At 29.1% G+C, this 57,671-nt stretch carries 54 protein-coding genes and 1 riboswitch (2 of these 55 running past the window's edge); of the genes, 19 read left to right on the top strand and 35 right to left on the bottom strand.

The genetic code is table 11. The annotated features are described in order from the left end of the window. Both ACQ3F0_RS15530 and ACQ3F0_RS15525 read right to left on the bottom strand, forming a co-directional pair. Positions 1-447, bottom strand: partial view of a polysaccharide deacetylase family protein gene (locus ACQ3F0_RS15530; protein WP_428866254.1) — the 5' portion only. Its footprint begins 237 nt before the window's first position; only the first 447 of its 684 coding nucleotides appear in the window; it begins with the start codon at positions 445-447; its stop codon lies beyond the left edge, outside the window. Next, positions 447-1,535 carry an MGDG synthase family glycosyltransferase gene (locus tag ACQ3F0_RS15525; protein ID WP_428866252.1) on the bottom strand — a complete coding sequence of 363 codons (1,089 nt, stop codon included), beginning with the start codon at positions 1,533-1,535 and terminating at the stop codon, positions 447-449. Before ACQ3F0_RS15525 ends, ACQ3F0_RS15530 begins: the two co-directional genes overlap by 1 nt. A gap of 156 nt (positions 1,536-1,691) precedes the next feature. Here ACQ3F0_RS15525 and ACQ3F0_RS15520 point away from each other — a divergent pair, with 156 nt between their 5' ends. After that, positions 1,692-2,375 carry a response regulator transcription factor gene (locus ACQ3F0_RS15520; RefSeq protein WP_428866250.1) on the top strand — a complete coding sequence of 228 codons (684 nt, stop codon included), beginning with the start codon at positions 1,692-1,694 and terminating at the stop codon, positions 2,373-2,375. Next, positions 2,362-3,732, top strand: a complete 1,371-nt coding sequence (locus ACQ3F0_RS15515; RefSeq protein WP_428866249.1) for a sensor histidine kinase — start codon at positions 2,362-2,364, stop codon at positions 3,730-3,732. Before ACQ3F0_RS15520 ends, ACQ3F0_RS15515 begins: the two co-directional genes overlap by 14 nt. 37 nt (positions 3,733-3,769) lie before the next feature. On the opposite strand, the gene ACQ3F0_RS15510 is transcribed toward ACQ3F0_RS15515, so the two are convergent. From ACQ3F0_RS15510 to cobI, 7 genes are all read right to left on the bottom strand, one after another. After that, positions 3,770-4,507, bottom strand: coding sequence for an ABC transporter permease (locus ACQ3F0_RS15510; protein WP_428866248.1), 738 nt, complete (start codon positions 4,505-4,507; stop codon positions 3,770-3,772). Beyond that, positions 4,498-5,346, bottom strand: coding sequence for an ABC transporter ATP-binding protein (locus tag ACQ3F0_RS15505; protein WP_428866247.1), 849 nt, complete (start codon positions 5,344-5,346; stop codon positions 4,498-4,500). The genes ACQ3F0_RS15510 and ACQ3F0_RS15505 overlap by 10 nt, the downstream gene beginning before the upstream one ends. Position 5,347: 1 nt before the next feature. Next, on the bottom strand, positions 5,348-6,808 hold the full coding sequence (locus ACQ3F0_RS15500; RefSeq protein WP_428866245.1) for an ABC transporter substrate-binding protein: 1,461 nt from the start codon (positions 6,806-6,808) through the stop codon (positions 5,348-5,350). A 163-nt stretch (positions 6,809-6,971) separates the two neighbouring features. Continuing rightward, entirely contained in the window at positions 6,972-7,853 is an 882-nt protein-coding gene (locus ACQ3F0_RS15495; protein WP_428866243.1) for a sirohydrochlorin cobaltochelatase, read from the bottom strand. 36 nt (positions 7,854-7,889) lie between these two features. Next, positions 7,890-8,651 (bottom strand): ABC transporter ATP-binding protein, encoded by a 762-nt coding sequence (locus ACQ3F0_RS15490; protein ID WP_428866241.1) that lies wholly within the window; start codon positions 8,649-8,651, stop codon positions 7,890-7,892. Between the two features lie 112 nt (positions 8,652-8,763). Next, positions 8,764-9,822 carry a FecCD family ABC transporter permease gene (locus ACQ3F0_RS15485; RefSeq protein ID WP_428866240.1) on the bottom strand — a complete coding sequence of 353 codons (1,059 nt, stop codon included), beginning with the start codon at positions 9,820-9,822 and terminating at the stop codon, positions 8,764-8,766. A 79-nt stretch (positions 9,823-9,901) separates the two neighbouring features. Further along, a complete protein-coding gene (gene cobI / locus ACQ3F0_RS15480) occupies positions 9,902-10,618 on the bottom strand; it encodes a precorrin-2 C(20)-methyltransferase (protein WP_428866239.1) in 717 nt (238 codons plus the stop codon). Positions 10,619-10,741: 123 nt separating this feature from the next. Beyond that, positions 10,742-10,932: riboswitch (cobalamin riboswitch) on the bottom strand. A gap of 321 nt (positions 10,933-11,253) precedes the next feature. On the opposite strand from cobI, the gene ACQ3F0_RS15475 reads away from it, so the two are divergent. Next, a complete protein-coding gene (locus tag ACQ3F0_RS15475; protein ID WP_428866238.1) occupies positions 11,254-11,850 on the top strand; it encodes a type II secretion system protein in 597 nt (198 codons plus the stop codon). 121 nt (positions 11,851-11,971) lie between these two features. Here the strand turns inward: ACQ3F0_RS15475 and ACQ3F0_RS15470 are convergent, their stop codons facing one another. Further along, entirely contained in the window at positions 11,972-13,336 is a 1,365-nt protein-coding gene (locus ACQ3F0_RS15470) for an aldehyde dehydrogenase (protein WP_428866237.1), read from the bottom strand. A gap of 338 nt (positions 13,337-13,674) precedes the next feature. Between ACQ3F0_RS15470 and ACQ3F0_RS15465 the strand changes: the two genes are divergently transcribed. The 3 genes from ACQ3F0_RS15465 to ACQ3F0_RS15455 are packed head-to-tail and all read left to right on the top strand — an operon-like array spanning position 13,675 to position 15,733. Further along, a complete protein-coding gene (locus ACQ3F0_RS15465) occupies positions 13,675-14,295 on the top strand; it encodes a 2-hydroxyacyl-CoA dehydratase family protein (protein WP_428866235.1) in 621 nt (206 codons plus the stop codon). Positions 14,296-14,330: 35 nt separating this feature from the next. Beyond that, a complete protein-coding gene (locus ACQ3F0_RS15460) occupies positions 14,331-15,086 on the top strand; it encodes a HAMP domain-containing protein (protein WP_428866234.1) in 756 nt (251 codons plus the stop codon). Beyond that, positions 15,074-15,733, top strand: a complete 660-nt coding sequence (locus tag ACQ3F0_RS15455; protein WP_428866233.1) for a sensor histidine kinase — start codon at positions 15,074-15,076, stop codon at positions 15,731-15,733. Before ACQ3F0_RS15460 ends, ACQ3F0_RS15455 begins: the two co-directional genes overlap by 13 nt. A gap of 33 nt (positions 15,734-15,766) precedes the next feature. Here the strand turns inward: ACQ3F0_RS15455 and ACQ3F0_RS15450 are convergent, their stop codons facing one another. Next, on the bottom strand, positions 15,767-16,924 hold the full coding sequence (locus ACQ3F0_RS15450; protein ID WP_428866231.1) for an MFS transporter: 1,158 nt from the start codon (positions 16,922-16,924) through the stop codon (positions 15,767-15,769). A 98-nt stretch (positions 16,925-17,022) separates the two neighbouring features. On the opposite strand from ACQ3F0_RS15450, the gene ACQ3F0_RS15445 reads away from it, so the two are divergent. Continuing rightward, positions 17,023-17,484, top strand: coding sequence for a MarR family winged helix-turn-helix transcriptional regulator (locus ACQ3F0_RS15445; protein ID WP_428866230.1), 462 nt, complete (start codon positions 17,023-17,025; stop codon positions 17,482-17,484). Positions 17,485-17,491: 7 nt separating this feature from the next. On the opposite strand, the gene ACQ3F0_RS15440 is transcribed toward ACQ3F0_RS15445, so the two are convergent. Further along, entirely contained in the window at positions 17,492-18,304 is an 813-nt protein-coding gene (locus ACQ3F0_RS15440; RefSeq protein ID WP_428866229.1) for a DUF169 domain-containing protein, read from the bottom strand. A gap of 198 nt (positions 18,305-18,502) precedes the next feature. Here ACQ3F0_RS15440 and ACQ3F0_RS15435 point away from each other — a divergent pair, with 198 nt between their 5' ends. Further along, positions 18,503-20,110 carry a histidine kinase N-terminal 7TM domain-containing diguanylate cyclase gene (locus tag ACQ3F0_RS15435; RefSeq protein ID WP_428866227.1) on the top strand — a complete coding sequence of 536 codons (1,608 nt, stop codon included), beginning with the start codon at positions 18,503-18,505 and terminating at the stop codon, positions 20,108-20,110. 140 nt (positions 20,111-20,250) lie between these two features. Here the strand turns inward: ACQ3F0_RS15435 and ACQ3F0_RS15430 are convergent, their stop codons facing one another. Together ACQ3F0_RS15430 and ACQ3F0_RS15425 are read right to left on the bottom strand one after the other, a co-directional pair. Further along, positions 20,251-21,585 carry a hemolysin family protein gene (locus ACQ3F0_RS15430; protein ID WP_428866281.1) on the bottom strand — a complete coding sequence of 445 codons (1,335 nt, stop codon included), beginning with the start codon at positions 21,583-21,585 and terminating at the stop codon, positions 20,251-20,253. A gap of 123 nt (positions 21,586-21,708) precedes the next feature. Beyond that, on the bottom strand, positions 21,709-23,130 hold the full coding sequence (locus tag ACQ3F0_RS15425; RefSeq protein WP_428866226.1) for a PocR ligand-binding domain-containing protein: 1,422 nt from the start codon (positions 23,128-23,130) through the stop codon (positions 21,709-21,711). A 361-nt stretch (positions 23,131-23,491) separates the two neighbouring features. On the opposite strand from ACQ3F0_RS15425, the gene ACQ3F0_RS15420 reads away from it, so the two are divergent. After that, positions 23,492-24,196 carry an alpha/beta hydrolase gene (locus tag ACQ3F0_RS15420; RefSeq protein WP_428866224.1) on the top strand — a complete coding sequence of 235 codons (705 nt, stop codon included), beginning with the start codon at positions 23,492-23,494 and terminating at the stop codon, positions 24,194-24,196. Between the two features lie 177 nt (positions 24,197-24,373). Here ACQ3F0_RS15420 and ACQ3F0_RS15415 read toward each other — a convergent pair whose 3' ends face one another. After that, the gene (locus ACQ3F0_RS15415) at positions 24,374-25,123 is read right to left on the bottom strand and encodes a sulfite exporter TauE/SafE family protein (RefSeq protein WP_428866222.1); all 750 of its coding nucleotides are present in this window, start codon (positions 25,121-25,123) and stop codon (positions 24,374-24,376) included. 143 nt (positions 25,124-25,266) lie between these two features. Next, complete coding sequence (locus ACQ3F0_RS15410) at positions 25,267-26,349, bottom strand: 1-aminocyclopropane-1-carboxylate deaminase/D-cysteine desulfhydrase (RefSeq protein ID WP_428866220.1); 1,083 nt, start codon at positions 26,347-26,349, stop codon at positions 25,267-25,269. Positions 26,350-26,617: 268 nt separating this feature from the next. On the opposite strand from ACQ3F0_RS15410, the gene ACQ3F0_RS15405 reads away from it, so the two are divergent. Further along, positions 26,618-27,535 (top strand): LysR family transcriptional regulator, encoded by a 918-nt coding sequence (locus tag ACQ3F0_RS15405; RefSeq protein WP_428866219.1) that lies wholly within the window; start codon positions 26,618-26,620, stop codon positions 27,533-27,535. Between the two features lie 138 nt (positions 27,536-27,673). Here ACQ3F0_RS15405 and ACQ3F0_RS15400 read toward each other — a convergent pair whose 3' ends face one another. From ACQ3F0_RS15400 to ACQ3F0_RS15360, 9 genes are all read right to left on the bottom strand, one after another. Beyond that, on the bottom strand, positions 27,674-29,026 hold the full coding sequence (locus tag ACQ3F0_RS15400; protein ID WP_428866217.1) for a Na+/H+ antiporter NhaC family protein: 1,353 nt from the start codon (positions 29,024-29,026) through the stop codon (positions 27,674-27,676). 70 nt (positions 29,027-29,096) lie between these two features. After that, positions 29,097-29,822, bottom strand: coding sequence for a TSUP family transporter (locus ACQ3F0_RS15395; RefSeq protein WP_428866216.1), 726 nt, complete (start codon positions 29,820-29,822; stop codon positions 29,097-29,099). Between the two features lie 117 nt (positions 29,823-29,939). Further along, positions 29,940-30,317, bottom strand: a complete 378-nt coding sequence (locus tag ACQ3F0_RS15390) for a RidA family protein (protein ID WP_428866214.1) — start codon at positions 30,315-30,317, stop codon at positions 29,940-29,942. A gap of 227 nt (positions 30,318-30,544) precedes the next feature. After that, a complete protein-coding gene (locus ACQ3F0_RS15385) occupies positions 30,545-30,664 on the bottom strand; it encodes a DUF2196 domain-containing protein (protein ID WP_428866212.1) in 120 nt (39 codons plus the stop codon). Between the two features lie 32 nt (positions 30,665-30,696). Further along, complete coding sequence (locus ACQ3F0_RS15380; protein WP_428866211.1) at positions 30,697-31,287, bottom strand: class I SAM-dependent methyltransferase; 591 nt, start codon at positions 31,285-31,287, stop codon at positions 30,697-30,699. A 63-nt stretch (positions 31,288-31,350) separates the two neighbouring features. Next, the gene (locus ACQ3F0_RS15375; protein WP_428866209.1) at positions 31,351-31,719 is read right to left on the bottom strand and encodes a YccF domain-containing protein; all 369 of its coding nucleotides are present in this window, start codon (positions 31,717-31,719) and stop codon (positions 31,351-31,353) included. Between the two features lie 10 nt (positions 31,720-31,729). Beyond that, a complete protein-coding gene (locus ACQ3F0_RS15370; protein WP_428866208.1) occupies positions 31,730-32,191 on the bottom strand; it encodes a metallophosphoesterase family protein in 462 nt (153 codons plus the stop codon). A gap of 52 nt (positions 32,192-32,243) precedes the next feature. Next, positions 32,244-33,020 carry a ribonuclease H family protein gene (locus tag ACQ3F0_RS15365; RefSeq protein ID WP_428866280.1) on the bottom strand — a complete coding sequence of 259 codons (777 nt, stop codon included), beginning with the start codon at positions 33,018-33,020 and terminating at the stop codon, positions 32,244-32,246. Positions 33,021-33,045: 25 nt separating this feature from the next. Then, the gene (locus ACQ3F0_RS15360) at positions 33,046-33,258 is read right to left on the bottom strand and encodes a DUF1653 domain-containing protein (protein ID WP_428866207.1); all 213 of its coding nucleotides are present in this window, start codon (positions 33,256-33,258) and stop codon (positions 33,046-33,048) included. 238 nt (positions 33,259-33,496) lie between these two features. On the opposite strand from ACQ3F0_RS15360, the gene ACQ3F0_RS15355 reads away from it, so the two are divergent. The 5 genes from ACQ3F0_RS15355 to ACQ3F0_RS15335 all read left to right on the top strand — a co-directional run bounded on the left by ACQ3F0_RS15355 (position 33,497) and on the right by ACQ3F0_RS15335 (position 38,802). Next, positions 33,497-34,447, top strand: a complete 951-nt coding sequence (locus ACQ3F0_RS15355) for a LacI family DNA-binding transcriptional regulator (protein WP_428866205.1) — start codon at positions 33,497-33,499, stop codon at positions 34,445-34,447. Positions 34,448-34,490: 43 nt separating this feature from the next. After that, a complete protein-coding gene (locus ACQ3F0_RS15350) occupies positions 34,491-35,780 on the top strand; it encodes an ABC transporter substrate-binding protein (protein ID WP_428866204.1) in 1,290 nt (429 codons plus the stop codon). A gap of 87 nt (positions 35,781-35,867) precedes the next feature. Beyond that, a complete protein-coding gene (locus ACQ3F0_RS15345) occupies positions 35,868-36,734 on the top strand; it encodes a carbohydrate ABC transporter permease (protein ID WP_428866203.1) in 867 nt (288 codons plus the stop codon). Between the two features lie 5 nt (positions 36,735-36,739). Further along, positions 36,740-37,555 (top strand): carbohydrate ABC transporter permease, encoded by an 816-nt coding sequence (locus ACQ3F0_RS15340; RefSeq protein ID WP_428866202.1) that lies wholly within the window; start codon positions 36,740-36,742, stop codon positions 37,553-37,555. Continuing rightward, positions 37,552-38,802: a glycoside hydrolase family 13 protein gene (locus ACQ3F0_RS15335; protein ID WP_428866201.1), complete on the top strand. Its 1,251-nt coding sequence runs from the start codon at positions 37,552-37,554 to the stop codon at positions 38,800-38,802. Before ACQ3F0_RS15340 ends, ACQ3F0_RS15335 begins: the two co-directional genes overlap by 4 nt. A gap of 53 nt (positions 38,803-38,855) precedes the next feature. Here the strand turns inward: ACQ3F0_RS15335 and ACQ3F0_RS15330 are convergent, their stop codons facing one another. Beyond that, positions 38,856-39,119 (bottom strand): hypothetical protein, encoded by a 264-nt coding sequence (locus ACQ3F0_RS15330; RefSeq protein WP_428866200.1) that lies wholly within the window; start codon positions 39,117-39,119, stop codon positions 38,856-38,858. Further along, entirely contained in the window at positions 39,106-40,539 is a 1,434-nt protein-coding gene (gene hydG, locus ACQ3F0_RS15325; protein WP_428866199.1) for a [FeFe] hydrogenase H-cluster radical SAM maturase HydG, read from the bottom strand. The genes ACQ3F0_RS15330 and hydG overlap by 14 nt, the downstream gene beginning before the upstream one ends. Positions 40,540-40,893: 354 nt before the next feature. Here hydG and ACQ3F0_RS15320 point away from each other — a divergent pair, with 354 nt between their 5' ends. The 3 genes from ACQ3F0_RS15320 to ACQ3F0_RS15310 are packed head-to-tail and all read left to right on the top strand — an operon-like array spanning position 40,894 to position 44,543. Then, positions 40,894-42,366, top strand: coding sequence for a spore germination protein (locus ACQ3F0_RS15320; RefSeq protein ID WP_428866198.1), 1,473 nt, complete (start codon positions 40,894-40,896; stop codon positions 42,364-42,366). Next, positions 42,359-43,468 (top strand): Ger(x)C family spore germination protein, encoded by a 1,110-nt coding sequence (locus ACQ3F0_RS15315; protein ID WP_428866197.1) that lies wholly within the window; start codon positions 42,359-42,361, stop codon positions 43,466-43,468. The genes ACQ3F0_RS15320 and ACQ3F0_RS15315 overlap by 8 nt, the downstream gene beginning before the upstream one ends. After that, positions 43,461-44,543, top strand: coding sequence for a GerAB/ArcD/ProY family transporter (locus ACQ3F0_RS15310; RefSeq protein ID WP_428866196.1), 1,083 nt, complete (start codon positions 43,461-43,463; stop codon positions 44,541-44,543). Before ACQ3F0_RS15315 ends, ACQ3F0_RS15310 begins: the two co-directional genes overlap by 8 nt. Before the next feature lie 74 nt (positions 44,544-44,617). Here ACQ3F0_RS15310 and ACQ3F0_RS15305 read toward each other — a convergent pair whose 3' ends face one another. The 8 genes from ACQ3F0_RS15305 to ACQ3F0_RS15270 form a co-directional block, all read right to left on the bottom strand. Continuing rightward, positions 44,618-47,872, bottom strand: coding sequence for a DEAD/DEAH box helicase (locus ACQ3F0_RS15305; protein WP_428866195.1), 3,255 nt, complete (start codon positions 47,870-47,872; stop codon positions 44,618-44,620). Between the two features lie 104 nt (positions 47,873-47,976). Further along, positions 47,977-49,053 (bottom strand): hypothetical protein, encoded by a 1,077-nt coding sequence (locus ACQ3F0_RS15300; protein ID WP_428866194.1) that lies wholly within the window; start codon positions 49,051-49,053, stop codon positions 47,977-47,979. Positions 49,054-49,303: 250 nt separating this feature from the next. Further along, a complete protein-coding gene (locus ACQ3F0_RS15295; RefSeq protein WP_428866193.1) occupies positions 49,304-50,281 on the bottom strand; it encodes an ABC transporter permease in 978 nt (325 codons plus the stop codon). 14 nt (positions 50,282-50,295) lie between these two features. Beyond that, positions 50,296-51,819, bottom strand: a complete 1,524-nt coding sequence (locus ACQ3F0_RS15290; protein ID WP_428866192.1) for a sugar ABC transporter ATP-binding protein — start codon at positions 51,817-51,819, stop codon at positions 50,296-50,298. Positions 51,820-51,847: 28 nt separating this feature from the next. Next, positions 51,848-52,861, bottom strand: a complete 1,014-nt coding sequence (locus tag ACQ3F0_RS15285) for an ABC transporter permease (RefSeq protein WP_428866191.1) — start codon at positions 52,859-52,861, stop codon at positions 51,848-51,850. Positions 52,862-52,959: 98 nt separating this feature from the next. Then, entirely contained in the window at positions 52,960-54,054 is a 1,095-nt protein-coding gene (locus ACQ3F0_RS15280) for a sugar ABC transporter substrate-binding protein (RefSeq protein ID WP_428866190.1), read from the bottom strand. 252 nt (positions 54,055-54,306) lie between these two features. Further along, entirely contained in the window at positions 54,307-55,392 is a 1,086-nt protein-coding gene (locus tag ACQ3F0_RS15275) for a sugar ABC transporter substrate-binding protein (protein WP_428866189.1), read from the bottom strand. A 186-nt stretch (positions 55,393-55,578) separates the two neighbouring features. Next, entirely contained in the window at positions 55,579-57,306 is a 1,728-nt protein-coding gene (locus tag ACQ3F0_RS15270; protein ID WP_428866188.1) for a sensor histidine kinase, read from the bottom strand. Between the two features lie 170 nt (positions 57,307-57,476). On the opposite strand from ACQ3F0_RS15270, the gene ACQ3F0_RS15265 reads away from it, so the two are divergent. After that, positions 57,477-57,671: the 5' portion of a response regulator transcription factor gene (locus ACQ3F0_RS15265; RefSeq protein WP_428866187.1), read on the top strand. 1,404 nt of this gene lie beyond the right edge of the window; the window shows 195 of its 1,599 coding nt (coding positions 1-195); the start codon lies at positions 57,477-57,479; the stop codon falls past the right edge of the window.

The raw sequence follows: 57,671 nt of genomic DNA, 5'->3' as shown, positions 1-57,671 counted from the left end.
GTACTTTTTGATAAAGTATACACTAAATAAATTAAAATGCCCCCATGGTGGTCGATAATATACAATATTCCATCCATATTTTTTCATTATTGCTATTGATTCCTCAAAATCTTTTTTCATATAGAAATATCCTTTGAAAAGTGCATTTTTGTGTTCAAGAGAATGGAGCCCTAAAGAATGTCCTTCTGTAATCATTCTTTCTATAATATGATGATTTTCAGCTGCGCTTTTTGCTACAATAAAAAAAGTAGCTTTTACATTAAACTCTTTTAAAGTATCCAATAATTTTTCAGTATAGACTTTATCTGGCCCATCATCAAATGTTAATGCAATATTATTTGTATCATTAAAGCTCTTGATCACATTTTTATCTAGAAACTTGAAGTAATACGTTGGAATTATACTATACATAATAAATATAGCTACTATTACTGTTAAATAAATCATTACACTGCCCCCAAAACTTGTAAATGTCTTATTGTATCTCTCAGTGGATTTTTTCTTAAATTATTTTTTATAGTCACCATTTTATATCTCATATTAGAGAGTTCTTGATCATTATTAAGCAAAGCATTAATTTCTTCTACTATCTTTTTATCCTTGTCCCAAATCACTTTACCAATACCTTGTTCTTCAATAAAATTTGCATTGTTAACTTCTTGCTTAAAGAATGGTTCTATAACAAAAATTGGCAAACTTGAATGTATTGTTTCAAACAAAGTAATTCCACCAGCTTTAGAAACAATTAAATCAGCTTCTTGCATATACTTATCTACCCGATTGCTATAACCTACTATTTCAATATTTTTATATTTTCCTAATAGGTTATTATATGCTGTCTTATTATTTCCTGTAATAATAGTAGTTTTGGTATTTTTCATTTGATCCAAATCTGCGTAAAAATTATCATCTACAGGTAAAAGACCCAATCCTCCACCCATAATTAAAAGTTTTTTATCTTTTGTTTCTTCAAATTCTTTAATTGTATTACTACAATTCTTGAACTTATTTTTTACAGGTATTCCACTAATGAAAATGTCGTCTGCTGTAACCCCTTTTTGGATTAAGGTATTTTTAATATCTTCTGTAGCTACGAAATAAATATCTGTATTTGGATTAACCCATTCACTATAAGTACTGATATCAGTAATACAAGTAATCAGAGGAATATTCGAATTATATATTTTTTTATACGTGGATACTATTTTTGAACTATGAGGTAATGTTGAAATTATAATATTAGGTTTTTTTAATGCCACTAATCTATTAATTTTACTTATGATGTGTTTTTCAAAAGGAATAGTAGCACTATTTCCAGAGATTTTATAAGAAAAATTATATAAATTACGGCATTTACCAGCAATAATGTCAAAACATTTATAAATTATTTTATATAACTTAGGAAATAAGTATCTACATATATCAATTATCTCCACACTAGCATGTGGAAATTCTTCTTCAATATCTTGTTTTATTGCGGTAGAGGCAGAGTTGTGTCCCATACCAAAACTTCCTGTTAAAATTAATACGTTCATTTTTTTCTCTCCTTTTATTTTTATATCTCTATTATAAAAATAAATTTTTAAGATTAAATTTATATAATCTTAAGATTTCTTAATATTTATGTGCTTTAATTATTGTCCCAAAAATATGATACAATATTGTTATATAAAAAAGATTGGAGAGAAAATATGAGAATTTTAGTTGCAGAAGATAAATATGATATTGCTAATTTAGTTAAGATATATTTACAAAAAGAAGGTTATGATGTAATTCTAGCTGAAGATGGCTTAAAAGCTTTTGATATAATTCAAGCTGAACAAATAGATCTTTGTATTTTTGATATTATGATGCCAAAGCTAGATGGCTTTTCGCTCATTCAAAAAGTAAGAGATTTTTCAAGTATACCAATTTTAGTGTTAAGTGCAAAAACACTAGAACAGGACAAAATTTTAGGTCTAGATCTTGGTGCTGATGATTATATAACTAAACCCTTTAGTTCTCTGGAACTTGTATCAAGAGTCAATGCCCATATTAGAAGAAATTATGGATATAACAATGAGTCAGGAGTAATTAAATATGGTGATTTGCTCATAGATAAAGAAAAATGTCAAGTTAGTGTTAGAAATGAAAATTGTAATTTAACAGCAACTGAATATAAGTTATTAATAAAACTAATAAGCTCTCCTGAAAGAGTTTTTACTAAAAGCCAATTATATAATGATATTAATTCTACTAATATCGAAGGAGAAGGAGATGAAAACACAATAACAGTACATATAAGTAGGTTAAGGGAAAAAATCGAAGAAAATCCCAAAGAACCTCTTTATATAAAAACAGTAAGGGGGCTTGGGTATAAAATTGAAAAAATTTAAGAAAGCAAATAGTCTATGGGTCTACATAACGAAACGACTACTAATACTCTTTTTATTAATAATTATTACACTTGCATTGTTCTACTTTACAACAAGTTTTGCTTATTGGATGCAAGTAGATAAGAATATATATGATGATTTAGATGTGGACCTTTTGAATTATAAAGAAATCTCTACTGATTTTTTAAATGAAAATCATCTAAAGATTGAAGTTGTGGACAGCAATCTAAATGTTATTTATTCAAAAGGTGTTAATGAAAATTCAAATAATAAATATACTCCTGAGGAAATTGCTAGTTTATTCAATTTTGATTCCTTCGAAATGAATATTATATATAAAACTTTCATCGATGATGATGGTAATGAAAATACGATAATTCTATTTCAATATCTTACTGGCAAAGTACTAAATAAATTAAAACAAATGACTTATGGGTATGTTATTGTTTTAATAGTAGGTACAATTTTAATTTTTTTAGCTCTATTCATTCTTTGTGTAAAAAACATTTATAAAAGCATAAAAAAAGATTTTTTGTTTATTCAGAATAATATTGCAAAAACCCCTTATGATCGCACAAAAATAAATATTATTGAGGCTAAACTATTAGAAACAAGAGATGTTGCAGAAAGCTATAATGAAATGCTAAACGAAATGGAAAGAATAAAACTTGAAAAAGATGCTATTACAAATAAAAATACTCGTTTAATTTCTGATCTTTCTCATGATTTAAAATCTCCTATTACCACTCTTAAAGGATATTCTGAAATACTTCTTAATGATGACGTAAGTGCTGAAGAAAGAAAAGAGTATGCAAAATTCATAAACAATAGTGCTTCAGATTTAAATGAAATGATTTCCATACTTTTTGAACAGGTAAAATTCCAAAATAGTGATTATAAATTAAATTTAACTGAAGGTGATATTAATACTTTTTTAAGAGATATTTGTGCTAATTATTATATGATTTTTGATAAACGAGGCTTTAATATGGAAATAGCTATCGAAGAAAAGCCACATATAATGAATTTTGATAATGTTAATTTGAAAAGAGCTTTTGTGAATATTTTGGAGAATTGTCTTAGCCATAATACAATTCCTACTGATGTTTGCGTCTCTAGTAAAACATCATATGATGAATATATAATTTGCATTATGGATAATGGCAAAGGAATATCAGAAAATGCAAAAGATATGATATTTGAAGCTTTTTACCAGGAAGACTCTTCACGTACCTCTGGTCAAAGTGGACTAGGTCTTTATGTAGTAAAACAAATAATTGAAAAGCATGGTGGACATATTTCCTTAAATACTAACAATGATTACAAAACAATATTTGAAATTACTTTCAAAATATAAAAAACAGTAGAATTAATCTACTGTTTTTTATACAATATTATGCTCTATCTTCTTCATAAGATATTCTTACACTCAAAATAAAGAATAATACAGTATACACAATCATTATTAATAATGAAAATTCATCAACTCTATGTCCATAAGATATACCTCTTATCAATCTAGTTGTATGAGTAAGTGGTAGAAGTTCTATCAAATTCCTTAAAACATATGGCATACGCCCTACTGAGAAAAATGTTCCACACAAAAATGTCATTGGTGTTATTACAAAACTAGTAAATCTATTCATATCATAATGAGTATCTATCATCATAGCTGCAATAAATCCTAGTGATGAAAACATTATACTATTTATAAAAAGTGTTAGTATAAATAAAAAATTTATGTTTATGAAAATCCCAAATATAGCTACAATTAATATAATGAGAAAACCAGCATATAATCCTCTAAATGCACCAGCTAAAATATGCCCTATTGTAAGCATATACATATTTGTTGGAGCTATTATATAGTTCTCAAAACTTTTTTCATGTAATCTAGCAACACTAATTCTCATTGAAATTGCACTATAACTTGCTCTCATAACTGTAAGAGAAATAACACCCGGTAGAATATAATATAGATATGGCTTTCCTTCCATAGCAATACCATTTCCAATTCCCCATCCAAATGTAACTAGATAAAGAATAGGTGATACAATTAAAGCACTTGTTATTTTCCAAAACCTTCGTTTAAAGAATATCCACTCTCTCCAAAGTATTGTCATTACTTCCATTTGTTTACCTTCTTATTAGCAAAGCTATAGAAAACATCTTCTAGAGTCGTATCTCTTAAAGTATAATTTCCGACCAGATTATAAGAAAACTTTTTAGCTTCTTCTAAAGTATTAAAATAACTGTACATCGTCTTTCTATCTTCTGCAAAATACTCTACAGTAAATATTCCCAAAGCTTTTGTTAAATTTTCGGGAGTGTCATCATAAAAAATCATTCCCTCATCCATAAGAGCTACTCTATCACAAAGACTTTCTGCTTCTTCTATGTAATGAGTAGTTAATATTATAGTTTTACCCTTGCTTTTCATAAGCTTAAGAAAGTCCCAAATTTCTTTTCTTGAATTTAAATCTATTCCAACAGTAGGTTCATCTAAAAATATATAATCAGGGTTGTGAATAAGTGCCCTTCCTATCATAAGTTTACGTTTCATTCCTCCAGATAGTTTCTTACATTCTCTATCTTTTACTTTGTCTAAATTTAAAAATCTAAGTATTTCAGATATTCTTTGTTTTATTACTTTCTTTTCTAGCTTATATAACAAGCCAGAGAAATACATGTTTTCATATACAGATATTTCTTTATCTAGATTTACATGTTGTGACACAACTCCAATTTTTCGTTTAATATCCAAAGTATCCCGAGTTAAATTTCTACCCTCTATTAAAATCTCACCATCTGTTACATCAAGTAAACCTATTATCATTTTAATTAATGTAGTTTTACCTGCTCCGTTTGGTCCAAGAAGTCCGAAAAAATTACCCTTTTTAATGTTTATACTTAGTTCATTCACTGCCTTCACATCATCATATTTTTTTGATACTGATTTGATTTCTATCATATTATTCACCTTTTATTTTAAAACTGTTTAAGACTTCTATTACTTCATTAACTGTTACATATTCTTCAGGTCTGAATTCTCCATCATAAAGCTTCATCACATCATTATCTACAAGTATCTGTACTATTTTTTTATTTTCAACTTCTTCTATATCTTTTATTTCTTTATTTTCATCTTTACTAGACAGATCACTAATCAAGTAAACAGTTTTTGCAAATTCATCACTAGTGACTTTTTCCTCAGGGTAAAAATACTCTAAGCCATCCTCTTTATATCCATCCAAATAACCTGATAATACTGCTGTTTCAATAATATCAAATCTAGGATGTTCTGTACTTATGTCTTGGAAGAACGCATAAGTGTGACCCTTATACTCTTTCCTATAATACTTTGATGTTGGTGCAAATATTTGTTTATGAGTCTTTTTCAGATATATTTCAGCTATTTCTTCCCTGGTTATTTCTTCATCTGAACTATATGTACTTAAATCATCATAAACTTCAGGATAAAACATTCTACAAAGTTCTTTAACTCCCTTAATATATCTAAAAGTAGGGCTTGATACTATCTTCTGATTTATTTCAAAGATTCGTTTGTTTTTAACTGCATTTATTGCTTTAAATCCTGGTCTTATGGATATAGAATGATAGTTACCACCTGCACCCATTACTCCTCTTTGGGATACAAAAACATCTATTTCCTTTGCTTTTTCTATAATTCTTTCTAAACCATAAGCAGCAATGGAACTGTTTTCAGTTATAGGTACAGCATCAGCTGCAACATTCTTTCCACCTGCAATATCTATAGCTACAGCTGCCATAGAGTCAGTAGTAACAGTTTTATATTCTCTATCAGAAGACTCAAAATATACTCCCACTTTATTTTCAATCTTAGATGTTGCTTCTTTAATTGAATCTAGTTCTTTGTGAAAATCCTTTAATAATTTTTTAGCAGTATTTTCTTTACCTGTAAGTAAAGCTAATTTATTTATATATTCATCAAAATCATCATATTTCTCTGGATAAAATGAAACAACATTTATCCCAGCTCTCTTCAACGTATTAACAAAATTAGGATTCTTTCTTTGGATAAAAGGTCTTATTATAACCAAATCTGGATTAGCTGCTATTACCTTCTCAGGGTCAGATTTATAGTCAAAAACTTTTTTTTCTAAAGTCTGTACAGGGTAAATATCTGAAGTACCAACACCAATAATTTCATTTTCCAAACCTAATGAAAACAAATTCTCAGTATGAGCTGAATATAATGATATTATTCTTTTTGCTGGCTTTTCTAATTTCACTCTATATCCCGAATCATCAACTATATCAATTGCATACTCTTTATTGTCAAATATATCTATATTACTAAATGCTTTTTCAAGATATCCTCTTCCTAAGAATAAAGTTAATAATACTACTAAAGCTATTTTTATTATTGTTTTGAATTTAACATTTTTCACATTGGCACCCCCTTTTTTTAATTAACAGTTGACAGTTTTCAGTTGACAATAATGGATATCTTTCGCTAGCAAAATCTTTAATTTCACTTAAAGATTCTCTGCAAGAAAATCAACCATAACTGTCACCTGATCACTGTCAACTGTCAACTGCCCTTATATAGTGTTATTCTTCTTCTTGACCTTCAATTGTTTCATGAGCATGTTTTAAGTATATATCTTGAACTCCTTTAACTTCTCCTAATCCATGCATATATACATCTACTTCATAACCAGCTTTTTTAAGAACTGTTTTCCATGAGTCATCTTCATCTCCACCCATGTCGTTATTAGCATGGTCTCCAGCAACTAACATAAATGGCATTAAAGTAACCTTTTCAATGTTATTTTCTTTAAGTCTACTCAAAACTTCATCAAGTCCAGGATATCCTTCAACAGTACCAACAAATACATTCTTATGTCCTAAATCTTGAAGTGTATACTCCATAGCTGCATATGTAGAATTTGCAAAATGATGTGTTCCATGTCCCATAAATACTACTGCTTCATTATCTTGTAATTCTGGTAATTGAGATTCTAAAGAAGCTACTGTTTCTTTATAATCCTCTACAGATGTAAGTAATGGTTTAGAAATCTTTAATTCATCAAAAGCTTTTTCTTCAACGAATTTTTTTGTTCCTTCAACTAGTTCATCATATTCAGCTCCATTCATAACATGTAATGGCTGAATGATTACAGATGAATATTTTTTATCTTTTAAATCGTTTAATGCTTCGTCAACGTTAAATACCTCAATATTATCTCTATCTTTTAAAACATCAATGATAATTTGAGCAGTGAAAGCTCTTACAATATCATAATCAGGAAACTCTTCCTTGAATCTATTTTCTGTAGCTTCAATACTTAATTCTCTAGTATCGGCATATGATGTACCAAAACTCACCACTAATATTGCTTTTTTTGCTGGATCTGTACTAGCTTTTTGAGCACATCCAGTCATAAGTGCAAAACTTAAAATGAATACTAAAAATAAACTTAATTTTTTCATAAATATCCCCCTATTCTAGATAAATATTTTGTTTATCTAGGTTATTAAAAATCCCTTATTTTTTACCATTTCTACATCAATATCAAATACACTTTTTATAAGCTCTTCATTTAAAACATCCTGTGGTATACCATAGCTCAAGATATTTCCTTGTGACATTACACAAACCTTATCACTAAACTTAAAAGCTAGATTTAAATCATGCATAATTGATATTACTGTAATTTTCTTTTCTTTAATTATTTCTTTTAGAAGCTTCAATAATTTTACTTTATACGCTATGTCCATAGCTGAAAAGGCCTCGTCCAAAAATAGTATCTCCGGAGTTTGAGACAAGGCTCTTGCAAGCATCACTCTTTGATATTCTCCACCACTGATTTCAGTAATCAATGAAGGAATAAATTTGTAAGTATCTGTTTTTTTCATTACATCATAAACTATCTCTAAATCTTCGTCACTAGATTTGCTTAATTTTTCTTTATATGGATTTCTTCCCATCAAAACAATATCCAAGCAACTGAATGGAAAACTTATATTTGATCTTTGCCTTGTAACTGCAAAAAACTTTGCTAATTCTTTAACTGAGAAATCCTTTATGTTCTTATCGTCATACAAAATTTCTCCTTTTACAGGACTAAATTCACCTGTCAATAAATTTAATAATGTAGTTTTTCCACATCCATTAGGCCCAATGATGGATATAAATTTACCTCTATCCTCCGTTGGAAATTGAAATGATAAACCCTGAAATATATTTTTTTTATCATATCCAAAAGTTATATTTTTTACACTAAGCATCTATACCTATTCCTTATAGACAAACCCTACGTAAACTTAATCTACATGTACAAAAGCTTAGACTTCAATAAGTTTTGGACTTGTATAAATTTATAGTTGAAGTGGTTTGTCTCTATTTTCTTTTTTTCATAAAAATATATATAAAAAATGGTCCACCCAATAGAGTCGTAATAACCCCCACTGGAATTTCTACATTTAATAAAAGTCTTGAAAGATTATCAGATAAAACCAACAAAAGTGCACCACACACAGATGATAGTGGTATAATTACACTATTCTTAGTTGATACCGAAAACCTAAGAATATGTGGTACAATTAAACCAACGAAACCAATTATTCCGCTAACTGAAACACATACAGCTGTTATTAATGATGCCAATACAAGATATATTTTAGTAATTCTTTTTGAGTCAACACCTAACGATCTTGCCTCTTTTTCTCCTAAAGTCATTATATCTAAATCATCTGCATAATAATTGCTTAGAATTATACAAATAAGTATTATTGGAAAACTAATCATTAAATGTGTCCAAGTTCTTGATGACAAACTTCCCATTAGCCAGAAAACTATGGCAGAAACTTCTTCACCTGATAAACTTTTCAAAAGACTTATTCCCGATGATAGTATAGAACTGACTATAATCCCTGCTAAAACTAGGTTTGATGAAACAATATAACCATCCTTTGATGCAATTCTTATAACAACAAACAAAGTAATTATTGCACCCAAAAATGCACATGGCATAATTGGGATAGGTACAGCAACTATAAATAGATTAAGGAATATTGCAATTACAGCTCCAAAAGCTGCACCTGTAGATACACCTACTGTATAAGGATCTGCTAAAGGATTTCTAAGTATAGATTGAAATATGGTTCCTGCAACAGCAAGGCCTGCACCTACTAATGCTCCTACTAATACCCTAGGCACCCTGATATCCCAAACTATTGCTGAACTATATTCTTCTACTCCTTTTAAAAAACTATTTGAACCAATTAGTTTTCCAATGACTATTTTTGCTACTGTAAGTATGTCCAATTTTGCTCTTCCTAATGATATACTAAATAAAATAACAAATACTAACAGAACAAATAGAACTATCATAATTATAAAGTTTTTTCTTTCCTTTTTTTCAATAGAATGTTTAATATCTATATACCCTTCAGCCATTTTATCACCATTTCAAAATACAGTTGACAGTTAATGGTTTACTGTAAACTGATAAAGTTTTTGTTTTCGTAATACTTTTCTATAACTTAATTCCTTTTTTCTTAATTATTATAGTAGATAGATAAGGTATCTTTTCATTTTTTATTACATCAATATCAGTAACCACGTTTTGATTTTCAGTTCCAACTTTTGAAATCAAAACAAAGTTATTTTGTAGACCCCTCTTTATTAATTCATCTGCTACCATTCTACAATTATTAGATGGTTTCATAACAATAACATTATCAAAGTCATCCAATGCTTTAGAAAGCTTATCATCTTCACCCTTTCTAAGAGGTACTATACAAAAACTTTCCTCCCATTCTGCAATTGGAAGATTCATACTACCAGCTAATAAACAAAATGATGTAATCCCTGGTATAGTCTCGACTTCAACTTCTAATTCTTTTAAATATGGTAATAGGTACATATATGTACTATATACAGTAGGATCTCCTAATGTAATAAATGCTAATGTTTTACCTTTTTTTATTTTTTCTGCAATCTTTTCTGCGTTTTCTTTCCACTTAATTTTTAGCTCATCCTCATTATAAATCATTGGAAAAGTTAAATGCAGTAGAATCGCATCTTCTTTTATATGTTTCTTTGCAATATCATAAGCAAAACTACCTGCTGCTTCTTTCTTTTCAGGACAAATAATAATATCAACTTCATTTAGTGTTTTAACAGCTTTAATTGTTAATAAATCTGGGTCTCCTGGTCCAACTCCAATTCCAAATAATTTACCTTTTTTCATAATAGTCCCTCACTTCTTCATTTGAGTATTTTTAAACAATGAATATAACAAAAAGGATACGCGAAGAGAACATACACGTATCCTTAGATATACAAAGTAAAATGTTCACACTTCCCTCCGAAGCAACAAGTATCGTTAATGGCAGGTCTCCTGACTCATAGCTTTATCTTACTCTCTTCGCCTTCCCAGCTTTCACCAGTGGCATATTAAAGATTTCATAACTATTTACAGTAGCGGGGGCTGTAGAGGATTTTAACCTCTTTCCCTTTTAAACGATTTAAAACAATCATCGTACCATAACTAACATATTAAATTTTTTATTTTAGCTTTTTCGTGTTCATTATAACACAGCTTATATTGGAATTCAAATAAGAATTTGAATTCCAATATTTTTTATCCAGTTTTTCATTATTTATACTTAAAAACATTTTATTAAAATAATAGTATAAAAGCACCACTCTAACTTGCTTTAAGTAATATAATATGCTTTAATCATATTATATAGTATTACATAATAATGAATTTATGTTCATTTATATTTTTCTATCTACAAAATGTAAAAAATAAGATGCACTTAAAACCTAATTCGAACTATTGCAGTATTCTAATTTATTATCACTAAGGGGGAATTCTATATGAAAACAAAACATGATAAAAACAATGGATTTACACTTATAGAACTAATAATAGTTATTACAATTTTATCAATACTGGCTGTTATAGCTATTCCTAAATTCAATAATTATAGAAAATTAGCCAAAGCTCGTAAAGCTACAGTTGATTGTTATCATATTGAAAAGGCTATAACTTTACATTATCATGACACAGAACAGTGGCTTATATTTAAAGACACAAATTCAACAAATCAAGAAGGATTAACTGGAAAAGGTTCTGATAGCTTTAAACCTAGTGGATGGAGCGGTCCATATTTAGAACAATGGCCTTTAAATCCATTTAATAAAAAAAGTAATGGTACTAGCAGTAGCAATGAGGATTACCAAGTTGATTATCGAAAAATCGACGGAGTAAATAGCTTATGTATAGAACTTTCTTTACCTAACTATGATGAAGATATTATTAATTATATGGATGAAAAACTTGATAATAGTGATGGTCCTAATAGTGGTAAATTTAGATATGCATCAAATAATAGATACCCTATTTATGTAATAGAAAAAAATCCAATACCTCCTATTAAGGATACCAAAGGAAATACTATTTCTCCTCATTAAACTCAACAAAAATTTACTATTACAATAAACACCTAAATTTATTCTACTCATAATTTAGGTGTTTTGTTATTTACTTCATAACTTAATATTAATTTTGCTAATATAAAATATTGGTCAACTACTACTTTAATACTTTTTTTATGATATTTAGTCTATTTTTATAGGGCGGATAAATTAACTTTATATCAAATCTAGTTGATTTCTTTAAAATACTTTTCTTGTGTGAAAATGTATCAAAACTATATTTACCATGATAAGTACCTATGCCTGAATTTCCTACTCCACCAAAAGGTACTTTTGGGCTAATAAGGTGAGATATTGTATCATTAATGCAACCTCCCCCAAATGAAGTTTGATTTAAAACTTTTTCCTGTATTTCTTTGTTTTCACTAAAAAGGTATAGTGCTAGGGGCTTATGCCTTGAATTTATCACTCCAATTATCTCATCTAAAGATTCATATTTCATAACAGGAAGTATTGGTCCAAAAATTTCATCTTCCATAACCTTATCTTCCCATGTAACATTTTCTAAAATCGTTGGTGATATATATAAATTCTTTATATCATAATCACCACCAAAGTATACTTTATCTTTATTAATTAACTTTACAAGCCTATCAAAATTTCTTTTATTAATAATCCTTCCATAATCTATGCTTTCCTTAGGATCTTTCCCATAAAATTCATTTATAACTCTTTGTAAAGATTTCTTGAATTCTTCTTCAATATCTGAATGAACATAGATATAATCAGGTGCTACACAAGTCTGGCCTGTATTTAGAAATTTCCCCCAAGCAATTCTTTTTGCAGCAACTTCTATATTAGCATCCTTATGAACAATTACAGGACTCTTACCTCCTAGCTCTAAAGTAACTGGAGTTAAATTCTTAGCAGCTTCTGCCATTACAATTTTTCCTACTCCAACACTACCCGTAAAGAATATATAATCAAACTTTGCTTTTATTAATTCACTTGTAACATGCCTATCCCCTGTGATAACAGCAACATAATCATTTGGAAAAGTATCCTTAATTAATTTCACAATTAATTCTTCAATATGAGAGGCATTTTCAGAAGGTTTCAATATGACTGTATTTCCTGCAGCCAAAGCTCCAATCATTGGTTCTATCAATAACTGGAAAGGATAATTGAACGGTCCGATAATCAACACTTGACCATAAGGCTCTGATATTATAAAGCTTTTGGAAATTCCTTGATGGAAAGGTGCCCTCTCCTTCTTATCTTTAGCCCATTTCCTCAGATTCTTCACAAAGTAATCTATAGATTCAAGAATGAAACCAACCTCTGTTGCATATCCTTCAAAATGAGGCTTTCCTAAATCTTTGTTTAATGCTTTAAGTATTTCCTCTTCGTTCTTTTGAATTGTCTTTTTCAATAGTTTTAATTGATCAATCCTAAAGGCCAATTCCTTAGTATATCCTTTTTTAAAATACTCTTTTTGCATAAGTAATAATTCTTGAATCATCACTTTCACCCCTATTTATTCAAAAATGTAATCTCTATTATTTTTAATAATTCTATTATGGTTATTCCACAAAAAGTAATTTAGTTGAACTTCAATCACAATATATAGCGTCAGAACGAATCAATCTGCGGTAGATATTATGGTTGATTTTAGTTCAACTTACTTTTTGTGGTTTAACCCTATTATACATTATAATTTACAATAATATAATTTTGTTTTCCATTTTTTTCATATAAGTAATAGAACTCAAAATATTAAGAATTATTTAAGATTTAAATCATTCCAATTTAAAAAGTCAATAATACAATTAAATTAAATAAATAGTGAAAGGAGAACAAATGAAAAGTAATACAAATTTTAAAAACGATGTGTATAGTTCTCAGCTTAGAGAAGTAGAAAACTATCTGACTAAAATGCAAATTGACATTACAGCTCCAAAAAATATAGCTTTTTTTATTGAAGAAGCACATAACTATTTTTCTGAAGTCAGTATTAGTAACAAACCTAAAATTGGTATGACTAGTATTTATATTCCTGAAGTATTCATATACGCACTTGATGCACAACCGCTTTGGATTTTAGGAGGAAACATCTCTAGTGGAGATGCTATTGATGATTTTCTACCTCGTGATGTTGATCCAGTTGTTCGTTCTTCAGTAGGTTATCTAAACATTGAGAACATGAAAAATATGAGAGACTGCGTTCTTTTTATAGTTCCTATGCTATCTGACAGTATAAAAAAATCAATACCACTTTTTCCTAAAAATATGACTATTCATCCTTTTGATGTTTGTCATTTGATTTACGAAACAAAAACTTCTCAATGGGAAAATGAAATGGCAATTACCATTGCTAAGCTTGAAAAAATAACTAGGAAAAAATTAAATATTAAAAACTTAAAAGAATCAATGGCTCTTATTAATAAGGCTAATAAACTTTTATATTCATTAAAATCCTAAATATATTAAAACTATATGGGGGGTTGGTTATAAAATTGATTAAGAATTTCATAAATAAAATTCATGTTCAGATTACTTTTATAATCATTCTGTCCTTAGGAATTAGTATTGGTGTCTATTCTGGATTTTCTGAACTAAATGAGGACTTAAGTATCAAACGTCAACAAGCTTTTTTAAAGGAACAAAGCCAAACTATAATCAATGACATTCCCCAAATAAAGTTTACTATTGATAAAAATGATATGACCTTTGAAGATGTGTTGAAAAGCGATATTTTTAAAAAATATGATATGTATAACATATTTCTAACAAATTCAGATGGCACGTTCCATGAAATAGACGAATTTTATAATAAAGATAAAAATTATGATAAAACCGGAGATTCTGGAAACCATTTTAATAACCTTAATTTGAAATCTGAATCCCTCTATATTTTCAATATACAGTATAAAGATTGTGTTGGTTTTATTATGATAGAACCTAATATGGAGGCATTGGTTTCAGATACCAACGAATTATTAATTGGTATCTTTGCAATCTGTCTTTTTTTAAGTCTCTTATTCCTTTTATCAAAAAAACAAATTAAATATATTAAAAAAATTAATGATGGAATAGAAATTATGGCTGGAGGACAGCTTTTAAATAAACTCCCTATAGAAGGAAATAACGAGCTTACAAGCTTAGCAGTTTCAATCAACAATATGGCTTTTTCGCTTCGCTCAAAACTTGATTTAGAAAAAGAACTTGATAGCAAACAACGAAAACTGATTTCAAATATATGCATGATTTAAGAACACCTTTGACATCTCTTATTGGTTATCTTGATCTATTGTCACAACATAAATATAAAGATGCTTCTACAGCAGACGAATATATCAATATAGCGCTAAAAAAAAGCAAACGAATACAACGGCTTATTGAAGATTTATTTACCTATACAAAGCTTGTAAATAATGATATTAACTTTGATTTTGAAAAAGTAGATATCGGCACATTAGTAGGACAATTTATTGAAGAAATAAAACCTAATCTAAATAAAATAAATATTGAAACTGATGTAGTATTGCCTAATGAAGACCTACTTGTATTGACTGATATTAACCAAATGTTACGTGTATTTGAAAATTTATTTGATAATATTTCAAAATATGCAAAGGAAAATACATCTGTTCTTGTTTCTATTTATGAATCTAACAAAAAAGCAATCATAAAAATAACAAATGAAACAAATTTAGATTTAACCAGCTCAGTAAAATTACTTTTTGATAGACTATATGTTTCAGATGAGAACAGACACAATCAATCTTCAGGAATAGGTTTATCCATTGTAGCTGAAATTATCAAACTTCAAGGTGGAATTATTTATGCAAAGTTCAATAAACCATTTCTAAGCATAGTTATAGAATTAGATGTTTTAGAGAATTCTTCTCTCTATTAAATCATGAAAAGCCAAAATTGGCTTTTCAGAATATTAATATTGATACTCAAATGATTTATTTTTCCTTTTAGTAACAAAATAAACGATTATAGTTGCAGCTAAACAAATGCCTGCAGAAAATCGAAAAGCAAATCTTATAGATTTACCCCCGAGTATTTTACTAAAAAAATCTACTAAAACTGGTGATAAAAACTGTCCTAAAAACATACTACTACTAATACAAGCTAATGCAAAGGTACTATTTTGTGATGTTGCACTTTTAGAAGTTGTAAAGAAGATTAAAGGCAGTAGTATTCCAAGTCCTAACCCAATGAATATCATAGAAATCATTAGAGCTATGATACTATCTCCATTGCTTAAAAAAAGGAACCCAACAAACATAAAACTGGATGAAATAACAGCTGCATTATTTTTTAAAACCTTTGTGATTTTTATAAAGAATAATCCTACCACAAAAGCAACTATATTAATAATAGATAATGCATACCCTGACATACTAGCACCTCCTAAATTTTCGCTTTGAATAAATATTGACATAGTTGTTGGAACTGTATAAAAAACTATATTTACAACAGCCATTGCTATCATTAATTTAAATAAATTTTTATTAAAATTAGATTGATTTTTACTTACAGCTTCTTTTTTCACAGGTTCTGGTAATACAAAAATCACTAATATTAACGTGATTATTCCGATACCATACACTCCAAATGAAAAACGCCAATTAACTACTGCAAGTATCCCCGATAAGATGATAGCAATCATTCCACCTAGTTGATTAACTGCACTTGAGTACCCCATCATTTTTGCTCTCTCATCTTTTTCAAAAAAATCTGCTATTAACCCTGTTGAAAGAGGCATAATTATTCCGACTCCTATACCTAATAAAGCCCTAAAGGTCAGAAGTTCATATATGTTTGTACAAAACCCACCACCTACACCTCCTAGTAAATAAATCAAAAGTCCAATGAGTAAAAGTTTCTTCTTCTTAATTTTTCCAACTAATTTTCCTGTTATTAAACTGCAAGGAATAATTAATATAGCAGGTATAGTTAAAATCATTTTTATGAATAATAAGTTTGCCCCCTGAAAATCCTCGTGAATATTTCCAAGAGCTGGTGATACTGCTGCTCCTGACATAACAGTTAAAAGAGAAATAGATAAAATAGCTAATTTAAGCGGTTTTTTCATAGTAAATGTCCTTTCATGGTTTGTAATTTTTATATTTTGCAAGAATTTAGATTTGTACTATAATAAATACTAAAGAATAATAAAAAGGTGGTATTTTAATGGAAATAAAATTTATTACAAAAGATAAATCAGTTGGTAAATACATTGATATAATTTCAAGATATCTGTTTTACTATATTCAAAAACAAATCGAACCCTATAATTTGCATAAACATCAATACAAAATTCTAATTGAACTTTATCAACATGAAGATCTCTGTCAAGAAGACCTAGTTTCTTTGTTAAAACTTAGTAAAGCAGATATTGCTAAATCAGTTAAAAAGCTTGTATCTTTAGGATATATACGCAAAGAAAAAGACAAAGTTGATAAACGTATCCACCATCTTTATCTAACAAAAAAAAGTCTTTCCATTAAAAAAGAAATTATATCTATACTAGAAGAAACGAGTAGTATACTTTCAAATAATATCTCCGAAGAAGAAATAGAAATAGCAACCAAAGTTATGAGCCAAATGGCTGAAAATATATTTCTTGCTTCTAGCACCTTAAAGAATAGTTAAATTACTTCTATTCAAAAATATCTAACCATAATGGAGATTTAAATATACCTTCTTTTGCTTCTTCTTCAAGATCAAGAAATAATCTCCATGGAACAGCATAGGTTAATATATCATCAGATAGAATACTTCTTACATTTTTTCTTGCTGCTAGGTCTATCAGTCCAAGTACTGCTCTAGGATATTTTGATTCTGACTCTTTAAAAACATATGCTCCAATCATCTGGCAAGCTGCTCCTTGTGGTGTTACCGTATCATTTATGCCCTCTCTTATTGAACCTGATAGAGTCATAAGGGCTGTAAGCTGTATAGGATTTACATTAAAGATTACACACTGAGGTGTTTCATCATCCTTTACATCCTTCAAAGGTTTCAATATTACATATTTCTCAGGAAAGTCATATATAGGAAGATCTTTTGTAATCCATTTATATGCTTTCTCCCTTGAAGTATGAAACCTTTCTCCTAGTATAAGTTTCCTTCTTACAAACGGATTTGTCCCATCAGCAATCTCTTGATACTTGTCCTTATCCTTAGCATCTTTAATACCCTTTGAAAAGAATGCTGCAAATGTATCATATCCTCCCATTTCTTCTCCATATGCACTCCCAAATCCAAGTCCAGCTCTTGCCCCAGAACAACCATACGTTTCTCTACTAAACGCAGCAACTTTACCTTTTGTTGCAACCTGTGCATAGAAAGACATAATACATACATGTTTCCCAGGTAATGGTTGTATGCATTCTTCTGGCTTTTCATTGCTCCTTAAAAGAGCTACTGCATTCAATTTACTTTTTAATTCTTCTACAATTATACTTTTCATAATACTTGACCTCTCTTTATATTGAAATTACTTATTGGTTAAAAATAGTTTCTGTTTGAAACTATTATACTTTATTTAGTTTCTATTTGCAACCTTTTAAACATTTATAAATTTGATTTTTTAGGTAAATTTATAGTAAACTGTTACTACAGTATAAATTTGATATTGCTTTTTTTGCTATAAAAGGAGTGTGTTCTTTTGGAAATTAGTTTTGCAAACTTATTTATAAATTTATCGTCAATTATTATACTTAGTACTGTAGTAATTTTTTCTATTAAAAATAAAGAAAAACCAGGTGCACTACAATTGGTTTTCCTATTATCTTTTTTGATAATATGGGCAACTGGCTCATTTTTAGAAATAAGCTCTACTAACTTTGAAACTAAACTATTATGGCGCAATATTACACAAATAGGTGTTTTTATTACACCTATTGCTTCTTTAGCATTTGCCTACTCTTATTCAGGGGATAGAAGCCTTCTTAGTAAGAGATTTATTATAACTTTAACTTTTATTCAGTGTATGGCTATTGTACTAATACTAACTGACTCTTATCATCATTTGATGAGGACAGGCGTTGAGCTTAAAATACAAGGTAGCGAATCTGCACTTTATGTTAAACAAACCTTACTTGGTAAGTTTATGGTATCTCTTAATTATATTATAATGATTACAGCTGAAATTAAATTAGGATTTTTTATGAAAAAAACCTCTAAAACTTTAAAGCCTCAAGTTTTTCTTGTAATGCTAGGCATTGTTTTGCCATTAGTATTTGGAATTCTCAAGGTGGCTTGGTTGGAAAAAATCGGTGTCATCATACCAATATCAGCTTTATTTACTCCCGGGTGCTTATGCTTACTCTGGGGAGTCTTTAAATATAATTTATTATCCATTTCTCCCATTGCAATGGACAAGGTCTTTGACGTTATTGATGAAGGAATTATAGTTTGTTCCCCACAAGGAACAGTTGTGGATATTAATCCATCTGCATGCCACTTTTTTAAACAACATGAATTAAATACTGTCATTAAAAACAATATTTTTAATTCTTATAGAACAAAAGAACCTTGTACTCTACAAAGTAAGGAAAAAGCAAAAGAATTGTTATCCCAGCATCATAAGCAGTGGAATAAAGCTATTATAGAAATGTGTAGTGATAATTTTGAAATTACAATTTTTTTAGATGGACAGCAATATTATTATAATATTGCTGTCCATACATTAAATACTGTAAACCATTCTGAGGTAGGAACTATTTCAATTATTAGAGATATTACTGAAGAGAAAATAAAAAACAAATTATTAAAAATTAAAGCTGAGAGAGATGGCTTAACAAATGTACTAAATAGAGTTTCCTTTATTGAAAATGTTAATTGTTCCCTTAATAATGTTAGAAAAACTAATTGCCATATGTTTTTGTTGGTATTAGACATTGATTATTTCAAAAAAGTTAATGATAGTTATGGACATATTGTAGGTGATTATGTACTAGAAACTATAGTTACCGTAATAGATCAATGTATTCGTGATGGTGACTTAATTGGACGGTTAGGTGGAGAGGAGTTTGGGATTTTTCTAGCTAACTGTAATAAAGATAGTGCGATAGAAATAGCAGAACGTATTAGAAAAAGTATTGAAGAGTATAAATTTAGCTACAAAGACCTAAAAATTTCTTCTACTGTTAGTATTGGGATATCTGAAACATCCGAAAGAGAAGAAAAATCTTTCGAACAGCTTTTCTTGAAAGCTGACACAGCATTATATAGAGCAAAAAACAATGGACGAAATAGAGTAGAATTACTCTGATTATTTTAATCACATAGTAAATGAATAACATTCTTAATATGATTATAAAACTATATATAAAAAACATGGCACATTTTTTGTTTTAAATCAAATTATGCCATGTTTGCTATTAAATCATAGATATTACATTTCTATTTCCGTTACTCATCTTTGTTTTTCATTAGCTTTCCTTGTAATATTATTTTTATTCTGCTAATTCTTTTCCTTTTAACTTCTTTTATAATAAATATAATATCATCATATTCAACAGTTAATTCTTCTTTACTCGTAGGTATACTGCCCAAAATATTTACAACAAATCCTCCTATAGTATCCGAGTTTTCAGAATCTAAGCTTAAATCAAGATAAGTATTCAACTCATGAATTGTTACTAGCCCGCTAACGAGATAAGAATTACTATCAATTTTTATTATTTCTTCTTCACCATCATCAAATTCATCATATATTTCCCCCATTACTTCCTCTATAAGGTCTTCTATAGTAACAATTCCTGAAAACCCTCCATATTCATCTATTAATATTGCCATATGTTTATTGTGACTTTGAAGCTCTTTAAATAATTCATCAATATGTTTAGTTTCAGGGACAAAATATGGTGGATGAAGAATTGTTCTTATATCTATATCTTCAAATCCATTCTTATATAACATGGCGAAAAGATCTCTTAAAAATAATATTCCTATAATATTATCTTTATGAAATTCATACACTGGAATACGTGAAAATTTTTCATTTATTAATTGCTCTAAAATTTCCCTTGCAGGTATCTTTATATTAATTATGAATGCTTCCGTCCTTGGTGTCATAACTTCTTGGGCTAATTTATCGTCAAACTCAAATATACTATTAATCATCTTTTTTTCAGTTTGATTGATAACACCATGTTCTTGACCTACTTCTACAAATAATTTCAACTCTTCTTCAGTAATCTTTTCTTCTAATTTATATCTATTAATCCCTGATATCCTAACTAAAAAATTTGTTGATACAGAAAGTAACTTTACAAAGGGTACCATTATTTTGGCTATAAAATAAATTGGCTTTATTGAAAACATAGCTATTTCTTGGGATTTTTGCATTGCTAAACGTTTTGGAAACAATTCTCCAAAGACAAGAGTAATATATGACAGTATAATTGTTATCAGCACAATAGAAATTTGCTTGCTATATGGAATGTTAAACTGGATTAAATATCTCGAAAAATCATCTGAGATCCCTGTTGCAGCTGAAGCGCTTGAAAAAAATCCAGCTAAAGTTATACCAACTTGTATAGTTGCCAAAAATTTACTCGGCTCCTTTAACAATTTTATTAAAAGTTCTGCTTTCTTATTACCTTCATCTGCCATTAGTTTTAGTTTGTTTTTGTTTAATGATACAATTGCCATTTCTGCTGAAGCAAAAAAAGCATTTATAATTGTTAAAATAACTATAAGTATAATTTGAGGTATAATATTTCTAATAGAATTCAAATTAATTCCTCCACATTCCAAATTCCAAGATAAAAAAATCTATTAAAAATATTATTAGTATAATGCTTAATAAGAATACATCTTTCTGCAGATTACTTCACATACAAAAATTTTTAAGTTTTTAATTAACTAAAAATAAATATCAGAAAACTCTATTTTAACTTTTTCTACAAGTGAGTTTTCTTTATACGAGTCAATTTTATTTACTACCTTTTCTTCATTATTTTGGTTACTTGGTAGAGTTATAATAAATTTAGTTCCACATCCAATTTTTGATTTCACCGATATTTTTCCATTATGTAATTCTACTATAGCCTTCACTAAAGAGAGACCAATTCCGCTTCCTTCATGGTGTCTAGACAAAGATTTATCTACTCTAATAAATCTTTCAAAAATGTTTTCCTGATTTTCAATTGGTATTCCTTCCCCTGTATCCGACACTGATATAATAACATTTTCCCCTTTATCATAAATATTAACTAATACTTGTCCACCTTTTCCAGTAAATTTGACAGCATTAGATAACAAATTTAATAAGACCCTTTCTATATTTACTGGATCGCAAATAATATATTTTTCTTCAACTTCAGTATCAAAAATAACTTCAATACCTGTACTTTCAATATACTCCACCACTGAAAGAGTTATATCTTCAACTATTTCAACTAAATTGCATTGTTTAAGTTCCAACTTCAGAAATCCAGAATCGAATTTAGTAATATCTAATATATTATTAGTCAATCTAATTAGACGAAAACAATTTTGTTTCATTATATTACTATATTTTTTTAGTTTTTCTTTTTTATCTGACAACTGAATTTCGTTATTATTTACAAATGAATTAGATGTTTGAAGAGCGCTATAAATTACATTTATAGGTGTTTTAAGTTCATGAGAAAGATTCGAAAAAAACTCTGTTCTAAGTCTATCATATTCTCTAGCTTCTCTTAATAACTCATCTTTTTTTATAACTTCATTATTTAATTTTTGGACTTTTTTCAGTTTTTCTTCCAAAAGTAATTTCTCAGCATTTTTATGATTTATATATCTTTCTCCATGACTTTCCATCATTTTCACAACACTAAGAAAATAATCTAAGGATTTTTTAAAATCCTTTTCTTTAATTATTGGTACTTTTTTAAGCGCTTCTATGTAACTTGGAATGTCATATTTATATTTTTTGCCTCTATTAATAAATTCCTCTACGTCAGGTTCTTGAAAAAGGAACTGACCTAAAGCTAAATATGCAATAATTTCACCTTTTACACTAATAGGAATAAAAGAATCAATTAATCCATTTTTACAACTATGCATATAACACTTCCCAGACTTAGCATTTCGAATTCCTTCATAATCACTTTTCCTGCATTCTTTTAAACTACTTTCACACTTTTTATGAAAGTTAACACAAATATCTTGCCATGCAATGCATGAAATTACATTGCATTTACTATCAAAAAGTCCATAAGGTACCTTTGTAATATTGTAAAAATTACTCATCAAGTTTTCAAAATTTTCTATATCAAGTACTTCCGATAATTTATATTCCATATTCTCACCCCAAAAATTACTATTATCAACTACTATTATATGAACTTGATTATGCTATTTTATAGATTTATGCAAAAAAAGTAGTAATAAAATACTATTACATATTTCATATTACTACTTTATTTTACATTATTAGTATTTGATAATCAATTACAATAATTTTTGTATGTATTTTGTTCTCTCCTCAGATTTTTTTATCATTCTATATTTTAAAATCTATTCTTTAATACCTATATCTTCAACTAATACAATTAGTCTTACTTATAAACAATCTCACTATCAAAAATATCTCAAAAATGGTATAATTATTAAACAAATAATGTCTATAAAAATTTATTTATCTTGATAGGAGGTATTTAAAATGAATTATATTAATAAATTTTATATTGACTATAAAAATCATAAAATAATAGGTGATTCAATGGGAGACACGAATCATATGAATATATTTTTTCTTCACGGAGCAGGTAAATCTGATAGAAAAAGATTTGAACCATTAAGACAGTTATTTTATGAAAAGGGGTTCTCTTCTTGTGCTTTTGATTTTATAGGACACGGAGAAACTGGCGGCTCTCTTTCAGAATCTAGCTTATCCGAGAGGACTAAACAAGCATCTACAATAATAGATCATATTAAAACCGATGAACCTTTAACTATTATTGGCACAAGCATGAGTGGATATACCTCCATCAAATTACTAGAAAGATATAATATTGATAATATCATTTTATTTGTTCCTGCAGCTTATGATAAAGACGCTTACACACTTCCTTTTAACCATAAGTTTACAAATTGTATTAGAAAGGAAAGAAGTTATAAACAAAGTGATGCATGGAAAATATTAAATGAATATAAAGGGAATTTGTTAATCATAAAAGCTGAAAATGACACGGTTATACCTGATGAAGTAATAAATGATTATTATGAATCAGCATTAAACGCCAAATTAAGAAAAATCATAACTGTAAAAAATTCACCACATGGTATTTTAAGCTATATAATGGAACATACGGAACAACAAAAAAACTTGATTGATGAAATAATTAAAATAATTAATTTAAAATAGTAACTTTTAAATCATTTTGATGGTGCCAAAGCCTATGCTGTCGCCATTACAAAAAAATCGTAATTTACGATGGATAATGTACAAAATCCACTCAGCTGATACCGAAAAACGGTATTAAGCGAGTGGGTTTTCTTTGTGAGAATTATCTCGACATCTTCCAATATATTAATGCTGATTTCAAAGAGTATTATAGAACATATAGCAAGAAACAACAACTGATACAACAGCCACAAATTTTTTTAATAATTTATGGTCGATTTTTCCTGAAATTTTAGCCCCAAAGGTAACTCCAATTCCATGAGAGACCATGCAAAGGACTAGAAGGATGTTTATATTTGGGAGAGTCGCATTGCTTTGATATCCTATAAATGCAGGTAATGCTATAAATATTGAATTAAACAAGCTTATACCTACTGCTTTTCTTACATTTATACCAAGTGTTATAAGTAATGGAACAGTAATTATTGGGCCGCCTGCTCCTGTAAAAGAGCTTATTAAAGCTATCATAGCTCCAGTAATTACTAAAAAAGCATTGTTACCTATCAACGGAGATACAATTTGTTCTCCACTTTTGTCAGTTCTGTTTTTAAAAAGTGATAATCCTGATAAAAATACCATTAAAAATAAAAATCGTTTTGCTAAAATAACAGGAACCATATTATTACACCAAACTCCCAATAAAGCTCCCACAATACTTCCTATTCCCATTTTCAATGCTATAGGCATATCTATGTCACCAGATTTACGATAGGAATATGCTCCTATTACTCCCGATACGAAAAAGGCTGAAAAGCTCATTGCCATACTATCCGCAACCATGATCCCATATACTCCTGTATAAAACATAGGAAGCAAAAAGCCTGCTATACCCGATATTCCTATCAATAATCCTATAATAATGTTTGCTATGAAAATTGCAATATACATTTAAATTGACCCTTTCTATTCTATATTTACCGTTTCTGTTTTGATAACAAGGGCTTCTTCAGCCATATTGTATCTGTGCAGAAGAAGCCTATTCATCTTATTATCACATCTGATGATAAGGTTTTGTTATCTTTGCTTATTAATTAGTAAAGATCCTTAACAAGATCTGGATTGGAGAAGAATGAGCCTGATCCTCCTGTGTGAATAAACACAACCTTGCTACCCTCCGGAACAATACCTTTTCTAATATACTCCATCATCCCATGGAAACCTCTTCCAGAATAAGTAGGATCCACAAACATACCTTCTCGACGTGCCACCTCTTTAATGCTTTTTTGAACATCCGGATTTGGAATACCATACCCTGGTTTAATATAATTTTCATCTATGTTCATCTCAGCATAAATTTCCTCATCAGAAGGACATGGAACATTCAATCTATCAAATACATACTTAACTCTGTCAAGACATGTTTTCTTTGTAATAAGGTTTCCCTCTTCCCAAGAACGTACGTTAACAGAAACAATTTTCACCTTAGAGTCAGTCATCAAATTTGCAGCAATCATTGCCGGCAAAGAACCACCAGAACCATTTGTATGGAATATATAATCCATTTCAAATCCACTAGCTTTTGTTTGCGCAAGTAACTCAGTAAAGAGAAGTGTATAAGCAACCCAGCCATATTCATGTGTGCATCCTACTGGAACAAGTTCAACTCTATATCCCTGCTTCTCCAGCTCTTCTTTTTTCTTATTAGCCTGGTCCATAACCTTTATCCATAGGGGATTAAGGTCAGTAGGATCCTCCGTCTCAGGTTTACTAACATAGTGAATTTCAGCTCCCAGTATATTACTTAAAAGTAGGTTTCCTGTAAGGTTTTCAGGTATGCCCTTATTTTTTGTATCGCCAAGGAATAAAATAGGTTTAATATCACAACTATTACAAAAAGTTGTCATCTGCATACAAGCATTTGACTGGTATGCTCCGTAAGTTATAAGATAATCAACCCTTTCCTCTAAAGCTTTCCCAAGAATAAACTCCAACTTTCTTGTTTTGTTGCCTCCAAAGGTACTTGGACCACTCAGGTCCTCACGCTTCATATAAATGTCTACACCATAATCATTGGACATGTTCTCCAACTTGTTAAAAGGTGTTGGTGTGTATACCAACCTTTTTCTAGGAATGTCTACAAAACGTTCTTCAATTTCTGCAGGTGTCATTTTCATTATATTTCTCCTCCTATTTAATATAATTATATATTTGGGTTTAAAAATCAACTACTAAAACCGATTTCAATTACACATCTTTCATACATTCATTTTATCATTTCTACTCTTAATGAAAAGCGGCAATTGTTGTGATATAATAATTATGCATTAAATCACAGTTTTTTTGTTTTGACTTTTTATTTGTTTTATGATATGTTAGAAATATTATGTTTTCAAGAAACAACTCTATATTATGTTAAAATATAATAAATTTGGAGGGATATTTATGGACAAAATGGACATACAAGTCTTTCTAGCCATAATAAAAGAGAAAAGTATTCTTAAAGCATCAAACCTGCTTTATATGTCGCCTTCTACTGTGGGTACAAGGTTAAAAATGCTTGAAAAGGAGCTGGGTGTTAACCTTATTGAGAGAAAAAAAGGCATTAAAGAAATCTCCCTAACTCCAAAAGGTGAGGAATTTTTAGCTATAGCCGAAAATTGGATGTCTCTATGGAACGACTGTGCCAGACTAAAGAATACAAATGCCAAACCATACCTGTCAATCGCAACTGTTGACAGCATACTTGAGCATGGGTTTGTTCCCCTGTACCGTAAACTCGTCTATGAGGAGCCGGGATTTAATCTTGATCTAAAGTTATATCCTGCCGACATGATTTACTCTTTAGTTAGTAAAAAGATAGTTGATGTGGGCTTTGCTTTGTATGAAATGAAATATGCGGATGTGGTGGTAGAACAAATTATGACGGATGAAATGGTGCTTGTAGTACCTGAACACAGCCAAATAACAGGTCCATATGTTCACCCCGAAACCCTTGACCCTAATTACGAGCTATATGTAGGCTTAAAAGACAATTTAAATATTGGCTGGGGACCTATTTATAAAATGTGGCATGACAAATGGTTTGATATTTCAATATGCCCTCTCGTTACTGCTACAAGCATTTCTTTATTATCTCACTTTTTGTGTCAAGGTGATTTCTGGACAATAATGCCCATATCCACGGCGAAGGGCTTTTCAAAAGAAAATAATGTAAAAATTCTTCAACTAGATCCTGCTCCACCGAATAGAATAGTCTATAAGCTAACGCACATTTCACCATCAACTGCAGCTGAAAAAAACATTCAACTATTTAACAGATATTTAAATTCTCACATTAACACTATGCAATTCAAACTTTAGTTCTTTTATCTCTCATTAATGGACAAATCGATATGATTATGGAAACGACAAATATCTAGACAAAATAAGATTAATAACTAAAAAGGGATAGGTTCTTAATTTAAAAGAACCTACCCCTTTTTGATTTCCATTTGTATTTTATATGGTATTATTATTAATTTCTTTTGTCTTAAAAGGCTTTAATTTTGGAAAACCAATAAATAAACAAACAATAGCAGATATCATTACTAAATGTGAGTATGTAGAATATTTAATTATTTCTACTGCCACAAGTTCTCCTGCTTGCATTGAAGCTGTTGCAGTGGATGCCGCAGCTAACATCATGCCACCCCAAGGTACATTTGCCATTGTCGCTGTTCCAAACATATCAAGATATGCTGCTGTTTTTCTAGGGTCAATGCCAAACTTTTTAGTTGTAACCATTGCTATTGGCGCCGCAGTTACAATTGCTACTGTTGAGTTTGCAACAAAAATTGTAACTAGAATAGTTAAGAAAATAATACTCATCATTCCACTCTTAGCATCGTTGGCTTTTGCTTCTAGCTTTTCAACAATCCAGTCTATACCACCATTATACTTGATAATCCCTATAATACCACCCACAACCAGTACAATAATAGAAATTTTAGCCATACCCATCATCCCTTGTTGTGCAGTAGTCAATAAACCAACAAGTTGTCCAAACTCGTGTTCAAAAGCATTATAATAAATACCAACACCACCAGCTAAAATAATTCCAGATAGTAATACATAAAATACGTTCATACCCATTAGCGCCGATACTAAAACAACTGCAAATGGCAATACTTGAAGCAAATTAAACTCCCCGGCTGAGAAAGAATAATTATTACCCATTGTTAAAAATGCAAAGATTATCATGGTCAAAATCCCTGCTGGTAATACAATAAGAAAATTGACTCTAAATTTATCTCTCATCTCTACACCACATAGCCTTGTTGCAGCGATTGTTGTATCTGAAATAACAGACATATTATCACCAAATGCTGCTCCACCCAGCACAGCTCCTACAACAAGCGCAACTGGAATACCCGTAGTTTCTGCAAGTCCAACAGCAACTGGTGCTAGAGCTGTAACTGTCCCTACTGATGTACCAAGGGCTAATGCAACTAGACATGCAACAAAAAACAGCCCAGGCACTAACATAAAGTCAGGTATATATGTTAAGAATAAATTAACAACACTGTCAACCGCACCACCATCTCTTGCTACCTTTGCAAATGCGCCTGCAAGCAAGAAAATCATAATCATAATGATTGTATTTTCATTAGCTGCACCTCTTGCGAAAGTTTCCACTTTTTCCATTGTTGTTCTGCTTCTATTCATGAAAATTGCCACAAATGTTGCAATCATGAAAAATACTAGGGCATCAACTATTTTTGAACTACCAAGTGCTATACCAAAACTGAATGTCAATGCTAAGAAAATCAAGATAGGCATAAGCGCCATAAAATTAGGTTTTTGTGATTTCATTATAATTCCTCCATTTTTCTTTTTTATTATAAATATAATCTACAAATTATTGCTACTAATCGTTTACATTTTATAAAAGCATTAATGCCGAGGCTATTAACCCACAATGAACTAAAATCTCGAATCTAGATTGGCTAATTTTATTAATAAAAACATTTCCTACAAAAATAACAAAAGCTGCCGCTGGAAATAATATAGCAAGTAATTTAACATGTCCTAAATTTAACGATCTCGAAAATGCTAGTTGCAATAAAATAACAGTGTTTAGTACACACCAAAACAAACAAAGCATAACTCTAAACTGCCTCTTTTCACTGCAAATTTTTGATATATATGCACTAATCATAGGACCACCTACTGCAAATGCCGCCTGCAAACTACCGCTTATTACAGGAAGAATATAACTTAACTTCCCCACTTCTTTTATAGCTGATTTTTTCCTATATATCTTATACAAACTTAAAGATGAGTTCAGAATAATAAATATAGCCAGTAATATTTTTAGAGAATCTTCTGAATATTTTTTCGAAGCGAAAAGCCCAATAGGTACTCCTAAAAAAGCTAATAAAATCATTTTTAAAAATTCTTTCCAAACAATATATTCTCTGTCTTTGAAAGCAATATATACACATTGTAATATTGATAACACTAAAGTAACCGGCACGTACTCATGACGACCTATTACCAACAATGCAAAAGGCAAACTGAATATAACTGCCCCAAATCCCGCTACGCTCTGTATTAAATATCCTGCAAAAACAATAAACATTAAAAAAATAATTACACTTAAACCCATAGTACCTCCTTTTGTCAAATAATCATAAAATAAATAATACTTTCAGCTGATAATATGGGAAAAGTACTGGTTAGTGAAATACAAAAACATCAATACGTTTACAATTTCAAAATAATTTTATATAACTGCTACAACTTCAATTTCAACAAGAGCATCTTTAGGTAATCTAGCTACTTCTATTGCACTTCTTGCCGGATAATTTTCAGTAAAATATTGACTATATACTTCATTCATTTTTGCAAAATTGTTCATGTCACTCAAGAAAACTACTGTTTTTATTACTTTATCAAGACTAGTCCCAGCTTCTTCTATAATAGCTTTCACATTTTCTAGAGATTGTTTAGTCTGCTCTTCAATACTATTAGCCATCTCCCCTGTTTTATAATCAATTGGTAACTGCCCTGAAGTAAAAATAAAATCCCCTTGCTTTATAGCCTGTGAATAAGGACCTATTGCTCCCGGTGCTTTTTTTGTTGAAACAACAATCTTTTCCATAACAAAACCTCCATATGTATTATATTTTTTATTTTGTTGAATAACTAAATCTGATACTTTTATTTTATCATTTCAACCCATAATGAAAAGCGGCAAATATTGTGATATATAATTAAACATTAAATCACAGTTTTTCCGTTTTGACTTTTCAATTATTTTATGATATGATTCAAACTTTGTATTTTCTTAATAAATAATTCTATTGAAAAAATAGTAAAAGGTATAAGTTATCCTTGAACGAGGACTTGACTTATACCTTCTGTTAGCTTCCCACTTTTTTGCTCTTGTTTTTTCACAACCATTACAGCAGCTCCAATTTTAATATTACTTCTTTTAGTTCCATCCATTGTTCTATCCTTTCAAATCTATCCTTTCAAATCTATTCTTTAACACCTATTCCTTTAATAAATATAAAGCATGCTTTCCCAAACCTTTCAAAATCTATAACTTTAAAATTTGACTTTTTTATAAGTTTTAATGTTTCTCGATTTACATTACATTTACCTATCATTTTCCATGCTCCATTTAATGTGTTGAGAAGATTTCTGTAATGCTTCTTCTCCGGTAAAACATGTTCAATAAAATATACGCGACCTCCAGGCTTTAAAACTCTATATACTTCATTTAACACCATCTCTGGATTATCTACTGAACAATATATTAAAGTAGATACAACTGAATCAAATGTATTATCCTGGAATGGAATTTTCTCTACATTGCCTTCTAGGAAATTAACCTTCCTAATTTTGTTCAATGGATGATTTTTGATAATATTGTTAAACTTTAAATCTATTACTGTTAAATCTGATATTTTTTCATTTTTATAATAATTAAAATTGACTCCTGTCCCAGCGCCTATTTCAAGTACCTTCCCATTAACTTTAGAGATTAGCTTGCATCTACGTTCATGCAAAGCACTCTTTTCCAATGGTTTCATAAACATATTAAATATTGTTGGTGTTAATTCCATTACAATTCTCCCTCCACTGTGAATCATATTTACTCTTTTGTTTTTTTTAATAAAAATTATTCCTTATTTATAAACAATCTCACTACCAAAAGGAATTAATGATAGCTTTGCAAGTTTTAAGCTTTGCAATGAAAAAGGTATACCCACAATTGTTATTGCAAAAATAATCGCAGAACCTAAATTTGCCAAGCATAATTCCCACCCAAAAAATACTATCCATATAATATTCCCTATAAGACCCATTGCTCCAAAATTAGTAGACCTAACTTCTTTTCCAAAGGGTGCTAACTGCAATAATGCTAATTTAAAACATTGTTTACCAAAAGGTATCCCAATGATAGTCAAACAACACAAAACACCTGCTAAAAACCATCCTATGGAAGCTATTAATCCTCCAAAAATAATCCAAATTAAATTTCCTAATATAGACATACTATTCCCCCTATAAATTAATAAATTTTATTGTTATATTGTTATCTTCTATTTGTAATATTGCAGCCGTACTTGGAAGTAAAAATCTTTTAGGTCCAGCACTTCCAGGGTTTAAATATAAAACCCCTTCAATTGTTTTTTCTTCTGCTACATGTGAATGTCCAAAAACTACCATATCAATATTTACATCCTTAGGTTCAATATCTATCATATCTATATTATGAATTATATATATACTTTTGTTACCTATTTCTATAAGCTCCCAACTTGCTAATTTTTTCGTCAAGTCGTCTCTATCAACATTTCCTCTGACAGCAACTACAGGAGCTATAGCTTTTAATTCTTCTAAAACCTGTATATTACCAACATCACCAGCGTGTATTATCAAATCAACATCATTGAACCACTCTTTTACCTCTGTTCTCAAAAATCCATGTGTATCTGATATTACACCTATTTTCTTATCCATCATCCAAAGAGATCCCCCTAGCTTTTTTTAAACTGAGTATATTATCGCTACAAAATTATAATAATTCCTCTAATTTTTTCTTTGCATATAAATCACATAATGTGTTTTCGAAATGATTTGAATGAGCCTTAACCCATTGAAATTCTATGTATTTGCCATTTGTTAATTCATCAAATCTTTTCCAATTATCAATATTCTTAACCTTTTCTCCATTTGCAGTTTTCCAACCATTAAGCTTCCAACACATTATCCATTCTGTTAATCCTTTTCTTACATATTGACTATCTGTAATAATCCGTATTTTTTCCGTATTTCTTAGAAGTTCTACTCCTTTAATTGCTGCTCTTAGTTCTGTTTGAGATGAACCTGTTTCTAAGGACTCTTCCACATAACTTTTATAATCACCTATAGTATTCTTTATTATAACTGTAAAAGCTCCTTTTCTTTTCTTGTCTGAATAACTTCCATCGATATAAATTTCATGAATAATTTTTTCCCCTTTATCTATAACATAACTATTCTCTGAATTATTCCGTTTATCTAACACAATAATTTTATTTCTATCATTAAATCCTGCTATGTCTTTATTATTTCTAAGTACAAAAACTAAGTTGAATCCTAGAAAATAAGTATCAATTCTTTTATTATGAAGCATTTTTCGAAGTTGGTATTCATTTTTGAGAAGATATAAAGATAAACTATTTTCTGATATAAATTGAAGTTTTTTTTCGTAAGGATTAAAAGAAATTTTCGATAATTCTTCTCCCTTGGAGATATTTATAATATAATCCTTTTCTTTTACATCTACTATTTCCATTCTTAAAATATGCATCTCCAAGATTTTCTCCTCCTTTTTATTATATCTTTTCAAATCTTTTAAAAGTCTTACCTTCTCTTGTAATCTCATCTTGCCACATACTAGTTGGTCTAACCCAAATACCATATTCCCCATACAAAGCACGATAGACAACCATATCTTCTCCTGTCTCGCTATGCTTTGCTAATGCAATTACCTCATATTCATTCCCTTTGAAATGGCGGTATTTCCCTAATTGAATTAAACTACTCATATTTAATCATCCTCTACTTTTATATGTTTGCTCTTATTATAAGACAATTCAATCTATAAGTATACATTCTATGACAATGAGATTAAAAGATAATAATTAAGCTTTCTTATATTAATACGAATTAAACTCAATTTATATAAAATATCATAAATTTTATATAAATTAAAAAAACAGATTGTAAACAATACCAAAATATGCTATCATTAATTCATGGGAACGTTCCCAAGGAGGAGATTAAATGATAACATTAAATGATGTTGCTAAAAAAGCAAAAGTTGGCAAAAGCACAGTATCAAGAGTATTGAATAATAGTAACTCAGTTTCTAAAGAAGCTCGGGAAAAAGTATTGAAAGCCATTGATGAACTCGATTATCATCCAAGTAATGCCGCAAGATCCCTTAAAACTTTTAATTCTTATAATATAGGATTTATTATGGACAATACTATTGACAAAGCATATGCTAACCCCTTTATATATGAGGAATTTAGAGGAATAGAAAAGGTAATTTATGAAAATGGATATAATATGTTGTTATTTGGAAAAGATACCTACCAAAACGGTATATTAGCTGTGGAAGCAGCCTTGAAAGGAAAATCAGTAGATGGATTAATCTTACCTTCAGATTTAATAATATCTGGATATTATGAGAAATTAAAAAAGTTCAATATTCCCATTGTATCGTTAGGACAACTAGAAAACAATTTTGACTTAAGTTGGGTTGATATTGATAATAGAATGGCTGGTTATTTAGCAACAAAATATTTGTATTCTAGAGGATACAAAAACATTTCTTTTCTAGGTATTGATGAAAACAAAATATTTGCTTCTGAAAGATATAAAGGTTATGTGAAATTCTTAAAAGAAATTGGACTAGAAGAACAAAATTTCAGTGAAACATTACAGAATATAGACTCGCTAGTATGTCTTGATAATATTTATGCTCATAAAGCTCTTAACATATGTAAAAATCTAAATAAAGATGTACCTAATGAAATTGGGATTATAACTTTTGACAATTATCCACTCGCAGAATATTTAGAGCCAAGTATTACAAATATTGATATAAATCTTTTTGAACTTGGAAAGCATGTTGGACAAGAAATAATTAGAAAAGTCAAAAAAAAGGAAGGTGATATAAAAAATATTAAGATTCCAGCATCAGTAAATATTATGAACTCGACTAAATAGTGTCGACTAAAAAAATTAATCAAGATTAGGAGGAATATTTTAAATGAAAAAAAGTTTTAAGAAAATTTTAGTTACAATATTATGTTTAAGTATTGTAACCGCTATTAGTGCATGTAGCAAGAAGTCTAAAACTGCCACCACACAATCAAATGCTTCTGAAAAGATCACATTGGAATTTTGGCATTATTGGGATGGTAATAATGGAACTGTAATTAACGAACTTGTAGAGAAGTTCAATGAGGAAAATAGTAATATTGAAGTTAAGCCTGTTTTTATTCCAGGTGGAGAATTAATGACAAAATTACAAGTAGCTATTAATTCAAAAACAACTCCAGCATTAGCTGCCGCAGATATATCAGGAATGGCAAAATTAAAATCTACAGATAAATTATTGGACCTTAATAATTATCTTAAAGATAATAATGTAGATATTAATAGTTTTTATCCTTCTTTATTAGAATATGGTAAAAAGGAAGGTAAATTATATTCTCTACCCGTTAGTACAAATAATTTAGCTCTTTTTTATAACAAAGATATGTTTAAAAAAGCAGGAATAGATCCTAATAAACCACCTAAAACATGGGAAGAACTTAGAAAATATTCTGAAACAATTGTAAATAAGATATCTAATAGCTATGGATTTGAATTTTATACTCAAGTTGGAGATAGTGGTGAAGGATTAACTTGGCAATTACAACCATATTTATGGCAAGCAAAAGCTGATTTCATAAAAGATGGTGAAGCAGCATTTAACAATGAAGGTGGAGAAAAAGCATTAAATTTCTTAACTGGAATGATAAATGATAAACTAACACCAGTTGGCTCTTGGAATGATTTTGATAAAGGTAATTGTGCAATGGTAGTAGACGGTACATGGATGGTAGGTATTTGGAAAGATTCTCTTAATTTTGATTTTGGAACAGCAATGATTCCTATGCCGGAAGATGGAGAACATGCAACTAATATGGGTGGAGAACAAATCTTTGCTTTTAATAAAGATGAAAATATAAATTCCGCAGCTGCTAAATTTATAGCTTATATGGTAGATGCAAATACTCAAATAGTTTGGGATGAGAAGACTACTTTTATGCCAATTAGAAAAGAAGTAGCTGAAAATCAAGATTACCTAAATTGGGTTAATAATACAGAACCTAGATTACTTCCATTTATAGAACAACAAAAATATGCTCATGCAAGACCTTGTCTTGAAGAATATCCAGCAGCTTCTCTTGGATTTGCAAAAGAAATTGAAAAAGCATATTTTGGAAAAATCACTGTAAAAGAAGCACTATCAAATGCAGAAAAAGCAGTTAATAGCGCTTTAGAAAAATAAATATTTTGCGTGAGGGTAAGTGCCATTACCCTCACTAATATATTCTAGTACAATAACTAGATGAAATCAACAATAAGAGGTGCCAATATGAGAGAAAAACAATATAACTTAATCGCATATATTTTTTTACTGCCAGCATTAGTATTATTTTTTATATTTAATTTTTGTCCCATTATATATTCTGCATATTTAAGTACAATCAAATGGGATGGATTTAGTAGAGATAAAAAATTTGTTGGTATTCAAAACTATTTTCAAATAATTACAAACAATGAATTTTACCATTCTCTATTTGTAACTATTATCTATACATTACTCGTAACTTTTATAAGTTTAATCATTGGTATGATTCTTGCAAGCTTATTAAATAACAGCATTAAAGGAAAATTATTTTTTAGAACAGCTTATTTTATTCCTGTAATAACAGCAACAGCAGCAGCTGGGGTTGTTTGGAAATACATGTTTGATCCAACTCAAGGGATTATAAATAAATTCTTTAATTTTGTAAATTTACCTTCTATCCCATGGCTTAATAATCCCTTTTGGGTAATTATATCAATTTCTATTGTAGGTATTTGGAAAAAGATAGGATTTAATCTGATTATCTATTTATCTGCACTTCAAAGTATTTCTCCAGTTTATTACGAAGCAGCAGACATAGATGGAGCTTCATCAATAAAAAAATTTATAAAGATAACTCTTCCGTTATTAAAACCTACAACATTTCTTTTGATAATAATGAGTTTTATTGATTCCTTTCAAATATTTGACCAAGTTTATGTTATGACTAATGGGGGGCCGATGGGTGCTAGTGATGTTTTAGGATTATTTATGTATCGAGAAGGCTTTAAAGTTGGCCATTTAGGCTACGCATCTGCAGTTGGATGGATAATTTTTGCTTTTATATTCACTCTAACAATAGCTCAATCAAAACTTTCTAATAAAGGAGAATAAATCACATGACAAGAGTTAAAAAGATATTAATGTACTTTATTTTGATATTAGGTGCACTTCTTATGATGTTACCTTTTCTCTGGATGATAACTACTTCATTAAAGCCGCTGAAACTTACGTATAATCCACCATATATATTCCCAAAATATTTTGAATTTAAAAATTATTTAGTTGCTTGGACATCTTCAAATTTTATAGATTATTATAAAAATAGTATTATTGTTTCTATAAGTATTACTATCGGAACTATTATAATTTCAGCTATGGCTGCCTATTCATTTGCTAGACTAAATTTCAAAGGCAAAAATATAATATTTTATGTGTTTTTAGGCACTATGATGATACCATTTTACACACAAATAATACCTTTATATCAAATTGTTCAAAAAATAGGTTGGCTTGATACCAAAAGAGCCCTTATTATACCAAGATTATTTAGCCCATTTGGAATTTTCTTATTTAGACAATATTTTATGAGTATTCCAAAGGAATTAGATGAAGCGGCAGAAATTGATGGATGCAATAAATTTCAAATATTTATAAAAATAATTCTTCCATTAGCTAAACCAGCTACAGCTTCATTAGCGATATTCACATTTCTTTTTGGATGGAATGATTTTTTATGGCCTCTATTAGTGAATACAAGACCAGAATATACAACAATTCAAGTAGGTATTGCGAACTTTTCAGGTAAATATGGTACTTTGTGGCCATATTTAATGGCCGGGACAGTTATATCAATACTTCCTGTTTTCATAGTTTTCCTTGCAGGTCAAAAATATTTTATTCAAGGAATTTTAACAGGAGGTATTAAGGAATGAATAGAGAAATTATATATCAAATTTTCCCCGACAGATTTTTTAATGGTAATCCAGATAATAATTTTAGGGTCACAAAACAATGGGGAGATATTGTAGATAGACATTGTGTTATGGGTGGGGATTTAAGAGGAATCATAAAAAAACTTGATCATATTACTAATTTAGGCGCTAGTGCTATATATTTAAATCCAGTTTTCAAGGCAGCTTCTAATCATAAGTACGATACAAACGATTATTATGAAATTGATGATAGTTTTGGCAATTCAAATGATTTTACTGAATTAATTGATGAATGTCATAAAAGAAATATTAAAATTATAATTGATGGAGTTTTTAATCATACAGGGGTAGAGTTTTTCGCATTTAAAGATATTCTAAAAAATAATGAAAAATCTAAATATAAAGATTGGTATGATATCTATAGTTATCCTGTAGTTGTTAGTAATCCCCCTAATTATAGAGCATGCGGTGGTGCAGAATTTATTCCAAAATTAAATACTTCAAATCCTCAAGTTCAAGATTATATAATAGAAGTAATTAAATATTGGGAATCGAAAGGTATCGATGGTCTAAGATTAGATGTACCCTTTGAAATAGATGAAGCATTACTCTCTAAAATAAGACATTCAACTAATTTATATATTGTTGGTGAAATATGGGGTTATGGTTCACACTATGTTCCACAGTATTTTGATGGGGTAACTAACTATTTATTCAGAGATCTTTTGATTAAATCAGTAGTAAATCAATGCATTAATGGCTTAATGTTTATAGATGAATGGAAGACCATTGAAAAGCTCTATGAAAAAAATATTTTCAATAACGTAAATTTAATGGGATCACATGATACCGAAAGAATATTTACATTATGTAATGGTAACATAAAAAAAGTAAATTTGTGTTTCGGATTAATTTTTTTATTACCAGGTATCCCTTTAGTATATTACGGAGACGAAGTTGGCATTGAAGGTCAAAATGATCCTTATTGTAGAGGTACAATGGTATGGAATAAATCAAAATGGAAAAAAGATATTTATAGAAATATACAGAATCTTATTTGTTTAAGAAAATCAAGTAAAGCTCTTCAATCAGGTAATATCCACTTTTCCTATGTAAATGATAGAATTATTGGATTTATAAGAAAATATAAAGAAGAAACTATAAAAGTACTTGTAAACTTTGGTTTCCAAGATGAAATAATTGACGGTACTCAAATAGAATCTTTAAGTTATAAAATACTAGAATAGTAAAATTAGCATGAGTTATTTTCTCATGCTAATTTTTTAATTATCATTTTTCACTATTCTTCGTGTCTACAATTAATAATACTATTCATATTATCTTTTATATTTTCTTTTCCCCATGAATCTACTTCAAAGTTTTGAATGAATATCACATAATTACCATCTAATTCCATTTTCTCTGCAGGGGTAAAAGTTTCTACTCCATATGAAAACAAGTTGGACACTCTTTTCCCATATCTTTTAGCCATCCTAATTTTTATATCTGGAAATTTTTTGATAAGAATCTCACATTGTTCTTGCATTTTATTATAAGTACACATCTCGCTTACCTTCTTCTATCCATTTCAATCTTTCTTCTACTAATTTTCTTCTATCTGGTTCTAAATCATCAAGATGTTTTTTGATTGATATCTCACCAAATTTTTTTGTTTCTTCTGAAGCATAATCGAGCAAATATTCTTTAAAAGTTAATATTGCATTTGGCATACAGAATTTATGAACAAAACCTGGTTTTGCTAGAGACATAAATTCTTCACCAGTCCTTGCACATCTATACCCAGCAGTACAAAATGATGGTATTGCTCCCTTTTCACAAACCCTACCAATAACTTCATCTAGAGACCTCATATCACCTAATTGAAATTGTTCTTTTTCTGGCACATATCCAGTTTCGTATTGTTTGTATCCACCTACACCGATTCTAGAACCAGCATCAAACTGAGTAACTCCAACGCTAAATACATCATCTCGAACTTCCGGATTTTCTCTTGCTGTTAAAATCAATCCTGTATATGGCACCGATAATCTTAATATTGCAACTAATTTTTTAAAATCTCTATCTGATACTCTATATTTCGGATTTTGAGTAAAAGGTGTATCTATAGCAGGCTCAATTCTTGGAAAAGAAATTGTATGTGGTCCTATTCCGTTAAACTTCTTTTCAAAGTGGATAGTATGGTATAAAAGACCCATAACCTCAAATCTCCAATCATAAAGACCAAACAAAGCCCCAATACCTAAATCATCAATGCCCGCTTCCATGGCTCTATCAAGCCCGTATAATCTCCATTTATAATTACTTTTTCTATCTCCTTTAGGATGAAGTTTTCTATATGTCTCGTGGTGATAAGTCTCCTGAAATATTTGAAATGTACCTATTCCTACCTCATGTAGTTTTTTATAACCCTCTACACTAAGAGGAGCTGCATTTATATTAACTCTTCTAATTTCATCATGTTCAGTCTTTACACTATATACAGTTTTTATTGTATCCGCCATGAAATCAGCATTATAATCATCACATTCTCCATAAACAAGAATGGATCTTTTATGACCTGCTTCCATCATTATTCTAGCTTCTTCTCTTAATTCTTCTTCAGTCAAAGTTTTCCTTACAATTGAACTGTTATCTTTTCTAAATCCACAATAATAACAATTATTATCACACTTATTACCTATATATAAAGGAGCAAAAAATACTATTCTCTTACCATAAACTTCCTCTTTTATTTGTAAAGCTGCCTGATACATTTCTTTCAGTAGTCCTTCATCTTCAACACTTATTAGTTTGGCTGTTTCTTCAGGCTCTAGCCTTTTTTTAGAAAGAGATTTTTTGATTATTTCTCTAATTTCCTCTTTTGAAGCATTTTTACCTTCATTAATTTGGTTCCAAATAAGTTCATCATCAATAAAATCACTTTCTTTTCCGTCATAAATCTTTTTGTCAATAAAATCTAACATTTAAATCATTCCTTTCCCTATACAAAAAAGAAAAACTCTCCAAAAGGAAAGTAAAATTTAATAATTACTTAATTACACAATTCCTTTTCAGATTAGATTTAACTTTTCCACAAGGTCTTATTTTTTTAATACAAATATTCAAAGAATTATTATCTCTGAAAATTTGAGTTGTTTGGATAATTTACCATACAATGAAATATTATCACTTAAATATACTTAATGTCAATACGTTTCTTAATTAAAAACTAACCATTTACTCCACAAATAACCATATTTACGAATAAAGCCTCTATCAATGGGTAATATTAAATATTAAGGTATAATTATTATTCATTGCATAAAGGTGGAAATATAATGAGTATACAACTTGATAAAAATATTGATTTTATTATTAATGAAATAGGTATTAGAAGTCCTGTATTTACCAAAAAATTTGTTATTGGTAAAGAGAATGAAATTAATGCAGCTATTATCTATGTAAATGGTTTAGTTAATAGCGATATTATAGATAGGGATATTTTAACTCCATTAATGCTCCACGTAGATGAAAAAGTATTTCTAAGAAAACCTACTGCAGAATATATTTGTCAAAAATATATTCCAATGTCAAATACAGAAACAAAAACAGATATCCTGCAAGTGGTAGATTCCATAAAATCCGGAAAAACTGTTGTGTTAATAGATAATATTGAAGATTTTATTATTGCTGATACTATAGGAGGAAATTATCGTTCTATATCTGACCCAGCAAATGAATCTGCTATCCGAGGCTCTCGAGAAAGTTTTGTAGAAAAATTAGATACCAATATAAGTTTATTAAGAAGAAGTATAAAAGATAAAAACTTAGCACTGGAAAAATTTAAAGTTGGAAGACGTTCTCAAACAGATCTAGCCCTAATGTATATTGATGATATTGTAGATAAAGATATTCTAAATGATGTGAGGAGTAGAATAAGCCGTATTGATGTTGACATTGTTGAATGTACTGGGACCCTTGAAGAATATATTGAAGAAACACCTTATACTGTTTTTCCTCAAATCTATGGTTCTGAAAGACCAGATATAGTTGAAGCAAATTTAATGGAAGGCCGAGTAGCAATTATATTAGATGGTGCTCCTTATGTTCTCACAGTGCCTTCCCTATTTATAGAATTTTTTCAAGCAATTGAAGATTATAGTCAAAGAATGATAATTTCTTCATTTACTAGATTTTTACGAATAATTGCAGTCTTTACTGTAATAACTCTGCCTTCTATATATCTTTCATTAATACAGTATAATGTCGAACTTATCCCGGTAAAATTCATTAATCCCATTGTACAGTCTAGAGAGGGCATAGCTTTAACGCCTTTTCTTGAAATACTAGCAATGGAAATTGTCGTAGAATTTTTAAGAGAAGGTGGTCTTAGGTTACCCCCAAAAATTGCGCCTACCCTAAGTATTGTTGGAGGTATTATTATTGGAAATACTGCAATTGAGTCAAAAATTGTAAGTCCAACAACTCTACTCATTGTTGGCATAACTGCTATAGCTACTTTTCTAATACCAAATTATGAAATGTCACTAAGTATAAGATTTCTTAGGTTCCCTATGCTAATTCTTGCAAATGCTATGGGTTTTTTAGGTATCGTTTCAGGAATATTTTTCATCATAGTCCATCTTTTTTCATTAAAGAGTTTTGGAGTACCCTATTTATCATTTAATAGCAGTAACCTCAAAGACATATTTATAAGAGCTCCCTTATGGAAAATGAATAAAAGACCTGAATCAATCCCAAATAATAACCCAGTAAGGCAGACTAACTTTAGGAGAAAGAATGATGAATAACCAAAAAAAGCTTCTAATTATACCTATTCTTTCAATAATAATGTACATATTTTTTCGTAGTGAAGTGAATTATTTACCAGTTGAAGACCTTGATATTCCATCAGGAATAGGAATCGATCTAGTATCAAATAATACCGAGTATTGTATACCTATTTCTTTTTACAATTATAGTAGAGATAATGAAATTTTTAGCATAATAACTACTGGAAGAAGTAATTATATTTCTGGAACTAGAGGATCACGGTCATTGTTGTCAAATAAAAAAATTATATTAGGCCTTGAGAGAATATACATATTTAGTGAAGACTATTCAAGATTTGGAATAAAAAATTTGATAGATATAGAATTTAAAAATCACTCTATAAATGATACAGCTCTGTTGTGTGTATGCAAAGGAAAAGTTGAAGACATTTTAAGCTATAAAATACCCACATATCCTAGCGCTGCTGATTATTTAGAAGGAATAATTGAACATTCTGTCGAATATAATTTTTTTTCAGATAATTATAAAATGATGGATACTTTTGTAAGAATGAATGCTGAAGGAAGAAATATAGTATTACCTTATGTTGAAATTAAAGACGATAAATTACAAATTACAGGTATGGCATTATTCAAAAAAGATAAGATGGTTAGAAAATTAAATATTCATAAATCTAGAGTTATGAATATGCTAAGAGAAAATAAGGTTAAAGGAATGTTAGTCTTACAAAAAAATCAAAAAGAATACATAAGTTATTATGTTAAAACATCACGAAAAGTTCGTTGTGAAAAAAAAGAAGATGAATTTACATTTTTTATAGATTTATATTTAAATGGAGAGATTATTGAAAATGAACTGTTTCCTGATATTCATGAGAGTGCTGAAACTATGAAAGATTTTGAAAGTCAAATGATAGAAAAAGTAGAAAAAATCAGTTATGATTTCATAAAAGAAATGCAAAAAGACTATAAAGTTGATTGTCTTGCATTAGGCAAAGTCGCTGCTGCCAAATACGGAAGACATACAGGAGTTGATTGGGATGAAGTGGTTTCTGATTCTAAGATTATTGTTAATGTAAAAGTTAATGTAGATAAGATGGGTAGAGGTGATTATGAATAAAGAAAAAAATAATCTTCTAACTTCTAATGAACTGACATTCTTTTTGTTAAGCTTTGTAATTGGCGGAACTGGAATAATAAAACTACCTAATGTACTTGTAGAAACAGCAGCACAAGATGCATGGATTTGTACTATAATTGCACTAATTTATCCAGTAATTATTGTTCTTATTGCCAGTTTTATTATAAATAAACATCCAAGAGAAAATATACTATGTTTGAACAAAAAATACTTTGGTAGATTATTTGGGAATATTTTAAACTTTATTATTATGATTCAATTTTTATCTCTAACTGTTGGAATAATATCTGACTTTATTATTCTAATAAGAACTTATATAGTGGGTTTTTTAACACCCTTGAAAGTTGGGATAATAGCAGTAACTTTAGCCAGTTATGGCGCTTACAAAGGCTTAAAAGTATTAGGAAAAGTAAGCACATTAATATCTTATATTTTTATATTAATAATGATACTATCAATAGGTTCTCTGAAATACGGTAGCATATTAAATCTACAACCTGTTTTCGGTTCTGGTTTATCTAATATTTTAGAAGCAACTAAATCAACTGCTTATGCTTACTATGGTTGGGAAGCACTCCTTTTATTTTACCCCTATGTTCAAGATACTAAGACCATAAAAAAATCTGCTTTAAAAGCAATAGGAATATGTGGCGTAATTTATTTATGGGTGGTTTTTGCCACTACTTTCTACATAGGCATAGATATAATACCTAAAAGTTATTGGTCTTTGATATTAGTTTTTGAAAGCATTAGTATACCAATAATTAATAATTTTAGATATATATTTACATTTGTTTGGATTCTATTATCCTTAAGGATTTCAGCAAATTATTATTTTGCTACAGCGTTCAATTTAAGTAATTTGACAAAAATAGATATAAAGAAAATCTGTATATTTATATATCCCATTATTCTTTACTTATCTATAAAACTATCAAATAGAATATTGAGAAAAGAAATATTTGATTTTGTAACTCCTATTTTTATTGTTTTCAATTTAATATCTTTTACATTAATAGCTTTATTAATATCACTAAAACATAAATCTTCTTAAAGTATCTAAAGGTGATGGATAGATTTTATATTCATCACCTTTATTTATAAGTAACTGAAAGTGTTTTTTTATGTTTATTCCATCTCAAACAACCCAAGAATTTCTTCTTCACCCATAGCACCAAAATTTTCACCACAGGACAATTCATCTCCCATTAACTCCGATATAAGCTTTTTCTTTTCTTCTTGGAGAGCAATTATTTTCTCCTCAATAGTTCCCTTGGCTATTATTTTTATTACTTCAACTACATTCTTTTGCCCTATTCTATGAGCTCTATCAGTAGCTTGATCTTCCACTGCTGGATTCCACCAAGGGTCAAAATGAACTACTATATCAGCAGACGTAAGATTTAGACCTGTTCCTCCAGCTTTTAAACTTATTAAGAATACAGAGTTTTCACCTTCATTAAAATTCTTTACCATCTTCATTCGCTTTGAAGAAGGCACTGAACCATCTAGATAACTATAAGATATTCCTTCTTTCGTAAATCTTTTATTTATGTTTTTAAGAACAGATGTGAATTGGGAAAAAATAAGTATTTTATGTCCCTGTTCTATACTTTTATTAATCAGTTCTATTAGAGCTTGTATTTTCCCGCTACCACCACTATAATCCTTCATAACCACTGAAGGGTCTAAGCATAGTTGCCTTAACTTTGTTATATAAGAAAGTATTTCTATTTTACTATTTTTAAACTCATCGCCTTTCACCTTTTTTTCAATAAGCTCTACTGCATGGTTTGCATATATTCCATACACTTTTTTTTGTTCATCGTCTAAATTAACCATAAGTGTTTTCTCTATCTTCTCAGGCAATTCCTTCAAAACCTCCTTTTTTCTTCTTCTAAGAATGAAAGGTTTTATAAGTTTATTCAACTCAGCTAACACTTCTGGACTCTCTTTTAGCTTTTTATGATATCTTACACTAAATACCTTCTCATCATATAGATATCCAGGCATTATAAAATCAAATATTGACCATAATTCCATAAGTGAGTTTTCTATTGGAGTTCCTGATAACGCAAACCTGTGCCTCGCATTAATTTCTTTCATAGCTTTTGCATTTTGAGAGTGAGGATTTTTTATAAACTGAGCTTCATCCAAAATACAATAATCAAAATTTACTGCCTTATAACCCTCTAAATCTCTTTTTGCTAAGTTATATGTTGTTACAATTACATCATAATCCTTTATATTCTTTAATATCTCTTTTCTTTCTTCTTTTGACCCATTTGCAGCTACTACTCTTACAGAAGGCGCAAATTTCTCAAACTCACTTACCCAATTATATATCAATGAAGTTGGCGCCACAATCAAAGATTTACTTTCTTTATTGGATAATATGAAAGCAATAGTCTGTAGAGTTTTCCCCAGACCCATCTCATCTCCTAAGATTCCTCCAAAGCCTAAATAATCTAATGTTTTAAGCCAATTATACCCCAACTTTTGGTAATTTCTGAGGTTTCCATTTAACTCAAGAGGTTCTTCAAATTTTAATTTTTCAATATTCTTAAATTTATCTTTTATTTCTTTTAGTTCTTTTTTGCCTTTTATATATCTTATATTATTTTCTTCTAAATAACTATGCAAAAAAACACCTTTATTTTTAGGAATCTCTATATAATTATCATCTACCTCATTAGGTGCAATAGTATTTAGAAGTTTTAAAAACTTATTTAGCTGCAATTCTTGTAAATCTAGATACTCACCATTTTTAAGCTTATAAAATTTGAGATTATCTCGAAATGCCCTTAGTATCTCTGTAGTTTCCTTAGACGGGATATCTCCAATTTTAAAGTCCATTTCAAAGTAGTTATACTTCCCTGATTTAATATTTCCCTTAATTCCTTTTGCACCCAAAGACTTTAAACCTTTAAAGTTTTCCGAGTAATATACCTCTCCAATTTCTTGAAGTTTAGCTACTTCACTTTTAAAGAATCTAAAAATATAGTCATCTCCTCTTGTGAAATTAAATACCCCTTTTATCTCAACAAAACCAAAAGTATTGAGAAGTTTCATTACCTCTGCTTCCTTTTTAGATTCCCTGTATATAACTTTTTCATTGCAATCCTCAAAAATATTAAACTCGTAACTTCCATATTTAACTTTCAATATCAGTGTAATCTCTTTACCCTTCTCATCAAAATAAAAATTAAATCCACATTTGTCTATCACAATTTTATTTTTAATAGCTTTAGATAAAGTAACATCATCCGATAAAATATTAAGTTCTGGAATTAATTTTCTAAGTATAGTATCTTCCTTATCTTTGCTTATGGTTACAACCTTACTCTCATTAAACACTTGAAGGTACGGGCTTATCTTGTAACAAAACTCATACTCTGGTAAATATATTGATGTCCCATATAGAAAAACATTTTCTTTAGAACCTAAAACCTCTGGCATCCCATCAGAAGATTTTAAAATATAATTGTCTTTTATAGTCTTCAAATTAAAATTTATAGGTGGAGACTCATATAAAATCTCAGTATCTACATCTCTTGAAAAAAAGCCCTCGCTCAAATATACTCTATGATTATTAATAACGTCAAAAAATTCCCTAACTAAATAACTAGGGATAAAAACATTCTTTCCATTTAAATATTTCTCTTTATGTCTATTAAAAGACTTTTCCCCTCCGCTCATCTCTCTTAGCGTCTCAATAAAATCTATAAGTCTCCTATCCTTCAAACTTAGCCTTAGATTCTGGATATTAAAAGTGAAGTTCTTACTATATTTAATAGGAAATTTATTATGATAAGATACTAAAAAATGCTCTATATCCTTCAAAATATAAAGACTTCTAGCACTCATAGATTTTAATCCTATTTTGAAATTTGCTGAAATTTTATCATCCCACAAACTTTTATTAATATAAACCTCTATTTTAATTTCATCTTTATTTTTATCTATTCCTTCCCCTAGAAGCATTGACAAAACATTATTTCTATTTTGAAATATACTATTTTCAGAGATATCTTCATTTTTTAAAAGGGGATGTTCAACTAAATCACTCAAAGCTTTGTAAAATGTAGCAACTAAATGCTTGCAACAATAATTACTTTTCTTAAACTCATTCTTTTCATAATCTAAACAACTGCAGTAAGTAGAAAAAATACTTTTTTTGTCCCAATCCATCTCAATTTTTGTATGATATTCATTAAAAAGATTTTCTGAAATAACATTCCCATCTATACAAATAAAATTATCTTCACTAGTTATATTCAACGAAGAAATCAGGTCATTATTGAGAACCCTTTGCCCTTTTGCATAATTCTTGCCACTGGTTTCTTCATTAAAAATTTGTAATAACATATTTTCGCTAACCATATTAACTCCCTATCAATTTGAATTTATCTTTAATTATATCATAAATTTCAATGCAACGTCTTCTTGCTTTTTAGAATTTGGAAATCTAATTGCACGAATGATCGTTATTCATTAAATAAAATTTCATAACAAAATTGAAGCTTTCTATAATAATCGAGTTCAATAAGATCTGTAGGTTTAACTTTTCCATCTTCTTTATCAAAATAAGCTAAATCAGCATATTTCAACATCTTATATACAAACTGAGAACAAAACATAATATTAGGTTTATGGGAAGATTTAAAAACCAATCCCATCATATTATAGGCACTGCCTTCTTCATTGATTTCCTTTATTCTATCAATGAGTTGCTTTTTCTGGTTTTCACTAGCTTTAACTTTATAAACAATAATTGAAGCCTCTTCTTTTTTATTAAAAAATTCTATCATTTCATGATTTAACCCTGGCGGATAAACTTTTTCCCCTCCATTATAGCTAATAATAGTTTTTAAGTCATAATCGAATGCTAGAGATGCATGATTATATTGTTTTTTTGTAAAGACAGAAATCAATTCACTTGCTGCACTACCTGTATTCGATATTACTATATAAATATATGGATCTTTTAAACTATTATAAGCTGTCTTGAAATAATCATTTGTTAATGTACCATCATTAATATATTTTATTGAACTATGTCTTGGCAAATCCTTAACTATTTCTTCTAATTTATCTGTAGAAATTCTGTTTTTTATTTTATCTATTCCTTTTACTTTTTCATGCAATTTATTTATAGCACTTTTGATTTCAGAAAAACTCATTGTATTAATATCTTGAACTGACGGAAAATAAAACTCTGTATATTTGTTAATTGTAATAAGACTTTCAAACAAATATGGCAAAGCCAATAAAAATATCCCAATAATTTTATTAATAAAATAAATCAAACTTATATACTGATAATTGAATAAGTTTCTAGCAAAGAAAATTAATTGCCCAACTAGTAAAATGATATATATAAACATTAAATACATTCTAAATCTTTTTCTGGAATTAATTTTTACAGCTCTAAATATCATAAGTAGAAAAACAAAAATAGCTGCTAAAATAAATATGGCTTTATCTCCGTAAAAAAGCAAAATTAAAAAAGCCATGATTTTACTTATATTAACAAACATTTTGTATTGTTTTAAATCATTCATTATATACTCTCCTTACCTTGAATCACTAACTGTCAAAAAAATATCTCAAATGACACTACTCAATTTTACATTATTAAGCTTCACTTATCAATTCTTATATAAAAATAAATCATCTTCTCCAAAAATTCAACACTAATGACTTAAAGCAACCCAAACAAAAAACTTGAATTAAAATTTTAAACATTTCAATTCAAGCTTTTTATCCTTAAATATATATTGTATCACTAACCATTACCTACTACTTTTAGCTTTACTTAACAATTGATCCTCTTTCTTTTCTATCTACAGTCATTGCTACAGCTGCAATAACTAAAGCACCAAAAACAATATGCTGCCAAAATGCATTTACACCAACTACATTCATACCATTGTGTATAACTGTTACAATTGCAACTCCTAATAAAGTATTCATTACACTCCCTTTACCTCCACCTAATGAAGTTCCACCTAAAGCTACAGCAGCTATTGCTTTCAAAGTAAATGGGTCTCCAACTGTTGGTATTCCACTCTTTAACTTCGCTGATAAGAATATTCCAGTTAAAGCACAGGTCAATCCACACAAGGCAAAAGCAGAAATTTTAACAAAATCCACATTAATACCTGAAATTTTTGCTGCTCTTTCATTTGCTCCTACTGCAAAGAATCCTTTTCCAAAGTAAGTTCTTGTCTGTATAACATAGAAAATAGCCAACACTACTATTCCTATAATAAAATATGATGTTATAACACCAAAATCCATTTTTCCCCAAGCAATATAATTGCCTTGTTGAAAAGGAATTTGAAGGGGTGCACCTCCAGAAATAAGGTAAGCTGCACTTTGCCAAACACTTGAAAAACCTAAAGTTACAATAAATGAAGGAATTTTAACTTTTGTATATACTACTCCATTAATTAATCCTGCCATTATTCCATATAGAGCAACCACAAAATATACACCATATCCTAATTTGGGTAACAAAATAACAAATAAAACAGTACTACACGAAACAATGGAACCAACAGATAAATCAATAGAACAAATTAATAAAACGCAAGTTACACCACATCCTAAAACTAATAATGGGGCCAAATCTTCTAATAGATTTTTGATGTTGAAAGAACTTAAAAAATTCTGATTAATACTCGTGAAAATAATTAGTAACACTATGATTGAAATAATGTTTGTGTATTCAACAAAATTAACAGATGCTTTTTTAGATTTTGAATTTTTAGATTTTAATAATTCCATAATAACCTCCCCTTCTACATCATATATTTTATTATATCTTCCTCAAGAGGTTTATCTTCAGGTAATGCATTAAATCTGCTCGTAATGAGACCATCTTTCATGACAAGTATTGTAGAGCTTAATCCAATACATTCATCTAATGTATCTCCAAGTAAAATAACCGAAATCCCCTTAGCTGTTATTTCTCTAATTAAATTATATATTTCTTCTTTTGCACCAATGTCAACCCCTCTTGTTGGATGGTTTAAAACTAAAATTTTAGAATCACTTGCTAATATTCTAGCAAAGACAACTTTTTGAGCATTTCCACCACTAAGTTGAATCGTTTGTTCTTTATATGAGGAACATTTTATTCTTAATTTATCAATCCAGAATTTAGCTTTATCTATCTGTTTCTTTTTAGATATCAATGCTCCCTTTTTCACATCTGATAAATTTGACATACTTATGTTTTCTATTAAACTTAAAGTTTCAAAGATTCCCTCTTTCCTTCTCTCTTTTGGAATCAATAATATACCATTTTTTAATGCTTCATGAGGCGCAGAAAACTCTTTTTTTACATTGTTAATCCAAAGCTCGCCAGAAGTATATTTATCATCTCCAATAATAACTGAACATAAGTCTTCTTTTCCCGAACCGACTACCCCACAAATTCCCATAACTTCGCCTCTATGAAGTTTAAACGATACCTTCTTAAAGCTACCTCTCAACCCAAGATTTTTTGCTTCTAAAACAATATCCTTATCAGGTATAGTTTGATTTGAGATTTTATAATACTCTCCTGCACTCGTTCTACCAACCATTTTTTGATAAATCAATGCTTCATTTGCCTCTTCCTTTTTTACATGAGCAACATTTTCTCCATCTTTAAATACATAAATTCTATCGGATATTGTTAAAACTTCATCTATTCTGTGAGATACAAATATAACTGAATTGCCTTTCTTCTTCAATTTTTCTATTTGAGAAAACAGATATTTAACCTCATCATCATTTAGAACTGATGTAGGCTCATCCAATAATATTAATGAATTTTCTACTTTTGAACTTTTCACTAAATTAAAAACCTTAGCAATTTCCACCATTTGCCTAGTAGCAAAATTTAATTCACCTACCTTAACCTTCGGATCAATATTTTTTAAATCTAATTCTTTAAAAAGGTTTTCAGTATCCTTGTACAACCTTCTCCAGTTAACTAACCCAAATTCTTTATAATTTTTTTCTTTCCCAAAAAATATATTTTGGCCAACAGATAAATTAGTTATAACTGATTGTTCTTGGAATACCATACCTATTCCTAATTCATTAGCTTCCTTAGGAGTTTGAGGAGCATACTTTTCGCCAAAAATATCCATTTCGCCTGAAGTAGGCATTTCAACTCCCATAATCAGCTTTAATAAAGTAGATTTTCCAGCCCCGTTTTCTCCTACAAGGCCTATTACTTCTCCTTCATTTATTTCCATAGAAACATCATGTAATGCAACAGTACCAGGATATTTCTTAGTTATGTTTTTAATATTAAATAATTGCTTTGCCAATTTCGACCCTCCTTAAGCACACTGATATCTATTTTGTTATAATCTTTCTATTTCTTGTAACTGATAAAGATACCGCTGCAACAATTATAATTCCTTGTATAGCATATTGAATATAGGGATTTACCCCTAGCAAAATCAATGCGTTCTGTAATACTGTAACTATAAGAACGCCTACCAAGGAATTTACAACTCCTCCTTTTCCACCACTAAGAGATGTTCCTCCTACAACTACAGCCGTTATTACCGGAAAAACCATACCTTTACCAACTAGGATTTCTCCTCTACCGTAACGAAACGCTCCAATAATACCTGCTATTCCTGTACATAGTCCAGCCCAAGAAAAAGCTAATATCTTTACTCTATCGATATTTATACCACTTACTTTAAGAGTATTTTCATTATCTCCTATAGCAAAAATATATCTACCAAGACCAGTAAATTCTTGAATTATATATGCAACTACAAAAATTAACAATGAAATCCATGTAATACTTGGTATGCCTAAGAATACACTTTCTAGTACATCCTGCATTGGCCTATCTTGAATAGTTGCTGGAATCCCTTTATATGCAAGTAATGCAATCCCTGTTGCAACACTAGACATCCCAAATGTAACAATAAATGATGGTAATTTTAATTTCACATGAATTAACCCAGATACAAAGCCCATAAAAGCGCCAATACATATAACAATCAACACACCAAATATTCCCAAATCAAAAGTGGTAATATTATTTAATACAAGTAGTGAAATAACGGATGCTGTAAGTCCCATAACACCATCGACCGAAAGATCAATTCCGCCCATAACTATAACAAAAGTTATACCCATAGCTAAAATAAGAAGTATAGATGCTTGTCTTAGTAAAGATACAAAATTAAAAGCTGTAAAAAATCCTTGAACTGTAAAACTAAATATTAACAATAAAAAAACCAAAATGATAACAGGTGCCATCTTAATAATTTTGTCTTTCTTATTTTGCTCAGCAATTTTTTGAGAGAATTCTTCTGCAATTGTCGCAGATTCTAAGTTTCTCTTCATATCTATATCACCTCATATAAATTTCTTAAATTTTGTAATAATGTTAAGTTTAAAATTCTAGAGAAGTATCAATAATACTATCTTCTCTAGAAAATATATTATTTAATTTCCATCGGTCTAGCTATACATGTATCTAATGCATTATAGTCATATTTAGGTTTATTCTTAATGAATTTCTCTTCATAATCATCAACTGTATCAGCAGTAACTAAATAACCTGGTGTATGAATCATAGATTCTTCTGGCTTCATAGTTTTTGTATCTAATTTTCCACTATAAGCTGCATAAGGATATGCTAATCCATAAAAAGCTTGCATCCAGCCATTACTTGATACTGTTGCTAACATATCGCCATCTTTCAATGCTTGAATAGCACCATCTATAGCATTTATACCTACAACTTTCACTTTTCCATTCATTTTTTTAGCTTTTAGAGATTGAATAGCTGCTAGAGCCATAACATCGTTAGCACACCAAATACCATCTACATCTTGATATTTTGAAAGCCATGTTTCAGTAACTGTAAAAGCTTTTTGCGAACTCCATTCTCCACTTTGACTGTCTAGAAGTTCTATATCAGGATATTCTTTTAAAGCTCTTTTTAAACCATTGTATCTATTTATAGCAGCTGTATTCGCAAGCCTACCTTGTATTGCAAGTATTTTTCCTTTTCCAGGCGTTTCTAGAGAATCGAACATTTTTTTTGCAATATCATATCCTGCCTGTTCATCATCTTGAGATTGGAATAAGGAATAATACTCATGATTAGTTGGAAGAACGCCTTCAGCAGTACTCCAAACTGAACTCCAATATATACCTTCTTCTTCGCATATCTCTGCTATAGTTGCAATATTAGGAGCTTGATTAGGGTCGATGAAAAGGATTACATCTTTTCCACCACGAGCAATAAGCGATTTGATATTATTAATCTCTTTTTCATCATCATCTTCACTTAACATAACTTGTAATTCAGCAGTACCTTCTGGTAAAGAATTTACAAACATCTCAGCTCCTTCTTTTAACGTCACATAATATGGATTAGATAGTGAATGTAGTTCAATAGCGCAAATAAGCTTGTTTTTCTTTTCGCCTGATTCTTTACTTCCTGTAGTCGTATCTTTTGTGTTACTACAACCAGCTAATGAACCCAATATCAATGTACAAAATACTAATAAGGCTAACAATTTCTTCATAAAAAATCCCCCTTATAATAAATGTTTTATATTTTTACTCAATTATACAAAATACTCTTATTGCGTTAAATGGATAATCTTTATATTTTTTATATATTTTTTTACCTATTTTTTATAATACTTAAAATATCATTATGTTTTACAATTTATTATTATTTTTTATAATATATTTTTATAATTTATCCATATTCATAACTTTATTTATAAAAAGAAAAGAGAAGTAGCAATAATGCTATCTTCTCTGAAATATAACTATTTTTCTATATCCATTGGTCTAGCTACACAAGTTCCTAGTTCAGTATAATCGTATTTTGGTTTATTTTTAATAAACATTTCTTCATATTCATCAACTGTATCATTCGTAATTAAATATCCTGGAGTGTATATCATAGATTCTTCTCCTTGCATAGATTGGGTATCAATTTTCCCTGTGTAGGCTGCATATGGATAAGCTAGCCCAAAAAAAGCTTGCATCCACCCATTACTAGATACTGTAGCTAATAAATCTCCTTTTTTTATTGCTTCAACAGCACCATCTATACTATTTATACCTACAACTTTTACTTTTCCATTCAAATTTTTAGATTTAAGTGCTTTAATAACAGCAAGCGCCATATCATCATTAGCACACCAAATCCCATCTACTTCTCTATATTTAGCAAGCCAATTTTCAGTAATTGCAAAAGCTTTTTCAGAATTCCATTCTCCACTTTGACTATCCAATAATATTATCTCAGGATATTCATTTAATGCTCTCTTTAAACCATTATATCTATTTATTGCAGCCGTATTAGAAAGTCTCCCTTGTATGGCTAATATTTTTCCTCTTCCAGGTATTTTAAGTGAATCAAACATTTCTACAGCAATATCATATCCTGCTTGCTCATCATCTTGGGATTGAAATAATGTATAATATTTATAATTTGTTGGATATACTCCTTTAGCAGTGCTCCAAACCGAACTCCAATAAATACCTTCTTTTTCACAAATTTCAGCTATTCCAGAAAGATTTGATGCTTGATTTGAATCTATAAAAAGTATTACATCCCCTCCACCTTCAGCTATGAGAGATTTTATATTTTTAAGTTCTCTCTCATCATCATTCTCACTAAACATTACCTTTAATTCTGCAGTATCTTTAGGCAATGAATTTACAAACATCTCTGCTCCTTCTTTTAAAGTAGTATAATAGGGATTAGATAATGAATGAAGTTCAATAGCACAAATAAGCTTTTTTTTCTCTTCTCTAAAATCACTATTTTGATTTTTATTACTACACCCTACTAATAAACTGGTTATGGTCGTAAAAAAGAATAATACGGATAATACTTTCTTCATGAAACTCCCCCCATTTTTATATTGTAGTCTACATATAATCGTTATTTTCCTATTAATTATACCATATTCTTCAATTTTCTTACTTACTCTCATTTACTTCACATCACAAAATGTTTTCTTTTCACAAGCAAACAATGCAATCCCTAAACTACTAAGAAGTCAATTTTTCACAAAGAAGATTCTATATTACTTTTCATTTTTAATTATTGGCAAAGTAATTTTAACATTTGTACCTTTACCTTTTTCACTAAATATTTGCAAACCATAATCTAATCCAAAATATAATTTGATTCTATCTTCAATATTTTTAAGTCCTATCCCACTAAACCTATTCTTTTTTTCTTTTAGTATTAATGGTTCATCTACATTCATACCTATACCATTATCCATAATAGTCAAAACTAATTGATTATTTTCAAAAAACGATGATATTTCAATCTCCCCATTATTTTCAATTTCCTCAAACGCATGAATAATCACATTTTCCACAATAGGTTGAAGCATAAATCTAAGAACAGTACAATCTAAAGTTTCATTATTTATTGAGTATATTACTCTGAAAATATCACCATATCTATATTTCTGAATTTTTATATAATTCTTAACATTATTCAGTTCATCTCTCAAATTTACTGAATAATTATTTTTAGAAATATTATACTTAAGTAGGTTAATTAGTGCCGTTATCATATCCGCAATATTATCAACATTTTGAATAATAGCCAACCATTTTACCGAGTCTAAAGTATTATATAAAAAATGAGGATTAATTTGGGACTGTAGTATTTTAAATTCCATTTCGGATTTTTTCTTTTCTTCATTAATTTTATCTGATATCAAATTTCTTAATTGGTTAACCATTTTATTAAATGAATTACTTAGTACCCCTAATTCATCTTTATTTCTTAATTGGACATTGACATCTAATTCTCCGTTCTCAACCATTTTTATTTTTGAATTCAACTCTTTTATTGGCCTTGTAAAAGTAGTAGAAAGAATATATGATGCAAAAAATGATAATACTATAAAAATCATCGTTACAATCATAGCTATAGTTTGAACAGGTTTTGCTTTATCATAAATTCTTTCAGCTGGTACTATTCTAAAAATTTTCCATTTGGTATATCCTATATGAGTTGAAATTATATAGCTTTGTTCGCCAAAAATTTCTGTTTTATTGCTATTAGAAGAATTTAATTCTATTAACTTTTCGATTTCCTTTCCTTTAAAATTGTGATATGGATAAGCATAAATTTTTTCACCTTTATCGGTAAGAACAACTGTTTTTTCTTCACTTTTTACCGACTCTATTGCAAATAGTTTTTTTAAATAAGCATAGTTAATATCAATAATAATAGTTCCGATAGCACTATCTGTCTTCAAATCAAAAACGGGCCTAACATAAGAAATAGTATCTAAACTTCTTTTTGATGAATACTCCATATTATGTATTTTTGTATAAGAAAACTTATTAGCAATAAAATCATTTTTCTCCAAACTAAAAAAACTTCTTAATAATTCTTCATTTACTTCAGAGTCATTTGTATAGATCTGACTATTAGGTGATAAAATATAAATATTATTTATATACCCTGGTACTTTTAACATATCCTTTAGCATTTTATCAATCTCATTCTTAAAATAAGTATCTTTTTCAATGCTATTTTCTTTTTCTAAGGCATCAATTACTAATTTGTCTGTAGCTAAAAAAGAACCTGTTGTGACTACAAGTTTTAAAAAAGTTTCTAATTGTTCTTTTGATTTTTTAGATTCAATAATCATATTATCAATAGCATTATTCTTTAATGTTTGAAAAAACAAAACATAAATAGCTGTACTCGATATTATCAAAGCTAATATTGTAATAGTTGCTATATATGTAAAAAGCTTATTTTTAATTGAAAAAAAATTCAACACGTACACCTTCTTTATAAATAATTGAAATTCTAAATTAATATTTATCTTCGACATGTGTTTATTTTTTCCTTTATGTTCGACTAACATTGGATTTACTTAATTATGAAAAAATAATATAATTATACTATGTTGTTTAACTTAAGGATAACCTATAAGGAAGTGCTTTTATGAAAAAAGTTTTAATTGCTGATGATGAAATGTTAGTTAGAATAGGTCTAAAATCAACAATAAATTGGAAAGAAAATGGATACATTGTAGTTGGTGAAGCCAAAAATGGTAAAGAATGTATTGAGATTTTCGACAAATTTAATGCAGATATCCTTATTACAGATATAAAAATGCCCATTGTAAATGGTTTAGAT

The organism is Clostridium sediminicola (assembly GCF_050402865.1).
GTDB classification, from domain to species: Bacteria; Bacillota; Clostridia; order Clostridiales; family Clostridiaceae; genus Clostridium_AF; species Clostridium_AF sediminicola.
The sequence above is the reverse complement of the archived record's forward strand: the minus strand, read 5'-3'. Positions and strand labels throughout refer to the sequence as shown.

What these genes read in the sequence shown, in the direction of transcription:
- ACQ3F0_RS15525 (WP_428866252.1), bottom strand. Translation starts at nt 1,535, where the DNA reads ATGAACGTATTAATTTTAACAGGAAGTTTTGGTATGGGACACAACTCT.
- ACQ3F0_RS15520 (WP_428866250.1), top strand. Translation starts at nt 1,692, where the DNA reads ATGAGAATTTTAGTTGCAGAAGATAAATATGATATTGCTAATTTAGTT.
- ACQ3F0_RS15510 (WP_428866248.1), bottom strand. Translation starts at nt 4,507, where the DNA reads ATGGAAGTAATGACAATACTTTGGAGAGAGTGGATATTCTTTAAACGA.
- ACQ3F0_RS15505 (WP_428866247.1), bottom strand. Translation starts at nt 5,346, where the DNA reads ATGATAGAAATCAAATCAGTATCAAAAAAATATGATGATGTGAAGGCA.
- ACQ3F0_RS15495 (WP_428866243.1), bottom strand. Translation starts at nt 7,853, where the DNA reads ATGAAAAAATTAAGTTTATTTTTAGTATTCATTTTAAGTTTTGCACTT.
- ACQ3F0_RS15490 (WP_428866241.1), bottom strand. Translation starts at nt 8,651, where the DNA reads ATGCTTAGTGTAAAAAATATAACTTTTGGATATGATAAAAAAAATATA.
- ACQ3F0_RS15485 (WP_428866240.1), bottom strand. Translation starts at nt 9,822, where the DNA reads ATGGCTGAAGGGTATATAGATATTAAACATTCTATTGAAAAAAAGGAA.
- cobI (WP_428866239.1), bottom strand. Translation starts at nt 10,618, where the DNA reads ATGAAAAAAGGTAAATTATTTGGAATTGGAGTTGGACCAGGAGACCCA.
- ACQ3F0_RS15475 (WP_428866238.1), top strand. Translation starts at nt 11,254, where the DNA reads ATGAAAACAAAACATGATAAAAACAATGGATTTACACTTATAGAACTA.
- ACQ3F0_RS15470 (WP_428866237.1), bottom strand. Translation starts at nt 13,336, where the DNA reads ATGATTCAAGAATTATTACTTATGCAAAAAGAGTATTTTAAAAAAGGA.
- ACQ3F0_RS15465 (WP_428866235.1), top strand. Translation starts at nt 13,675, where the DNA reads ATGAAAAGTAATACAAATTTTAAAAACGATGTGTATAGTTCTCAGCTT.
- ACQ3F0_RS15455 (WP_428866233.1), top strand. Translation starts at nt 15,074, where the DNA reads ATGCATGATTTAAGAACACCTTTGACATCTCTTATTGGTTATCTTGAT.
- ACQ3F0_RS15450 (WP_428866231.1), bottom strand. Translation starts at nt 16,924, where the DNA reads ATGAAAAAACCGCTTAAATTAGCTATTTTATCTATTTCTCTTTTAACT.
- ACQ3F0_RS15445 (WP_428866230.1), top strand. Translation starts at nt 17,023, where the DNA reads ATGGAAATAAAATTTATTACAAAAGATAAATCAGTTGGTAAATACATT.
- ACQ3F0_RS15440 (WP_428866229.1), bottom strand. Translation starts at nt 18,304, where the DNA reads ATGAAAAGTATAATTGTAGAAGAATTAAAAAGTAAATTGAATGCAGTA.
- ACQ3F0_RS15425 (WP_428866226.1), bottom strand. Translation starts at nt 23,130, where the DNA reads ATGGAATATAAATTATCGGAAGTACTTGATATAGAAAATTTTGAAAAC.
- ACQ3F0_RS15420 (WP_428866224.1), top strand. Translation starts at nt 23,492, where the DNA reads ATGAATTATATTAATAAATTTTATATTGACTATAAAAATCATAAAATA.
- ACQ3F0_RS15415 (WP_428866222.1), bottom strand. Translation starts at nt 25,123, where the DNA reads ATGTATATTGCAATTTTCATAGCAAACATTATTATAGGATTATTGATA.
- ACQ3F0_RS15410 (WP_428866220.1), bottom strand. Translation starts at nt 26,349, where the DNA reads ATGAAAATGACACCTGCAGAAATTGAAGAACGTTTTGTAGACATTCCT.
- ACQ3F0_RS15405 (WP_428866219.1), top strand. Translation starts at nt 26,618, where the DNA reads ATGGACAAAATGGACATACAAGTCTTTCTAGCCATAATAAAAGAGAAA.
- ACQ3F0_RS15400 (WP_428866217.1), bottom strand. Translation starts at nt 29,026, where the DNA reads ATGAAATCACAAAAACCTAATTTTATGGCGCTTATGCCTATCTTGATT.
- ACQ3F0_RS15395 (WP_428866216.1), bottom strand. Translation starts at nt 29,822, where the DNA reads ATGGGTTTAAGTGTAATTATTTTTTTAATGTTTATTGTTTTTGCAGGA.
- ACQ3F0_RS15390 (WP_428866214.1), bottom strand. Translation starts at nt 30,317, where the DNA reads ATGGAAAAGATTGTTGTTTCAACAAAAAAAGCACCGGGAGCAATAGGT.
- ACQ3F0_RS15385 (WP_428866212.1), bottom strand. Translation starts at nt 30,664, where the DNA reads ATGGATGGAACTAAAAGAAGTAATATTAAAATTGGAGCTGCTGTAATG.
- ACQ3F0_RS15380 (WP_428866211.1), bottom strand. Translation starts at nt 31,287, where the DNA reads ATGGAATTAACACCAACAATATTTAATATGTTTATGAAACCATTGGAA.
- ACQ3F0_RS15375 (WP_428866209.1), bottom strand. Translation starts at nt 31,719, where the DNA reads ATGTCTATATTAGGAAATTTAATTTGGATTATTTTTGGAGGATTAATA.
- ACQ3F0_RS15370 (WP_428866208.1), bottom strand. Translation starts at nt 32,191, where the DNA reads ATGATGGATAAGAAAATAGGTGTAATATCAGATACACATGGATTTTTG.
- ACQ3F0_RS15365 (WP_428866280.1), bottom strand. Translation starts at nt 33,020, where the DNA reads ATGCATATTTTAAGAATGGAAATAGTAGATGTAAAAGAAAAGGATTAT.
- ACQ3F0_RS15360 (WP_428866207.1), bottom strand. Translation starts at nt 33,258, where the DNA reads ATGAGTAGTTTAATTCAATTAGGGAAATACCGCCATTTCAAAGGGAAT.
- ACQ3F0_RS15355 (WP_428866205.1), top strand. Translation starts at nt 33,497, where the DNA reads ATGATAACATTAAATGATGTTGCTAAAAAAGCAAAAGTTGGCAAAAGC.
- ACQ3F0_RS15350 (WP_428866204.1), top strand. Translation starts at nt 34,491, where the DNA reads ATGAAAAAAAGTTTTAAGAAAATTTTAGTTACAATATTATGTTTAAGT.
- ACQ3F0_RS15345 (WP_428866203.1), top strand. Translation starts at nt 35,868, where the DNA reads ATGAGAGAAAAACAATATAACTTAATCGCATATATTTTTTTACTGCCA.
- ACQ3F0_RS15340 (WP_428866202.1), top strand. Translation starts at nt 36,740, where the DNA reads ATGACAAGAGTTAAAAAGATATTAATGTACTTTATTTTGATATTAGGT.
- ACQ3F0_RS15335 (WP_428866201.1), top strand. Translation starts at nt 37,552, where the DNA reads ATGAATAGAGAAATTATATATCAAATTTTCCCCGACAGATTTTTTAAT.
- ACQ3F0_RS15330 (WP_428866200.1), bottom strand. Translation starts at nt 39,119, where the DNA reads ATGTGTACTTATAATAAAATGCAAGAACAATGTGAGATTCTTATCAAA.
- hydG (WP_428866199.1), bottom strand. Translation starts at nt 40,539, where the DNA reads ATGTTAGATTTTATTGACAAAAAGATTTATGACGGAAAAGAAAGTGAT.
- ACQ3F0_RS15320 (WP_428866198.1), top strand. Translation starts at nt 40,894, where the DNA reads ATGAGTATACAACTTGATAAAAATATTGATTTTATTATTAATGAAATA.
- ACQ3F0_RS15315 (WP_428866197.1), top strand. Translation starts at nt 42,359, where the DNA reads ATGAATAACCAAAAAAAGCTTCTAATTATACCTATTCTTTCAATAATA.
- ACQ3F0_RS15310 (WP_428866196.1), top strand. Translation starts at nt 43,461, where the DNA reads ATGAATAAAGAAAAAAATAATCTTCTAACTTCTAATGAACTGACATTC.
- ACQ3F0_RS15305 (WP_428866195.1), bottom strand. Translation starts at nt 47,872, where the DNA reads ATGGTTAGCGAAAATATGTTATTACAAATTTTTAATGAAGAAACCAGT.
- ACQ3F0_RS15300 (WP_428866194.1), bottom strand. Translation starts at nt 49,053, where the DNA reads ATGAATGATTTAAAACAATACAAAATGTTTGTTAATATAAGTAAAATC.
- ACQ3F0_RS15295 (WP_428866193.1), bottom strand. Translation starts at nt 50,281, where the DNA reads ATGGAATTATTAAAATCTAAAAATTCAAAATCTAAAAAAGCATCTGTT.
- ACQ3F0_RS15285 (WP_428866191.1), bottom strand. Translation starts at nt 52,861, where the DNA reads ATGAAGAGAAACTTAGAATCTGCGACAATTGCAGAAGAATTCTCTCAA.
- ACQ3F0_RS15280 (WP_428866190.1), bottom strand. Translation starts at nt 54,054, where the DNA reads ATGAAGAAATTGTTAGCCTTATTAGTATTTTGTACATTGATATTGGGT.
- ACQ3F0_RS15275 (WP_428866189.1), bottom strand. Translation starts at nt 55,392, where the DNA reads ATGAAGAAAGTATTATCCGTATTATTCTTTTTTACGACCATAACCAGT.